The organism is Campylobacter sp. RM9328 (assembly GCF_012978615.1).
The window spans coordinates 1-57,671 of sequence record NZ_LIWF01000010.1; the positions used below are offsets into that span (position 1 = coordinate 1).

Annotated in this window: 62 protein-coding genes (1 of these 62 running past the window's edge); 47 read left to right on the plus strand and 15 right to left on the minus strand. The window is 37.7% G+C overall.

Features of this window, described 5'->3' with window-relative positions; genetic code table 11:
- The 12 genes from CCAL9328_RS07380 to ypfJ form a co-directional block, all read left to right on the plus strand.
- Window positions 1-203 (plus strand): hypothetical protein (locus tag CCAL9328_RS07380; protein ID WP_170000377.1); only part of this gene is annotated, 203 nt, incomplete at its 5' end.
- A 145-nt stretch (window positions 204-348) separates the two neighbouring features.
- A complete protein-coding gene (gene rpsB, locus CCAL9328_RS07385) occupies window positions 349-1,134 on the plus strand; it encodes a 30S ribosomal protein S2 (RefSeq protein ID WP_169937083.1) in 786 nt (261 codons plus the stop codon).
- Window positions 1,134-2,198, plus strand: a complete 1,065-nt coding sequence (gene tsf, locus CCAL9328_RS07390; RefSeq protein WP_170000378.1) for a translation elongation factor Ts — start codon at window positions 1,134-1,136, stop codon at window positions 2,196-2,198. The genes rpsB and tsf overlap by 1 nt, the downstream gene beginning before the upstream one ends.
- Window position 2,199: 1 nt before the next feature.
- Window positions 2,200-2,847 (plus strand): ABC transporter ATP-binding protein, encoded by a 648-nt coding sequence (locus CCAL9328_RS07395; RefSeq protein WP_169937086.1) that lies wholly within the window; start codon window positions 2,200-2,202, stop codon window positions 2,845-2,847.
- A gap of 116 nt (window positions 2,848-2,963) precedes the next feature.
- On the plus strand, window positions 2,964-3,725 hold the full coding sequence (fliR, locus tag CCAL9328_RS07400) for a flagellar biosynthetic protein FliR (RefSeq protein WP_169971843.1): 762 nt from the start codon (window positions 2,964-2,966) through the stop codon (window positions 3,723-3,725).
- Window positions 3,726-3,787: 62 nt separating this feature from the next.
- Complete coding sequence (locus tag CCAL9328_RS07405) at window positions 3,788-5,071, plus strand: coiled-coil domain-containing protein (protein ID WP_170000379.1); 1,284 nt, start codon at window positions 3,788-3,790, stop codon at window positions 5,069-5,071.
- The gene (gene gmk, locus CCAL9328_RS07410; RefSeq protein WP_169937092.1) at window positions 5,071-5,682 is read left to right on the plus strand and encodes a guanylate kinase; all 612 of its coding nucleotides are present in this window, start codon (window positions 5,071-5,073) and stop codon (window positions 5,680-5,682) included. The genes CCAL9328_RS07405 and gmk overlap by 1 nt, the downstream gene beginning before the upstream one ends.
- Before the next feature lie 47 nt (window positions 5,683-5,729).
- Window positions 5,730-5,951, plus strand: a complete 222-nt coding sequence (locus CCAL9328_RS07415) for a Sec-independent protein translocase subunit TatA/TatB (RefSeq protein ID WP_169971841.1) — start codon at window positions 5,730-5,732, stop codon at window positions 5,949-5,951.
- A gap of 10 nt (window positions 5,952-5,961) precedes the next feature.
- Window positions 5,962-7,548, plus strand: coding sequence for an arginine--tRNA ligase (argS, locus tag CCAL9328_RS07420; protein WP_169937096.1), 1,587 nt, complete (start codon window positions 5,962-5,964; stop codon window positions 7,546-7,548).
- A gap of 6 nt (window positions 7,549-7,554) precedes the next feature.
- A complete protein-coding gene (locus CCAL9328_RS07425) occupies window positions 7,555-8,562 on the plus strand; it encodes a YeiH family protein (RefSeq protein WP_170000380.1) in 1,008 nt (335 codons plus the stop codon).
- Window positions 8,563-8,570: 8 nt separating this feature from the next.
- Window positions 8,571-8,981, plus strand: a complete 411-nt coding sequence (locus CCAL9328_RS07430; RefSeq protein WP_169971838.1) for an SseB family protein — start codon at window positions 8,571-8,573, stop codon at window positions 8,979-8,981.
- A gap of 64 nt (window positions 8,982-9,045) precedes the next feature.
- Window positions 9,046-9,909, plus strand: coding sequence for a KPN_02809 family neutral zinc metallopeptidase (gene ypfJ / locus CCAL9328_RS07435; protein ID WP_169937101.1), 864 nt, complete (start codon window positions 9,046-9,048; stop codon window positions 9,907-9,909).
- 53 nt (window positions 9,910-9,962) lie between these two features.
- Here ypfJ and nadD read toward each other — a convergent pair whose 3' ends face one another.
- The gene (gene nadD / locus CCAL9328_RS07440; RefSeq protein WP_169971837.1) at window positions 9,963-10,838 is read right to left on the minus strand and encodes a nicotinate (nicotinamide) nucleotide adenylyltransferase; all 876 of its coding nucleotides are present in this window, start codon (window positions 10,836-10,838) and stop codon (window positions 9,963-9,965) included.
- Between the two features lie 203 nt (window positions 10,839-11,041).
- On the opposite strand from nadD, the gene gap reads away from it, so the two are divergent.
- The 6 genes from gap to polA all read left to right on the plus strand — a co-directional run bounded on the left by gap (window position 11,042) and on the right by polA (window position 18,911).
- Window positions 11,042-12,043, plus strand: a complete 1,002-nt coding sequence (gene gap, locus CCAL9328_RS07445; protein ID WP_169937105.1) for a type I glyceraldehyde-3-phosphate dehydrogenase — start codon at window positions 11,042-11,044, stop codon at window positions 12,041-12,043.
- Between the two features lies 1 nt (window position 12,044).
- Window positions 12,045-13,253 carry a phosphoglycerate kinase gene (locus tag CCAL9328_RS07450; protein ID WP_169937107.1) on the plus strand — a complete coding sequence of 403 codons (1,209 nt, stop codon included), beginning with the start codon at window positions 12,045-12,047 and terminating at the stop codon, window positions 13,251-13,253.
- Window positions 13,250-13,924, plus strand: coding sequence for a triose-phosphate isomerase (locus CCAL9328_RS07455; RefSeq protein WP_169937109.1), 675 nt, complete (start codon window positions 13,250-13,252; stop codon window positions 13,922-13,924). The genes CCAL9328_RS07450 and CCAL9328_RS07455 overlap by 4 nt, the downstream gene beginning before the upstream one ends.
- Before the next feature lie 239 nt (window positions 13,925-14,163).
- Complete coding sequence (gene fabI, locus CCAL9328_RS07460) at window positions 14,164-14,982, plus strand: enoyl-ACP reductase FabI (RefSeq protein WP_169937111.1); 819 nt, start codon at window positions 14,164-14,166, stop codon at window positions 14,980-14,982.
- A gap of 221 nt (window positions 14,983-15,203) precedes the next feature.
- Entirely contained in the window at window positions 15,204-16,226 is a 1,023-nt protein-coding gene (locus CCAL9328_RS07465) for an NADH:flavin oxidoreductase/NADH oxidase (RefSeq protein WP_170000381.1), read from the plus strand.
- A gap of 33 nt (window positions 16,227-16,259) precedes the next feature.
- Window positions 16,260-18,911 carry a DNA polymerase I gene (polA, locus tag CCAL9328_RS07470; RefSeq protein WP_170000382.1) on the plus strand — a complete coding sequence of 884 codons (2,652 nt, stop codon included), beginning with the start codon at window positions 16,260-16,262 and terminating at the stop codon, window positions 18,909-18,911.
- 33 nt (window positions 18,912-18,944) lie between these two features.
- Here polA and ttdB read toward each other — a convergent pair whose 3' ends face one another.
- The 6 genes from ttdB to CCAL9328_RS07500 are packed head-to-tail and all read right to left on the minus strand — an operon-like array spanning window position 18,945 to window position 24,385.
- Entirely contained in the window at window positions 18,945-19,559 is a 615-nt protein-coding gene (ttdB, locus tag CCAL9328_RS07475) for a L(+)-tartrate dehydratase subunit beta (protein WP_170000383.1), read from the minus strand.
- Window positions 19,552-20,454: a L(+)-tartrate dehydratase subunit alpha gene (gene ttdA, locus CCAL9328_RS07480; protein WP_169971832.1), complete on the minus strand. Its 903-nt coding sequence runs from the start codon at window positions 20,452-20,454 to the stop codon at window positions 19,552-19,554. Before ttdA ends, ttdB begins: the two co-directional genes overlap by 8 nt.
- Before the next feature lie 17 nt (window positions 20,455-20,471).
- A complete protein-coding gene (gene larB / locus CCAL9328_RS07485) occupies window positions 20,472-21,218 on the minus strand; it encodes a nickel pincer cofactor biosynthesis protein LarB (RefSeq protein WP_169971831.1) in 747 nt (248 codons plus the stop codon).
- Window positions 21,215-21,991 carry an ATP-dependent sacrificial sulfur transferase LarE gene (gene larE / locus CCAL9328_RS07490; RefSeq protein WP_169971830.1) on the minus strand — a complete coding sequence of 259 codons (777 nt, stop codon included), beginning with the start codon at window positions 21,989-21,991 and terminating at the stop codon, window positions 21,215-21,217. The genes larB and larE overlap by 4 nt, the downstream gene beginning before the upstream one ends.
- Window positions 21,966-23,132 (minus strand): nickel pincer cofactor biosynthesis protein LarC, encoded by a 1,167-nt coding sequence (gene larC / locus CCAL9328_RS07495; RefSeq protein WP_169971829.1) that lies wholly within the window; start codon window positions 23,130-23,132, stop codon window positions 21,966-21,968. The genes larE and larC overlap by 26 nt, the downstream gene beginning before the upstream one ends.
- Window positions 23,132-24,385: a lactate racemase domain-containing protein gene (locus CCAL9328_RS07500; RefSeq protein ID WP_169971828.1), complete on the minus strand. Its 1,254-nt coding sequence runs from the start codon at window positions 24,383-24,385 to the stop codon at window positions 23,132-23,134. Before CCAL9328_RS07500 ends, larC begins: the two co-directional genes overlap by 1 nt.
- A 262-nt stretch (window positions 24,386-24,647) precedes the next feature.
- Between CCAL9328_RS07500 and CCAL9328_RS07505 the strand changes: the two genes are divergently transcribed.
- Complete coding sequence (locus CCAL9328_RS07505) at window positions 24,648-26,318, plus strand: anaerobic C4-dicarboxylate transporter (protein WP_170000384.1); 1,671 nt, start codon at window positions 24,648-24,650, stop codon at window positions 26,316-26,318.
- Window positions 26,319-26,354: 36 nt separating this feature from the next.
- Here CCAL9328_RS07505 and flhB read toward each other — a convergent pair whose 3' ends face one another.
- On the minus strand, window positions 26,355-27,428 hold the full coding sequence (gene flhB, locus CCAL9328_RS07510; RefSeq protein ID WP_169937131.1) for a flagellar biosynthesis protein FlhB: 1,074 nt from the start codon (window positions 27,426-27,428) through the stop codon (window positions 26,355-26,357).
- Between the two features lie 196 nt (window positions 27,429-27,624).
- Between flhB and CCAL9328_RS07515 the strand changes: the two genes are divergently transcribed.
- The 26 genes from CCAL9328_RS07515 (at window position 27,625) to CCAL9328_RS07640 (ending at window position 49,118) form a co-directional block, all read left to right on the plus strand.
- Complete coding sequence (locus CCAL9328_RS07515) at window positions 27,625-28,659, plus strand: cytochrome-c peroxidase (protein ID WP_169937133.1); 1,035 nt, start codon at window positions 27,625-27,627, stop codon at window positions 28,657-28,659.
- A 149-nt stretch (window positions 28,660-28,808) separates the two neighbouring features.
- A complete protein-coding gene (rplU, locus tag CCAL9328_RS07520) occupies window positions 28,809-29,123 on the plus strand; it encodes a 50S ribosomal protein L21 (RefSeq protein ID WP_169937135.1) in 315 nt (104 codons plus the stop codon).
- An 11-nt stretch (window positions 29,124-29,134) separates the two neighbouring features.
- Window positions 29,135-29,392, plus strand: coding sequence for a 50S ribosomal protein L27 (gene rpmA / locus CCAL9328_RS07525; protein ID WP_169937136.1), 258 nt, complete (start codon window positions 29,135-29,137; stop codon window positions 29,390-29,392).
- 139 nt (window positions 29,393-29,531) lie between these two features.
- Window positions 29,532-31,331, plus strand: a complete 1,800-nt coding sequence (locus tag CCAL9328_RS07530; protein WP_170000385.1) for a Na/Pi cotransporter family protein — start codon at window positions 29,532-29,534, stop codon at window positions 31,329-31,331.
- Between the two features lie 46 nt (window positions 31,332-31,377).
- A complete protein-coding gene (obgE, locus tag CCAL9328_RS07535) occupies window positions 31,378-32,424 on the plus strand; it encodes a GTPase ObgE (protein WP_170000386.1) in 1,047 nt (348 codons plus the stop codon).
- A 17-nt stretch (window positions 32,425-32,441) separates the two neighbouring features.
- A complete protein-coding gene (gene fmt, locus CCAL9328_RS07540) occupies window positions 32,442-33,347 on the plus strand; it encodes a methionyl-tRNA formyltransferase (RefSeq protein ID WP_170000387.1) in 906 nt (301 codons plus the stop codon).
- Window positions 33,328-33,963 carry a biotin--[acetyl-CoA-carboxylase] ligase gene (locus CCAL9328_RS07545; RefSeq protein WP_169971821.1) on the plus strand — a complete coding sequence of 212 codons (636 nt, stop codon included), beginning with the start codon at window positions 33,328-33,330 and terminating at the stop codon, window positions 33,961-33,963. Before fmt ends, CCAL9328_RS07545 begins: the two co-directional genes overlap by 20 nt.
- Window positions 33,960-34,742 carry a ParA family protein gene (locus CCAL9328_RS07550; protein WP_169937146.1) on the plus strand — a complete coding sequence of 261 codons (783 nt, stop codon included), beginning with the start codon at window positions 33,960-33,962 and terminating at the stop codon, window positions 34,740-34,742. The genes CCAL9328_RS07545 and CCAL9328_RS07550 overlap by 4 nt, the downstream gene beginning before the upstream one ends.
- Window positions 34,743-34,750: 8 nt before the next feature.
- Window positions 34,751-35,617, plus strand: coding sequence for a ParB/RepB/Spo0J family partition protein (locus CCAL9328_RS07555; protein ID WP_394346903.1), 867 nt, complete (start codon window positions 34,751-34,753; stop codon window positions 35,615-35,617).
- A 97-nt stretch (window positions 35,618-35,714) separates the two neighbouring features.
- A complete protein-coding gene (locus tag CCAL9328_RS07560; RefSeq protein WP_169937148.1) occupies window positions 35,715-36,137 on the plus strand; it encodes a FoF1 ATP synthase subunit B' in 423 nt (140 codons plus the stop codon).
- Window positions 36,138-36,146: 9 nt separating this feature from the next.
- Entirely contained in the window at window positions 36,147-36,659 is a 513-nt protein-coding gene (locus tag CCAL9328_RS07565) for a F0F1 ATP synthase subunit B (protein WP_169937150.1), read from the plus strand.
- Complete coding sequence (locus CCAL9328_RS07570; RefSeq protein ID WP_169937152.1) at window positions 36,659-37,189, plus strand: F0F1 ATP synthase subunit delta; 531 nt, start codon at window positions 36,659-36,661, stop codon at window positions 37,187-37,189. Before CCAL9328_RS07565 ends, CCAL9328_RS07570 begins: the two co-directional genes overlap by 1 nt.
- A 13-nt stretch (window positions 37,190-37,202) precedes the next feature.
- A complete protein-coding gene (gene atpA / locus CCAL9328_RS07575; protein WP_169937154.1) occupies window positions 37,203-38,720 on the plus strand; it encodes a F0F1 ATP synthase subunit alpha in 1,518 nt (505 codons plus the stop codon).
- Between the two features lie 9 nt (window positions 38,721-38,729).
- Window positions 38,730-39,617: an ATP synthase F1 subunit gamma gene (gene atpG, locus CCAL9328_RS07580; protein WP_169937156.1), complete on the plus strand. Its 888-nt coding sequence runs from the start codon at window positions 38,730-38,732 to the stop codon at window positions 39,615-39,617.
- A gap of 18 nt (window positions 39,618-39,635) precedes the next feature.
- On the plus strand, window positions 39,636-41,033 hold the full coding sequence (gene atpD, locus CCAL9328_RS07585) for a F0F1 ATP synthase subunit beta (RefSeq protein ID WP_169937158.1): 1,398 nt from the start codon (window positions 39,636-39,638) through the stop codon (window positions 41,031-41,033).
- Between the two features lie 18 nt (window positions 41,034-41,051).
- Window positions 41,052-41,441, plus strand: a complete 390-nt coding sequence (gene atpC, locus CCAL9328_RS07590; RefSeq protein WP_169937160.1) for an ATP synthase F1 subunit epsilon — start codon at window positions 41,052-41,054, stop codon at window positions 41,439-41,441.
- Window positions 41,442-42,026, plus strand: a complete 585-nt coding sequence (locus CCAL9328_RS07595; protein WP_169937162.1) for a MotA/TolQ/ExbB proton channel family protein — start codon at window positions 41,442-41,444, stop codon at window positions 42,024-42,026.
- Between the two features lie 5 nt (window positions 42,027-42,031).
- On the plus strand, window positions 42,032-42,430 hold the full coding sequence (locus CCAL9328_RS07600) for a biopolymer transporter ExbD (RefSeq protein WP_169971820.1): 399 nt from the start codon (window positions 42,032-42,034) through the stop codon (window positions 42,428-42,430).
- Between the two features lies 1 nt (window position 42,431).
- A complete protein-coding gene (locus CCAL9328_RS07605) occupies window positions 42,432-43,301 on the plus strand; it encodes a TonB C-terminal domain-containing protein (protein WP_170000388.1) in 870 nt (289 codons plus the stop codon).
- 51 nt (window positions 43,302-43,352) lie between these two features.
- A complete protein-coding gene (gene tolB, locus CCAL9328_RS07610; RefSeq protein WP_169937167.1) occupies window positions 43,353-44,618 on the plus strand; it encodes a Tol-Pal system protein TolB in 1,266 nt (421 codons plus the stop codon).
- Between the two features lie 59 nt (window positions 44,619-44,677).
- Window positions 44,678-45,181: an OmpA family protein gene (locus CCAL9328_RS07615; protein WP_169971818.1), complete on the plus strand. Its 504-nt coding sequence runs from the start codon at window positions 44,678-44,680 to the stop codon at window positions 45,179-45,181.
- Between the two features lie 6 nt (window positions 45,182-45,187).
- A complete protein-coding gene (locus CCAL9328_RS07620; RefSeq protein ID WP_169937171.1) occupies window positions 45,188-46,036 on the plus strand; it encodes a tetratricopeptide repeat protein in 849 nt (282 codons plus the stop codon).
- Window positions 46,037-46,088: 52 nt separating this feature from the next.
- Complete coding sequence (locus CCAL9328_RS07625; RefSeq protein WP_169937173.1) at window positions 46,089-46,766, plus strand: FKBP-type peptidyl-prolyl cis-trans isomerase; 678 nt, start codon at window positions 46,089-46,091, stop codon at window positions 46,764-46,766.
- 8 nt (window positions 46,767-46,774) lie between these two features.
- The gene (fabD, locus tag CCAL9328_RS07630; protein ID WP_170000389.1) at window positions 46,775-47,695 is read left to right on the plus strand and encodes an ACP S-malonyltransferase; all 921 of its coding nucleotides are present in this window, start codon (window positions 46,775-46,777) and stop codon (window positions 47,693-47,695) included.
- On the plus strand, window positions 47,692-48,375 hold the full coding sequence (locus tag CCAL9328_RS07635) for a 5'-methylthioadenosine/adenosylhomocysteine nucleosidase (protein WP_169971816.1): 684 nt from the start codon (window positions 47,692-47,694) through the stop codon (window positions 48,373-48,375). Before fabD ends, CCAL9328_RS07635 begins: the two co-directional genes overlap by 4 nt.
- Window positions 48,372-49,118, plus strand: a complete 747-nt coding sequence (locus tag CCAL9328_RS07640; RefSeq protein ID WP_169937180.1) for a tRNA 2-thiocytidine biosynthesis TtcA family protein — start codon at window positions 48,372-48,374, stop codon at window positions 49,116-49,118. Before CCAL9328_RS07635 ends, CCAL9328_RS07640 begins: the two co-directional genes overlap by 4 nt.
- An 8-nt stretch (window positions 49,119-49,126) precedes the next feature.
- Here CCAL9328_RS07640 and recO read toward each other — a convergent pair whose 3' ends face one another.
- From recO to bamA, 7 genes are all read right to left on the minus strand, one after another.
- Entirely contained in the window at window positions 49,127-49,741 is a 615-nt protein-coding gene (gene recO / locus CCAL9328_RS07645; protein ID WP_169937182.1) for a recombination protein RecO, read from the minus strand.
- On the minus strand, window positions 49,742-50,665 hold the full coding sequence (locus CCAL9328_RS07650) for a tRNA dihydrouridine synthase (protein WP_169937184.1): 924 nt from the start codon (window positions 50,663-50,665) through the stop codon (window positions 49,742-49,744).
- Window positions 50,662-51,663 carry a LapA family protein gene (locus CCAL9328_RS07655; RefSeq protein ID WP_169971815.1) on the minus strand — a complete coding sequence of 334 codons (1,002 nt, stop codon included), beginning with the start codon at window positions 51,661-51,663 and terminating at the stop codon, window positions 50,662-50,664. Before CCAL9328_RS07655 ends, CCAL9328_RS07650 begins: the two co-directional genes overlap by 4 nt.
- Before the next feature lie 10 nt (window positions 51,664-51,673).
- The gene (dksA, locus tag CCAL9328_RS07660) at window positions 51,674-52,030 is read right to left on the minus strand and encodes an RNA polymerase-binding protein DksA (RefSeq protein ID WP_169937188.1); all 357 of its coding nucleotides are present in this window, start codon (window positions 52,028-52,030) and stop codon (window positions 51,674-51,676) included.
- A gap of 9 nt (window positions 52,031-52,039) precedes the next feature.
- Window positions 52,040-52,495 (minus strand): 23S rRNA (pseudouridine(1915)-N(3))-methyltransferase RlmH, encoded by a 456-nt coding sequence (locus CCAL9328_RS07665; protein WP_170000390.1) that lies wholly within the window; start codon window positions 52,493-52,495, stop codon window positions 52,040-52,042.
- A gap of 3 nt (window positions 52,496-52,498) precedes the next feature.
- Window positions 52,499-53,443, minus strand: coding sequence for an acetyl-CoA carboxylase, carboxyltransferase subunit beta (accD, locus tag CCAL9328_RS07670; RefSeq protein WP_169937192.1), 945 nt, complete (start codon window positions 53,441-53,443; stop codon window positions 52,499-52,501).
- A gap of 148 nt (window positions 53,444-53,591) precedes the next feature.
- Complete coding sequence (bamA, locus tag CCAL9328_RS07675) at window positions 53,592-55,829, minus strand: outer membrane protein assembly factor BamA (protein WP_170000391.1); 2,238 nt, start codon at window positions 55,827-55,829, stop codon at window positions 53,592-53,594.
- Between the two features lie 94 nt (window positions 55,830-55,923).
- On the opposite strand from bamA, the gene CCAL9328_RS07680 reads away from it, so the two are divergent.
- Both CCAL9328_RS07680 and pgp6 read left to right on the plus strand, forming a co-directional pair.
- Window positions 55,924-56,754 carry a prephenate dehydrogenase gene (locus tag CCAL9328_RS07680; RefSeq protein WP_169937195.1) on the plus strand — a complete coding sequence of 277 codons (831 nt, stop codon included), beginning with the start codon at window positions 55,924-55,926 and terminating at the stop codon, window positions 56,752-56,754.
- 59 nt (window positions 56,755-56,813) lie between these two features.
- On the plus strand, window positions 56,814-57,671 hold the 5' portion of the coding sequence (pgp6, locus tag CCAL9328_RS07685) for a peptidoglycan metallopeptidase Pgp6 (RefSeq protein ID WP_170000392.1). It continues 513 nt past the right edge of the window; only the first 858 of its 1,371 coding nucleotides appear in the window; its start codon is at window positions 56,814-56,816; its stop codon lies off the right edge, out of view.

The following is a 57,671-nucleotide window of genomic DNA, read 5'->3' on the forward strand; positions in this document are numbered from 1 at the left end:
CATTGATAACCCAAACACTCTTTAGTGAATATGTTTCTAATGAAGAGATAATCAAAGATATGCTCGTAATTAGAAATAAGCTGTTGGACTTTAAAATAAAATCATCAAATGCTATTAAAAACAAAAGCAGAATGCATGAATTTTATAAAACTTTAAACAAGTCATTTGCAATGCCAAACAAGCAACTTGGCAATAAAATTTAGCTTAAATTTATAAATTTTTAAGTATAATCCAACCTTTAATTCACACACATCAATCCTAAAATTTGGTTGCGACATCTTTAAAATGTCGTTAAAGGGTGTGGAGGAAAAACCTAAATTTCGGGCAAAGCCCACAAGGAGAACCACAATGGTAACTATGAGAGATTTGTTAGAGTGCGGCGTTCACTTCGGACACCAAACACGCAGATGGAACCCAAAGATGAAAAAATTCATTTTTGGCGAGAGAAAAGGTATCTATATTATAGATCTACAAAAAACTATCCGCTACTTCCGCTATACTTACAACATCGTTCGTGACGCGGCAGCTGAAGGTAAAACTATCCTTTTTGTAGGTACTAAAAAACAAGCTGTAGAAGCTATAAAAGAGTATGCTGAAAAATGCGGTATGCCTTATGTAAATCACCGCTGGTTAGGTGGTATGATGACAAACTTCGGAACTATCCGCCAATCAATCCGCAAACTAGAAGTAATCGAAGCTATGGAAGAAGACGGCTCTATTAACCTTCTAACTAAAAAAGAAGCTCTAATGCTACGCCGCAAAAAAGAGAAACTAATCGCAACTCTAGGCGGTATTAGAAATATGAAAAATTTACCGGATATGGTATTTGTTGTTGATACTGTTAAAGAGAAAATCGCAGTTCAAGAAGCAAACCGCTTAAAAATGCCTGTTATCGCTCCGATCGATACAAACTGCGATCCTGATGTTGTTGATTATCCAATCCCTGGCAACGACGATGCGATCCGCTCTGTTCAACTTTTCTGCCAAGAGATGGCTGAAGCTATAAATGAAGGCAAAGCACTGCTTGAGCAAGATGCTGACGAAAATGTAAAAGAAGAAGTTAGCCAAGACGAAAAAGACGCAGTTGTAGCTGAGGCTGTTAGTGAAGAAGATTTTGCGGAGGATGAAGAGTAATGGAAATCACTGCACAAATGGTTAAAGAGCTCCGTGAAAGCACTGGAGCTGGCATGATGGATTGCAAAAAAGCTCTTGGCGAAGCAAACGGCGATATGGAAAAAGCCGTTGATATTTTACGTGAAAAGGGTTTAGGTCAGGCTGCTAAAAAAGCCGACAGACTAGCAAGCGAGGGTCTTGTTAGTGTTGAAGTATGTGCTGAGTGTAAAGCTGCAACTATTAGCGAGATCAACTCTGAGACCGACTTTGTTGCTAGAAATCCACAATTTCAGGCTTTAACAAAAGACACTACTGCTCATATCCAAGCTAAATCTATACAAGACGTAGAGACTTTAAATTCAAGCGTAATCAACGGCGTAAAATTTGAAGAGTATTTCAAAGGTCAGATCGCAACTATCGGTGAAAACCTAGTTGTTAGACGCTTTGAAACTATCACTGCTGATGCAAACGGCGTTGTAAACGGCTACGTTCACTCAAACGGACGTGTTGGTGTTTTAATCGGAGCAGCTTGCGAGAATGCGACTGTTGCAGCAAAAGCACAAGAATTTATAAGAAATTTATGTATGCACGCAGCTGCTATGAAGCCAAGCGTGATAAGCTACAAAGATCTTGATAAGGAATTTGTAGGAAAAGAATTTATAGCGCTTCGCGCAGAGCTTGAAAAAGAAAATGATGAGCTTAAACGTTTAGGCAAACCGCTTCATCATATCCCTGAGTATGCAAGCCGTTGCCAAATCGGTGAAGCAGAGCTTGAAAAAGCCAAAAAAGATATAGAAAACGAATTAAAAGCTGAAGGTAAGCCTGAAAAAATTTGGGACAAAATCATACCTGGCAAGATAGATAGATTCTATGCCGATAATACTGTTCTTGATCAACGTTTAACGCTTCTTGGACAATTTTACGTAATGGATGATAAAAAAACCGTAGAGCAAGTTATAGCGGAAAAAAGTACTGAACTTGGCGGTAAGATCGAGATCGTAAAATACGTTCGCTTTGAACTTGGCGAAGGTTTAGAGAAGAAAGTTGATGATTTTGCTGCAGAAGTTGCAGCTCAAATCGGCTAAAATGCAAATTTTAAGAGCGTCTAATCTAGGCTTTGCGTATGATTATACGCTCTTTGATAATATAAATTTAGAATTAAACTCTGGCGAAAGCACCGCTATACTTGGAGTTAGCGGTTGTGGTAAATCAACCCTTCTTCACATTCTGTCCACACTTTTAAAGCCAAATTTTGGCGAAGTTGTATATGGCAGCAAGTCGCTTTACTCACTATCGCAAAATGAACTTATAAAAATTCGTAGATTTGACTTTGGTATCATTTTTCAAGCCCACTATCTTTTTAAGGGGTTTAGTGCTTTAGAAAATATCGAGCTAGCAAGCATTTTGTCAAACGAGCCTATCGACAAAAGCTATCTTGATGCACTTAAAATTTCACATGTTCTAAACCATAAAGTTGGCGAACTAAGCGGCGGACAACAACAACGTGTTAGTATTGCAAGGGTGCTAAGTAAAAAACCACGTATAATTTATGCAGACGAGCCAACAGGGAATTTAGATAAAGATACCGCAAATGATGTGATGAATGTTCTTTTTGAATACATAAAGTCAAATGATGCGAGCCTCGTACTGGTAACTCATGATAACGAGCTAGCCGCAAAATGTGACCACTCATATCATCTTGAGAACAAACAACTTTTAAAAATTTCTCTTTAAATTTAAAGCACAAACTGGTCATATTAAGTTAAATTTCAATCCGCTAAAGTTTAAAATTTATCCAAACAAAACGCAAAAAACGCTAAAATCACGTAAAAATTTTAAAAAAGAGCAAAATGGAGTTAGTTCAATTTTTAGGCGCGGATCGCGTTATAACATTTATGTTGCTTTTCGCACGCCTTAGCGGACTTATCGTATTTTTTCCGTTTTACTCGCATAATCAAATTCCTCTAACTGCAAAAACCGTCTTTGCCATGCTTTTAACGATAGTACTCTTTCCTATGTCTCATGTTCATGATCATGCCATAAATTTTTTAGTTTTAGATATTTTAAGCGAACTCATGCTTGGGCTTTGTGCTGGAGTTTTGTTAAATATCGTCTTTGGCATGCTTCACATGGCTGGCGAGCAAATATCTATGGTTATGGGCTTTTCGATGGCGACTGTGCTTGACCCACAAACCGGTATAAATTCGGCAGTTATTGCTAATATACTAAATTTCATGGCACTTATGACGTTTTTGTTTTTTGACGGGCATCATTTGATTTTGCAGTTTTACGCCTCTTCTTTAGCGCAAATTCCGCTTGGCGACTTTTATCCAAGAGCCCAGATCGCGCACTATATGATTAAAATTTTTTCTGAATTGTTTATGTTTGGATTTATCTTGGCATTTCCTATTATCGCGCTTTCTTTACTGTCTGATGTGATATTTGGTATGCTTATGAAGACAATGCCACAGTTTAACCTTTTAGTCGTTGGCTATCCGATAAAAGTTACTATCGGTTTTGTTGTTTTGATTGCGATTTTGGCAGGTGTTATGAAGGTGATTAGCGATATTGCTTTAAGAGTTATTAACGATCTGCCTACCCTGTTTTTTTAAAATTAAGAAAAGAGCAATGAAAAATATCATAAAATATTAGATTTAGGTTTAAAGGAGAGATGATGAGGGTTGCGCTTATAAATAAAAATCCGGCTGTTTCACGTTTGATAACACTAAGTTTAAATAAAATCGGAGTCGGTTATGACGAGATTGATGATATTTTAGAGCTTCAAGAGTCATTTGACTGTATCGTGATCGACAGTGATATTGAAATTTTAGATGTTGATTTAAGCCAGCACTCAAATAGCGTCATCGCGCTTGTTCCTCGCGGCAGTCAAAAACCGGAATTTGCCGATGCTTATCTTGAAAAACCGTTTTTACCTACTGAATTTATAAGCTTGTTTGAAGAGACTACGTCAAATGCCAAGCCGGTTACTCATGTAGAAGATAGTGCTAAATTTAATGATTTTGAAGATGATCTTAGTATGCCTGATGAGCTTGGAGGCTTTGATGATTTTGAGCTGCCTAGTATAGACGAGGAGCATAAAGATAAGCCTGATGATGATTTGGAAAATTTTGAAGATCTCGATTTGAATGATTTAAATTTAGATAGCATAAACGAAGATGAAGATCTGCCAAGCGAAGAAGACAACAACTTGCTAGAAGAGCTTAGCAAGGATAATCTTGATAGTCTTGACGAGCTTGATGAATTTAGTGAATCAGAAGATATAAAAGACGTTAAAGAAAAGCAAGAAGAGCTTGATGATACTCTTTTAAATGAAGAGCTAAGTCAAATGCAAGAGGCAAAAGAGAATTTATTGGACGAAGATTTGAGCGAAGAAAAAGAAGAAGACGTAGAAGATGTAAATGAGATAGATGAGCTAAGTTCTTTGGTTGACGAGATAGATCATATGAGTGAAAGCGACAGTGAAGATGTCGGTAAAGATGAGGATAATGAGCCAAAAGATGACATTATCGATGATTTGCTTGATAGTTTGGACACGCAAGAACTAGACGAAGAATTTACAGATTCTAAAAAAGATGTAGAGTCAAAACAAGAGCTTGAAATTGATGAAAATTTAATACAAGAAGACGAGCTACAAGAGGATGAGCTTTTAGCTGATGAGATTGGGGAAGAAGTGAGTGAAGTCACACAAGAAAACATAGAAGAGATACATGATATTAATGAGATAGACCAGGCATTAATGATGAAAGCATTTGGGCTTGACGGAGCTAAAAGTGAGCAAGATAGCCTTAGTGAACCTAAAGAGCAAACACAAGATATAAAAGCTGAACTTAGTCAAAAGATAACCGAACAGATAAAAAAATCGTTAAATGACAGTGCTTTAAAAGAAGCCTTAAAAGATATGAATATAAAGATAAATATAAGCTTTGAGGAGAAGTAGTGAAGGGTCAAATTTTACTCATCAGCGGTCCTAGCGGCTGTGGTAAAAGCACTCTTTTAAGCAGGCTCTTTAAGGAGGAAAAAGGGCTTTATTTTTCTATCTCAAGCACAACAAGAGCCATAAGAGACGGCGAAATAGACGGTGTTCATTATCATTTTATAAGCAAAGAAGAATTTGAAGACGGTATAAAAAAAGATGAATTTTTAGAATGGGCGCAGGTTCATAAAAACTACTACGGCACAAGTTTAAAGCCGGTAAAAGAGCAGCTTGAGCGTGGAAATATCGTTGTTTTTGATATAGACGTGCAAGGGTTTGCCATAGCAAGAGAGAAATTTAAGTCCGAGATAACATCTGTTTTTGTCACTACTACAAATAAAAAAGAGCTAAAAAAACGTCTTGAAAAGCGCAATACCGACAGTCCCGAAACTATAGAAAACCGTTTAATGAACGCAGTCGGGGAGATGGAACACATTTTGGAGTATGATTATTTTTTAATAAATGATGATATAGAAAAAAGTTATCGCGGGTTAAAGTCTATCGTTCGGGCTATGCGTTTAAAAAGTACAAATATCAATCTTCGTGAAACGATCGATAATTGGATTGATTGTTAAAATTTAAAATTTATGCTAAAATCACGCTTTTAATTTAAGGAGAAAAGATGGGTATCAGTGTTCAACAGTTGTTAATAATACTTGCTATTATCGTTTTATTGTTCGGTGCTAAAAAAATTCCTGAGCTTGCAAAAGGTCTTGGTAAGGGTATCAAAAGCTTTAAGGCTGAAATGGAAGATGATAAGCCTGTAGAAAAAGTTGAGAAAAAAGAAGAAGATGCCGTTGACGCAAAGGTTAGCGAGAGTAAAACAGAGAGCAAAAACGCATAGGCTTTAGAAGTTGAAAGAGATAGTAAAATCTGAAATTTTAAAGATTATCGGACGCGATTTTGTTCTTGAAAAACCAAAAGATAAAAATTTAGCCCACTATGCTACACCGTTAGCCTTTTCTTTGGCAAAAGAGCTTAAGCGTTCGCCTATGGCTATAGCACAAGAATTTGCCGATAAATTTAAAGACAATGATCTTTTTGAGGTTAGTGCGGTTAATGGCTATTTAAATTTTAAATTAAAGGGCGAATTTTTGGACTCTTGCGCAAGCAAGGCTTTGCAAGATGGAGAAAATTTTGCCTCCTCAAAACCTAAAGATAAAAGCTTGTTGATCGAATACATCAGCGCAAATCCCACTGGTCCGCTTCATATAGGTCATGTTAGAGGAGCGGTTTATGGCGATACTTTGGCTCGTATCGGAAGATATATAGGCTACGATATACAAACCGAGTACTACATAAATGACGCGGGCAATCAAATAGACCTACTTGGTACCTCTATTTCACTTTGGGCTCGTGAAAATCTACTTGGTCAGAGTGTAGAATACCCTGAAAAATACTACCGTGGCGATTATATAGAAGATATCGCAAAAGCTGCACTTGAAAAATTCGGCAAAGAAATTTTTACAGACGAGAGTAAAAATTTAGATCTAGCGGAATTTGGCAAAGATATAGTGCTAGATATCATCAAAAAAGATCTATCGGATGCAAATATTTTTATTAAAAATTGGGCTAGCGAAAGGTCGTATTACGATAAGCTAGAGGCAACTATCGCAAAATTAGAACGCTCAAATCAAATGTATAAAAAGGACGGAGCAACTTATATTGCTTCTACAAAACTTGGCGATGATAATGACCGTGTCGTTGTTAGAGATGACGGCAGGCCTACGTATCTAGCAGGTGATATAGTTTATCATAATGATAAATTTGAACGTGGATATGATGAGTTTTTAAATATTTGGGGAGCTGATCATCACGGGTATATAACTCGCCTAAAAGCTGCTATAAATTTCTTAGGTTATGATGAAAATCGCCTTGAAATTTTACTTATGCAAATGGTTAGTTTGCTAAAAGACGGCAAGCCGTATAAGATGAGCAAACGTGCTGGTAACGCCATACTTATGAGCGACATTACCGCTGAGATTGGAGCTGATGCTTTAAGGTTTATTTTTATAAGTAAAGCAAACACGAGTAGCCTTGAATTTGACGTAGATGAGCTTAAAAAAGAAGATAGTTCAAACCCTATTTTTTACATAAACTACGCTCACGCAAGGATAAATCAAGTATTTGGTAAGGCACAAAAAAGTGTTACCGATGTTATAGATGCATCGCTTGATCTGCTTGATGATAGCGGTAAAAATTTGCTTTTTGAAGCGCTTACTTTAAATGAAATTTTAGAAGATGCTTACTCGCAAAGAGCTTTGCAAAAGTTGCCTGATTATCTAAAATCGCTTTGTGCGAATTTCCACAAATTTTATAATGAAAACCGCGTTATAGGAAGTCAAAACGAAGATGTTTTGCTTAAGCTTTTTGCGGTTGTTGCGCTTAGCATAAGAACAGCTCTAACTCTTATGGGTATAACTGCAAAAGAGCGCATGTAGCGAGAAATGAAACAGACACTAAAGCATATTTTTGAGTTTAAATTTGCTTGGCTGTGTCTGTTTTTTCTGGCTATTTTAGCTATTTTTATATCGCATTTTCCACCTTTTAGCACATTTCATCTTAGTCCACTTATGGTCGCTGTGTTATTTGGTTGTATGGTGGTAAATTTTTCCCCTAAAAGTTCTAATACACTTAAAAAAACAGGAATTTTGAGTATAGCCACAAAGCAAATTTTGCGCTTTGGTATCATACTTTTTGGCTTTCGTATAAGTTTTGATAGTATTAGTGAGCTTGGAATTTATGGTATTTTATTTGTTGCTTTGGTTGTATTTTCGACATTTGCACTTGCGATCTTTATAGGCAAGTGGCTTGGTCTTGGCAAGAGTTTGAGTGCGCTTATCGGCTCTGGTAGCGCTATATGCGGTGCGGCTGCCGTTATGGCGAGTGCAAGCACGATAAAGGCAAGCGAGCAAGATACGGCAAGTGCTATATGCACTGTTGTGCTGTTTGGAACGATAGGCATGTTTGTTTATCCGTTTATTTTTAAAGTTGGGTTGCTTGGTTTTGATGCAGATATGATGGGAAGATTTACCGGTGCTTCACTTCATGAGGTTGCTCATGTTATCGCTGCTGGAGCAAATATTTCAGAGAGTGCAAAAGCTAGTGCTGTTATCGTAAAAATGCTTAGAGTGCTTACTTTGGTGCCATTTTTGATCGTTTTGTCTATATTTTTTCGTTCAAACAAAAGCGGTAAAATGAGTGTGTTTCCGTATTTTGCGCTATACTTTTTTGCAGCGGTTTGTATAAATTCTCTCTTTGCTGTCCCTGAAATTTTACTTACCGCCATAAATCATCTTGCTACTTTTTTACTTTGTGCGGCCATGTGTGCACTTGGTTTTGGGCTAAATAAAAATACATTTGCAAACATGGGCTTTAAGCCATTCTTGCTTGCAGCTTTGCTGTTTGCCTGGCTGTTTGTATTTTGCTTTTCGTATATTAAATTTATTTTTTAGGAGATACTTTGAGTTTGATTAAAGCTATTGAAAATTTTAAAAATGAACCAACAAAGGATAATGAAATTTGTCTAATAAACGAGCTAAAAAAGGCTGAATTTCTAGCCCCGGTTATACTTGCTGCACCGCTTGCAAAGCCTGACGGAAGTGCGGTTTATGAAGAAGAGGGGTCAAACATCAAATTTGCCCTACTTAGTGATGACGAAAACGACAAGAGCTATTTTCCTGCATTTACAAGCAGACAAGAGCTGATGAAATGGAGAAATGATAGCGAGCAAGAAGTTATAAATTTGCGATTAAAGGATTACGGGGCTATGTTGCTTGATGATAAAAATAATTATGAGGGTATCGTAATAGACGCATTTTCGCATTCGCTTATACTTGATTTAAATTTCTTTAGAGCTATTTTTAAAGACTAAATTTGTCAGGTTTATCTAAAAAAGCGTCGTTTTTTGATACAATCGCCAAAAATAAAGGATAAATATGAAATGGCAAGATAGCAGACAAAGCTCAAATGTCGAAGATAGACGTTCAAATTCACAAGTAAGTAGCGCTGGTTCGTTTGGTGCGCTTGTACCTATTATCAGATTTTTGATGGGTTCAAAGATCGGACGCATAGTGCTAGTTATCGGTGTTGTGGCCTATTTTATGGGTTACGATCCTCTTGCTCTTATCGACCAAGGAGCCGGCACAACTCAAAGTAAAGCCATAGATGATCCAAAGGAGAAAGAAAATTTTGCCTTTGTTTCTGCTGTTTTGGCAGAAACAGAAGATGTATGGGCGAATATTTTCAAAGAGCATAAAGCTTCATATGTGGAGCCAAATTTAGTACTTTTTAGAGGGCAAGTTTCTAGTGGATGTGGCTTTGCTAGCTCACAAGTAGGGCCTTTTTACTGTCCGGCGGATCAAAAAGTATATCTTGATTTAAGCTTTTTTGATGAACTTGAAAAGACGCATAAGGCGGGAGGTGATTTTGCTAGAGCTTATGTTATAGCTCACGAAATCGGACATCATGTGCAAAATTTAGTAGGAACGCTAAATAAAATTCAGTCACAAAAATCAGGCGTTTCACAAGTAGAGCAAAATGCACTTCAGGTTAAAGTCGAACTTCAAGCTGACTGTTATGCGGGAATTTGGGCGCACTATATGAATAAATATCAAATTTTAGATGACGGCGACATTGAAGAGGCATTAAATGCAGCTAGTGCAATTGGTGATGACACTTTGCAAAAAAAGCACCAAGGACATGTCGTGCCCGACTCTTTCACGCACGGTAGCTCAAAACAGCGCATGGAATGGTTTAAAAAGGGTTTTGAGGGTGGTAAACTAGCTTCTTGTAGTTTTTAAAAATCGTCGCGTTTATAAATTTAAATACTATAAACGCGACAAAAGTTAAATTCTTAGTTGTGTTGCTCTTTTAGCTTGCTTAAAAATTCTTCGATATTGTATCTTGCACGGTATTGTTGGCTCATAAGGTGTAAAAGTATGTCGCCAAGATCGCAGACAACCCACTCGCCAGAGCTTTCTATACCTAAAAACTGCTCGCCAAGTGGCTTAAGCTTCTCTTTTAGATCATCTGTTAACGATAATGCGTGGCGCTCGCCCATTGTTGTCGCGATAACGACTTGTTTTACGAAATAATCCTTATCACTCATATCAAACACTTGTATCTCTTCGGCTTTTTTCTCGTCTAAAATTTTCACGATATTTTCTATGCGTTGTTGCATGCTAAGTTCCATATTTTTTCCTTGATAAAATTTTATGATTTCTTCTTTTAAGACTTCGGGCAAATTTTCTAAACATTCCGAATGTCTAATTTGCGATGAGCTAATGTCTACATGCGTGCCCATTTTTTGCAAATTCTCCGGTATATCTATGTGATCGCGCTCTGCTATTACAAATTTCACAAGTGTTTTTAGCCTTGTAAAATCATGCCATTTATCAAGCGTTGCAAGATGATCCGCTCCGATTATCAGATATAAATTTGAAATTTCGTATTTTTCATAAAGATGATCTATCGTTTCAATGGTAGGTACCGGACGAGCCTTATTGACTTCAAAATCTGAAATTTCAACCTTATCAAGATCTCCCCAAAGTCTTGTTATCCACTTTAAACGAAGTTCGGGAGGCGCGGAGTAGTCGCTCTTAAACGGACTTATAAAGGTCGGCATAATGACTAGCTTGTCTATATTTAGCTCATTTAAAGCCATTTTTACGACACTATCATGCCCTAAATGCGGAGGATCGAAGCTCCCGCCAAAAAATGCTATATTCAACTCTTGCCTTAAAATCAAATTCGTAAATTGTAGCATATTAAGCTAAAAACAAGCTATAAAATATCACAAATCCCAGTTTCTAATCTAAATTTAAAAACTAAAATCGTGATTATATTTAAAATTTAATTATTTTTCTTGATTTAGCTTTTTTTGTAGCTTTTTTTTGTAAAATTACAGTTACTACTTCAATTAAAGGAGCTGAAATGTCGGTTAAGATAGCTATAAACGGTTTTGGAAGGATAGGCAGATGTGCTGCACGTATCATTTTAGAACGCGATGATTGCGAACTTGTCGCAATAAACGACACCGCAAAAAGAGAAATGACTAGATATTTGTTGAAATTTGATACTGTGCATGGGGAATTTAAGCACGATGTTAAGGTTGTTAGTGATGATTGCATAGAGGTTGACGGAAAGAAGATAAAAGTTTATTCTACAAGAGATGCAAATGAGCTTGACTTTGCCGGATGTGGTGCAGACGTCGTTCTTGAATGTACCGGAGCAAATTTGACTTCAGAAAAATGCGAACCGTTTATTAAAAACGGTATTAAAAAAGTCGTTATGAGCGCACCGGCAAAAGACGACACACCAACTTACGTTATCGGCGTAAACACCGATGATTATAAAAATGAAGCGATCATATCAAATGCAAGTTGCACTACAAACTGCCTAGCGCCTGTAGCAAAGATTCTTGATAGTGCGTTTGGTATACAAAAGGGTTTGATGACTACGATCCATGCTTACACTCACGGACAAAGCATACTTGATGTTAAGGGTAAGGATTTCCGCCGCTCTCGTGCTGCTGCTGCAAATATGATACCAACTACAACCGGCGCGGCAAAAGCTATAGGCAAAGTCATGCCTCACCTGCTTGGCAAGATGCACGGACAAAGTATACGCGTGCCTATGCCAAATGTTTCTCTTGTTGATTTAACGGTTGTTTTAGGTAAACAAACGACAGTTGAAGAGGTAAATGAGGCATTTAAAAAAGCAAGTCTTAATGAATTTAAAAATTTAATCAAAATCGACGATGAATACCGCGTTTCAAGCGATTTTATGAGTGATCCTGCAAGTTCTATATTTGTCCCTGATACAACACAAGTTATCTGTGGCGACATGGTAAAAGTTTTGGCTTGGTATGATAATGAATGGGGCTACTCTGCACGCCTTGTAGACATGGGTGTGTTTGTGGGCAAAAGGGGCTAAAATGCACGGAATCATCTCGGTAAAAGATATAAATTTAGCAAATAAAAGCGTCTTTATAAGGTGTGATTTTAACGTTCCTATGGATGAATTTGGCAATATAACCGATGATAGGAGAATTTTTACTGCACTTCCTACCATAAAATACTGCCTTGATCAAGGTTGTAAAATAGTCCTTGCATCGCATTTAGGACGCCCTAAAAATGGCTACGAAGAAGCATTTTCGCTAAAGCCGGTAGCAAAGAGACTTTCGTTCTTACTGCACCAAGAGGTAAAAATGGCAACCGACGTTATTGGGCCTGATGCAAAAGAGAAAGCTAAAAATTTAAAACAAGGCGAGATTTTGCTTCTTGAAAATTTACGCTTTGAAAAGGGTGAAACTAAAAACGATGAAAATTTAGCTCGCGAGCTAAGTGGATTTGGCGAAGTGTATGTAAACGACGCTTTTGGCGTATGCCATAGAGCTCATGCTTCTGTTGAAGCCGTGGTTAAATTTTATGATGAAAATACAAAAGCTGCTGGATTTTTACTACAAAAAGAGATCGAATTTGCCGAAAAACTTATCAAAAAACCGGCTCGTCCTTTTGTTGCAGTTGTGGGCGGAAGTAAGGTTAGCGGCAAACTCCAAGCGCTTAAAAACCTACTGCCTCGCGTTGATAAACTCATCATCGGTGGCGGAATGGCGTTTACATTTTTAAAGGCCATGGGTGAAAATATCGGTAACTCGCTTTTGGAAGAAGAGCTTGTTGAAGAGGCATTAATGGTGCTTAAAAAAGGCAAAGAACTGGGTGTTAAAATTTATCTTCCTGTTGATGTTGTCGCGGCTCAAAGTTTTTCAAACGATAGTGCCGTTAAATTTGTAACTGCACAAGAGATTCCTGCAGGATGGATGGGGCTTGATATCGGTCCTGCTAGTATTAGACTTTTCCAAGAGGCGATAATAGATGCTCAAACTATCTGGTGGAACGGGCCGATGGGTGTTTTCGAGATGGATAAATTCTCTAAAGGCAGCATAAAAATGAGCCACAGCATCGCTGAAACACATGCAACTACGGTTGTTGGCGGAGGCGATACGGCCGATGTTGTCGCTCGTGCAGGAGATGCCGATGAGATGACCTTTATCTCAACTGGAGGCGGAGCAAGCTTAGAGCTTATAGAGGGCAAAGAGCTTCCAGGTGTCAAGCCTCTTAGACGAAGCGGTGTAGAGCAATGATATTTGCAGCAAATTTAAAGTGTAACCACACAAGGGATAGCTTTAATGAGTATGCTAAAATTTTAAATGAAAATTTAAAAGACGAAAATGTCCTCGTCTTTGCCCCTGCTACTACCTTTTTAAATGAGGAGTTTAAATTTACCCTTGGGGCGCAAAATTTCTATCCATGCGAAAGCGGCTCATATACGGGTGAGATAGGCAAGGCTATGCTTGATGAATTTAATATCAAAACCGTGCTTATCGGACATTCGGAAAGACGTGAAATTTTAGGCGAGAGCGAGGAGTTTTTGAGAGCTAAATTTGATTTTGCTGTCAAAAATGGCTGGAGAGTGGTTTATTGTATCGGCGAGAGCTTAGAGTTATTTGAGAGTGGAAAAACACGCGAATGGCTAGACTTACAACTTGCAAATATCGATCTGGGATATAAAAATTTAGTTATCGCCTATGAGCCGATCTGGGCGATAGGAACTGGTAAGAGTGCAAGCGCAGAGCAGGTGGGTGAAATTTTAGAATTTATAGCTTCAAAGACTAGTGCACCGCTACTTTACGGCGGAAGCGTAAATGCTAAAAATATCGCTGAAATTTGCAAGGTTAAACACTGTGGCGGAGTGCTAGTAGGAACAGCAAGTTGGGATGCTAGCAACTTCTTAAATTTAATAGCGTCGTGCTGAATTCTTTTGTGTGATTTTTGCGAAGCTAGAAAATTTCATCCCTCAACAAGCTATATGCCTAGTCTTGGGATGGAGTTTTGTCGCAATCACAAAAATCACCACAAAATATTTTCAGTGATAATAAAAAACAAATAAACAAAACTGCAAAGTATCGTGAGATTAAACAAAGCTGTTTGTAAATTTACAAATCAACAAAACATAAACTCACAGTATAAGCAGAATGACTAAGAGGATATAAAATGATAATGCAAGGTAAAAAGGGTCTAATCGTCGGTGTAGCTAATGCCAAATCAATTGCTTACGGTATCGCCGAGGCATGCCATAAACAAGGCGCAACCATGGCGTTTACATATTTAAATGATGCGCTTAAAAAACGTGTAGAACCCATAGCTGGGGAGTTTGGTAGTAAATTTGTTTATGAGCTAGATGTGAATAATCCAGCGCACTTAGAAGGTATAGCAGATAAGATAAAGGCGGATTTGGGCGAGATAGATTTCGTCGTTCATGCCGTAGCGTATGCACCAAAAGAGGCTTTAGAGGGCGAGTTTATTGACACCACAAAAGAGGCGTTTGATATCGCTATGGGAACGTCTGTGTATTCGCTACTAAGCCTTACAAAAGCCGTGATACCCGTGCTTAAAGAGGGCGGATCGATCCTTACGCTAACATATCTTGGCGGACCAAGATTTGTCCCGCATTATAATGTAATGGGTGTAGCCAAAGCTGCGCTTGAGAGCTCAGTGCGCTACCTTGCACATGATCTTGGTGCAAAAAATATCCGTGTAAATGCTATTTCGGCAGGTCCAATTAAAACACTTGCTGCAAGCGGTATAGGTGACTTTAGGATGATTTTACGCTACAATGAAGTAAACGCTCCTCTAAAGCGCAACGTAACAACCGAAGATGTCGGCAAGAGTGCGATGTATTTACTAAGTGATTTGGCTAGCGGTGTAACGGGTGAAATTCACTATGTAGACTGTGGATATAGCACGATGGGGATGGGTGATGTTACAAAAGATAACGAAGGAAATACCATCTTAACGTGGGACGCGAAGTAGATAACAAGTCTATAAAATTTTTTGTATTTCATTCACTCAAAGCGGACGTGACTTCCGTCATCGCTCCGCAATGCACGAAAAACCTTTCTTGCTGCCGCTTGAAGGGTTTTTTGGTGTGTGGCTTTTCGTTCATAAGATACAAAACTTAATGCTATTGTTAAACAACCCTATTTTAGGGTAATATAAAATCTCTACACAAAACTACAAAATAAAGGATAACCATGTCAAAACTTTTCACACCTTTTAAAATCGGAAATTCTGTGATCAAAAATCGTATCGTAATGCCGCCGATGTGTATGTATAAGGTAAGGGACGATAATGGCTTTCCAAGATGCTTTCATAGGCTTCATTATGCTGCTCGCTCACTTGGTGGAGCAGGGTTAATCATCGTAGAAGCTACAGCGATTGAGCCAAGAGGTAGGATCACTCATAATGATCTTGGAATTTGGAATGACGAGCAAAAAGAAGCACACGCAAGACTGGTTAAGGAGTGCGTTAAATACGGAGCAAAAATGGCCATCCAGTTAGCGCATGCAGGACGAAAAAGTGAGTGTGACGACACGCCCTTGGCGCCAAGTGCACTCAAATTTAGCGATGAGTATCAAATTCCAAAAGTAATGAGTTTGGATGATATCGCGCAAGTGAAGTCAAATTTCATCAATGCGGCAATTCGTGCACAAAGTGCAGGCTATGAGATCATCGAAATTCACGCGGCGCACGGATATTTGATAAATCAATTTTTAAGCAAGAGTGTAAATAAGAGAGAGGACAACTATGGTGGAAGCTTTGAAAATCGCACAAGACTTTTAAAAGAAATTTTAACCGAAATGAGGGCAGCAGTAAGTATCCCTATCGGTGTGCGACTAAGCGCGGATAGCTGGAAAAGCGATGACTATGATATAGATGAGAGCGTGCGTCTTGCAAAAGAGCTTGAGAGCTTAGGGGCGGCATTTATCCATGTATCATCCGGCGGAGTGCATTCAAATGTCGATAGAGCGCCGAAATTTGTGCCGCTTTATCAAGCCGGATATGCAAAGGCTATCAAAGAAGTTGTAAAAATTCCTGTTATAGCGGTCGGACTTATAACTACAGCAAGCGAGGGCGAAGCTTTGTTGCTTGGAGATGTCTGTGACGGTGTGGCGTATGGCAGAGAGCTACTTAGAAATCCAAATTTTGCTCAAACGGCTATGAGAGATCTTGGTGAAAAAGAGCTTATAGAAAAGCCGTATAGAAGAGCTTTTTAAGTATAATAACTAAAATTTTAACTAGGCAATAAAATGAACAACGAACAAAAAACACTTACTATTATCGATACATTTGGATTTTTCTTTAGGCTTTATTATGCCATGCCGAATTTAAAAAATAGCGACGGAAAGCCAAGCGGAATGGTTAGCGGTTTTGCAAATTTCATTATGAATTTGGCTGAATTTAAAAGTGATTATATAATTTTTGCGCTTGATAGCAAGGGTAAAACTTTACGCCATGAAATGAGTGAGGCATATAAAGCTAATCGCTCAGAGCCACCATTGGCTCTTAAAGAGCAACTCCCGGTTTGCATCGATCTGATCGAAAAAATGGGGCTTTGTTCTATCTCGCGCGATAAATACGAAGCTGATGATATCATCGCAAGTGCGGTAAAAAGTTGCAAGGAACAGGGCATTTTTGTGCGGATCGTTACCCACGATAAAGACCTTTATCAGCTTATCGAAGATGGTAAGGTAAGCATTTATAGCCCGCAAAGTAAGATCGAGCATGATAGTGCGAGTTGTGTTGAAAAATACGGTGTAAAACCTGAGCAAATTCGTGACTTTTTAGCACTTGTCGGTGATAGCTCGGATAACATCCCGGGCGTAAAAGGCATAGGTGCAAAGGGGGCTAAAAAGCTACTTGACGAATTTGGAAATTTAGACGGTGTGTATGAGAATTTAAGCTTAGTTTCAAACGAGCGTATAAGAAACATGCTGTTTGAAGGTAGAGATAGTGCCTTTTTTAGCAAAAAACTTGCTACTCTTTTTGATGATGTTGAAATTTCACTAGAAGATATAAAAAAGGCGAAATTTCCCGAGAAAAATCCTCTATTAAACGTCGCGGACGAGCTAAGGGAGTATAATTTAAATCGCATACTAAAATCTATACAAAACGAGAGTGAAAATACAACAAAAGAGCTTGGTTTTGAAGCGGTTTTGCTAACAAATGAGAGCGAGATAGAAGAGCTACTTTCAAACATAACCCCGGATACGCTTGTTAGCTTTGATACGGAAACGACTAGTATCGACGCTAGTAACGCGAGTATTGTCGGTTTTAGCTTTTGTTTTAACGATACAAAGGCGTATTATGTTCCTGTGGCTCACAGCTATCTTGGCATGCCAAAGCAAGTTAGCCATGAGCTTGCCAAGTGGGCGATAGGGCAAATTTATAAAGGTTGTGTCATAGGTCAAAATTTAAAATACGACTTTAAGATCGTGTGGAATAATTTTGGCATAAAACCTCCTAAAAATTTTAAAGATACAATGATACTAGCCTGGCTTAGTGAGCCAAGTCTTGCAGTAGGCATGGATGCGCTTGCCAAGAGGCTTTATGAGTATGAAACGATAAAATTTGAAAGTGTGGTAAAAAAGGACGAGACATTTGCAAATGTTGTCCTAGAAAATGCCGTAAAATACGCAGCTGAAGATGCTTGGATAACTCTTAAATTTTATCATACGTTTTTAAATTTGCTTGATCCTGAACTTATAAAACTAGCTAATGACTTAGAATTTGAGTTTATTTTAACGCTATTTAATATGGAAAACGAAGGTATTGGGCTTGATGTGATGAAGATGAGGTCACTGATAGAAAGTAACGATAAAAATTTAAAGCGACTTACAAGTGAAATTTACGAGCTTAGCGGCGAAACGTTTAATATAAATTCCGTAAAACAGCTTGGTGAAGTGCTTTTTGAACACCTAAAACTTCCTGTAAAGAAAAAGACAAAAACAGGCTATAGCACCGATGAAGCAGTTCTTAGCGAGATCATCGACACTCATGCCGTGGTGGCTAAAATTTTAGACTATAGAGAGCTTTATAAGCTTCAAAGTACGTATTGTGAGCCGCTTTTAAATTTGGCTTTAAAAGATGAAGATAGAAGAATTTATACCAGCTTTTTACAAACCGGAACAAGCACAGGGCGACTCTCTAGTAAAAACCCGAATTTGCAAAATATCCCTGCACGCGGACGTATGGCAAAAGAGGTTAGGTCTGCTTTCATAGCTAAAAGAGGTTTTAGCTTGGTTGGACTTGACTACTCACAAATCGAGCTTAGACTTCTTGCGCATTTTAGTAAGGATGAGGCCTTGCTTAGGGCATTTGCAAACGATGAGGATATCCATGCAAGAACGGCGATTAGTATCTTTGGAGAGAGCAATGATCATAATCGCGCAGTGGCTAAAAGTATAAATTTCGGACTGATTTACGGTATGGGCTCAAGCAAGCTAGCTGCGCAAGTAGGCATATCAAGAGCCGAGGCTAAAGAGTATATCGAACGCTATTTTAGGGTATTTCCTAGTATAAAGGGCTTTTTGGAAGGTATCAAAACAGATGCTAAAAACAACGGTTTTGTAAAGACTTTGTTTAATAGAAAGCGGTATTTTGACTTTACAAACGCTACTCCTATGCAGATCGCAATGTATGAAAGAGAAGCTGTAAATACGAAATTTCAAGGCTCTGCGGCAGACATTATAAAGCTTGCCATGGTTGAAATTTCTCGTATAACAGACGATAGAGCCAAGATGTTGCTTCAAATTCATGATGAGCTTATCTTTGAAGTAGCCGATGAGTATGTTGATGAGTTTGGCGCAAAAGCTCAAAAGATAATGCAAGAAATTTATACTCTTAACGTGCCTTTGAAAACTTCGTTAAATAGCGCTAAAAACTGGGGTGAGTTAAAGTAAAAGCAAATAAGGCGGGAGTGCCCCCGCCTTTGGTTATTTTATAAATCCAACTTCTTTGATAATCTTTTCTACTGCGGCGTCTTTTTTCTCGTTAAATTTGATCTTGTTTTGCTCAAAAAGGTTGTTGCCGTGGGCGTCTATGGAGACGATTAATGGTCCAAATTCTTTCACGCGGCAGTTCCATAATGTCTCAGGCATGCCAAGATCTTTCCAGTTTGCACTCTCTATCTCTTCAACCTGAGTGGCTGCGATAACGGCACATCCTGCCGGAAACACGCAGTGTATCGCGCCAAATTTAGCGCAACCATCCATAGTGCCATCTCCCATGCCGCCTTTGCCTACTATCACTCTAACCCCGGTTTTTTCGATAAATTCTTTTTCAAATTTTTCCATTCTCATACTGGTTGTGGGCCCAACCGAGACTATCTCATACTGCTCGTTTCCTTCAAGCTTTCTTATGATAGGACCCGCGTGAAATATCGCTCCGCCGTTTATATCAAGTGGCAGGTCGCGTCCCTCTTCGACCACTCTTCTATGAGCTACGTCACGGCATGTCACGATGTTGCCGCTAAGATATATTATGTCGCCGATTTTTATATCCTCTAAGTCTTTTGCACTAACCGGTGTGGTTAAAATTTTCTTACTCATATCTAAAATCCTTATGCGATGTTACTTTGTAGTTTAGGTTTTTATCCCAGATGATGTGCCCTTTTCTGTGCGACCAACAGCCGATATTTACGGCTACACCGATGACAGAAGGGTGTCTAGCGTTATTTTCTATATGCACGCCCATGACAGAGTTTTGACCACTCATGCCCTGAGGTCCAAGTCCGATAGAGTTTATACCATCTTCTAGCAAGCGCTCCATTTTGGCGGCTCTTTCGTTTGGATTATGAGTGCCAAGAGGTCTCATAAGCGCCTTTTTAGATAAAAGCGAAGCGACATCTATCGAAGTTCCGATACCGACTCCAACAAGTAGCGGAGGACAGGCGTTTAAGCCATAGCTTGTCATTATATCCATAACAAACTGCGTAACACCCTCGTATCCCATGCCTGGCATTAGCACGGTCGCTTTTCCTGGCAAGCTACATCCGCCACCAGCCATGTAGGTGTAAATTTCACACTCATCGCTATCAGGAACTATTTCCCAAAATACCGAAGGAGTGCCTTTACCGATGTTTTTGCCTGTATTATACTCATCAAATGTTTCAACACTGTTGTGTCTTAGCGGAGCTTCTTTGGTTGCTTTAAACGTAGCCTCCCTTAAAAGCTCTTCAAGTTCGCCAATAAGCGGGAAATTTGCTCCACATTTTATAAAATACTGCATAACGCCGGTATCTTGACAGGATGGGCGGTCTAGTTTTTTTGCTAGTTCTTGGTTTTTAAACATCGTTTCATATATCGTCTTTGCCAAAGGTGCACTCTCTTGCTTGCTTAGCTCCTCTAGCTTTGCAGTTACGTCATCTGGCAAGACTTTGCCGCTGTATCCAACAAATTTTGCCATGACATCGGTCATTTTTGCGACAGCTTGTTCTTTTTGCATACCTTCTCCTTTAAATTTTATAGATGATTTATTATACTTGCGTTGTAAGCAGCGCCGTATCCGTTGTCGATATTTACGACACTGATCCCGTTTGCACAGCTGTTTAACATACCAAGAAGTGCCGCCACTCCACCAAAACTAGCCCCATACCCAACACTTGTAGGAACAGCTATAACCGGAGCTTTTACAAGACCTGCGACCACGCTAGGAAGCGCACCTTCCATGCCTGCAACGGCGATGATAACCTTTGCTTTTTGGATAGTTTCTAAATTTAAAAACAGCCTATGTATCCCAGCCACGCCGATATCTGAAATTTTTACCACGCTGTTACCAAGGATCTTTGCCGTCTCGTAAGCCTCTTCGACCACCGCAGCATCGGAAGTGCCGGCAGAAACGATGGCTATATAGCTTTGTGTCGTAGCTAGAGGTTTTGGCGTGATGCTTATTGTGTTGCCACGCTCGTTAAAATTTACATTTTCAAACTCGCTTGATAAAAGCTCGTAAATTTCACGATTTGTGCGAGTGATTAGGATATTTTGATCGTATTTTAGTATGCTTAAGACTATGGCTCTTATCTCACTTTGGCTTTTACCGGCACCATAAATCACCTCAGCAACACCGTTTCTAAGCTCTCTTTGCCTATCTATCTTAGCACATCCTATGTCCTCAAAAGGGTAGTTTTTAAGAAATTTAAATGCGCTTTCCTCGTTTATCTCGCCTGATTTTACAGCTTTTATGAAATTTGAAATTTCACTTTTTGTCATAAAAGAACATCCTTTCTAAAACCTTTTAGATCAAGCGTGATCTCAAACTCACCAAGTGAGTTTAGTTTGGAGATTATGGATTTAAATTTATCATCGGTTATGAAAATTTTCATGTGAGCAAACGGCATTTCAAGCTTAAAGCTCTTACCGTCAAATCTCGCTCTAATGTTTGCATATCCATTTTGTATGAGGATATCTTCGGCTTTTTCTACCAGCCTTAGCTCATCAGTGCTAAACTCATAATCCTGCGGTAAACGCGTTAGCAAACAGGCGTAACTTGGCTTATCGTGCGTATAAAGTCCCATCTCAAAAGACAACTCTCTTATCTCTTTTTTTGTGAAATTTTTAAGCAAAGACATTACGCCAAACTCTTTTAATGCCCTTAGCCCAGGTCTAAACTCACCCAGATCATCTAAATTTGTCCCATCTGAAACGTGTTTTATGCCAAGCTCATTTGCGGTTTTTATTATGTTTTTAAATACCTCGGTCTTGCACATATAGCAGCGCATTAGCGGGTTTGACTTGATATTTTCGGGGATGTTTGCCGTGATGATTTTGTGTGAGATGTTAAGATCTCTTGTAAATTCCTTCGCCTCTTTGATCTCGCGAGCTGGGATATAAGGCGAGTGCATGGTGATGGCTACTAAATTTTCGCCAAGCACGTCGTGAGCGACTTTTAGCAAAAAAGAGCTATCAACTCCACCGCTAAAAGCAACTGCTAGTTTGCCTAAATTTTGTATCTCGCTTTTAAGTTGTTCTAGTTTTGTATGCACGCATTACCTCATCTTTTATTTCCTGTATGCTTATGTTAAATTTTATAGCCGCGGCTTCGCATTCATCAAATTCTGGCTTTATCTTTTCCATGCCTTCAAATGTTGAAATTTTAACGCTGATTTCGCCGTATTTTGTCGAAATTTTTTCTATTTTGCGAGATAGTTCTGTCTTTGATACAAGATACTCTCTAACTCCTATGCTTGAAGTGTGCTTAAAGATAAGCTCTTTTAAATTTAAAACGTCTTTGTTTTTGCAAAGAACGCTTAGCTTTACTCCTGCGCGTGATTTTTTCATTATTATAGGTGTTAAAAAGACATCTAACGCGCCGTTTTTAAGTAAAATTTTAGTAGCAAACGCCATTTCTTCCGCGCTCATATCATCAAGATTTGCTTCTATCATTGTATTTGCCACGTGGTTTTCTTCATACTCTTCTTTGCAAAGCATGACTTTTAGTATATTTGCGTGTGGCATATCTTTACCGCCTGCGCCGTATCCAGTTTTTATGATATTTATGTCAGCTTTTTGTCTAAAAATAGCTAATGACTTTAAAATTCCAGCTCCAGTTGGAGTCGTAAGCTCAAATTCTGCCTTTCCTATACTAACTGGAACGTGTGTTAAAATTTCACTTACAGCAGGTGCTGGGACGCTAAGTTCGCCGTGAGCGCACTTTACGCTTCCGCCACCAAGCTCTACGCGAGAGCTGTAAATTTTATCCACATTAAGCGCATCAAAACAGATCGCAGCACCGACGATATCGACTATGCTATCAGTTGCTCCGATCTCGTGAAAGTGCACCGTATTCATGCTTACGCCATGCACTTTTGCTTCAGCTATCGCGATGGTTTTAAAAATTTTTATCGAAATTTCTTTGACATTTTGGTTTAAATTTGAGCTTTCTATCAGCTCTTTTATGCTTTTAAAGCTTCGTTCGTGAGTATGTTTTTTAAGCAAAACGTTAAATTTACTTGCGCTTATGCCACGTTTTTTAACACTTTTAAATTCTAGTTCGTATTCGTCATTAAGTCCTAGTTTATCAAGCTCGCTTTTTAGGTGATCAAAACTAACGCCAAGATCAAGCAAGGCGGCGATATTCATATCACCGCTTATGCCACAACTCGCGTCGTAATACAAAAACGCCATTATTTTACTTTTGGCACCGTTATAGAGCCGGCAGGTAGAACAAGCACGCTTGCATCTTTACCTTTTTGCGCAAATGCTTCATTTAGCGCAGTTTGTAGGTCATGATACGGTTTTAGATGTACCGCTTTCATCTCATCGTCACTTAGATCGCTAACTGCCCAAGTTTGCGCCCAAAGTGAAATTTCAGCCATTTTTGCAGCTTTGTGATATCCTAGGTGAAAGCCGTCTGCGATCTTGTCGATAACTTTTTGAGGAGTATTAGCTGAAGCCATTAGGTTAAAAAATGGTTTTGGACCGATACCGGTGCGGCATTTTGCTACCATTATTAAAATTCCATCTTTTGCAAGGGCTAGTTTGCCATTATCAAGAGCTTTTTGAGCTTGATACAAATCAACATCCATCGGATAAGGAGCTACAGAGATCACGATATTGGCTTTTTTAGGGATATTTACGCAAAATACCTCATCGGCTTTTTTAATACAGTCATAAAAAGAGTCGTTTAGGTCGCCAGTGCTAACATAATAAACTCCATGCTCGCTATCAAGAACAGTCATGATGGAAAATACATCTATGCCGCTTAGAACTTTCATCGCATCTATCATATCTTCATGCACAGGGTTGCCGTCTAGCTTTAGAGCTTGCGCGTCAGAACTTAGCGCTAGCTTATGATTTTGTTCTATCGTTTCGTATTTTGCCACGCCAGGCAAGAACGCCTTTCTACCGCCTGTATAGCCGGCAAAATAATGCGGCTCTACAGAACCGATAGCAATGACTTTTTTAGCTTCGGCTACTATTTTATTTAGATACATTTGAGTTTTATTTTTGCTTTCGCCAAGATAAGTCATCTCATCATTTTTAGAGTCATGGCTGTGAACTTCGTTTTTCTTAGCTATCTCTTCATAAATTTCTTTTGAAAATATCATATGATACTCATCCTCGGTAGGATCGCGGTGGCAACCATTTGCGATGATGAAAATTTTCTCTTTATCGCGAAGCTTTGGATAAATTTGTTTTAGAATTTTTGATGTTGGGGTTGGGCGAGTGCCGTCGTTTACTATGATAACTATGCGTTCGTTTGTATCTATAAACTCATCAAAAGTAGCCTTGTTTAGCGGAGCGTTTAGTGCGTCTGCTATGAGTTTTGTCTCATCTTGCTTTGCCACTTCATTTGGCTCAAAAATGCCTATTAAATTTTTATCGTCTACATTTATATTAAAACGATCTTCTTTGCCATAATTTACAGAAATTTGCATCTTTTTTCCTTTTATATAAGTTTAACATCAATTATAACATAAAATTTACTTAAAAATATATTTTAAAATTTTTATTACACTTTATATATTAAAGATGCGATAAGGTCGTATTTTTAATATAAAGAAATTTCTTTGTAATAATAAACTTATAATAAATTGATTGTAAATTTATATTCAAAATTTTAAAAATTTTAATTATCTTTTAATTTTAATATAACTATAATTCGGTCTAAGATTTCTTAAAGAAAGGAAAACATAGTAGATGGAATTTTTAACATCTTTGAGTGAAAGCACGCAGTTTATGCTTCAGCTTGTTGTCGTGCTTGGTTGTTTGTTTTATGGTGCTAAAAAGGGCGGTATGGCTCTTGGTATTTTAGGAGGCATAGGTCTTATTATCCTAGTATTTGGCTTTAAAATGGCTCCAGGTAAACCTGCGGTCGATGTTATTTTAACGATCCTTGCAGTTGTTGTTGCTAGTGCGACATTACAAGCTACAGGTGGTCTTGACGTTATGCTTCAAATAGCGGAGAAAGTCCTAAGAAAACATCCTAAATTTGTCTGTATCCTAGCTCCTGTTATTGGTTGGACACTAACTATACTATGCGGAACAGGACACACTGTTTATACACTTTTACCGATTATTTATGACGTTTCTATCAAAAGCGGTGTTCGTCCGGAACGTCCTATGGCTGCAACAACTATCTCATCTCAAATGGGTATCGTAGCAAGCCCGGTATCTGTTGCCGGTGTTTCTATGGTTGCGGTTTTACTTGGAACAGGTACAGTTCATATTGAGGGCTTTTCAAGCTATGTTGACCTTTTAAAAGTAACTATCCCATCAACTTTTATGGGTGTTGTTATGATAGGAATTTGGTCTATTTTTAGAGGTAAAGACCTTGATAAAGACCCTGAATTCCAAGCAAAAATAGCTGATCCTGAGCAAAGAAAATATATCTACGGCTCTGATGATGTTAAATCTTTAATCGGTGTTAAACTTCCTGTAAAACAATGGAACTCAATGTGGATCTTCCTTGCAGCTATCGCTGTAGTTGCGGTTTTAGGTTATTACAAAGAGCTTCGCCCAAGCTGGACTATCTCTAAAGATAGCGCTGTAGTTCAGATCATGGCTGATAAAAAAGAGCTAAAAGCTATAGCTGTAAAAGACGGAAGTATATCAGCTCAAGCAGCAGAATTTAGCGTAGCAAAAGGTAAAGTAGGCGCATCTCAAAAAGCTCAATCAGTTGAGATCACAAACAAAAAAGGTGAAAAAGAGAGTGTTGTTCGCTCTGAAAACGGTACTGTAACTTATACCAATGCAAAAGGTGAAACAACAGAGTATCAAAATGCCTATATTAACGTATCGAGCAAAGAAAAAGGCTCAAAAGTACTAGGTATGGTTGATACTATCCAAATTTTCATGCTACTTGCTGCTTCTATTATGATGATTTATGCAGGCATCAAATCTTCTAAAATCGCTCAAAATGAAATTTTCCACAGTGGTATGGTTGCTCTTGTTGCGATTTACGGTATCTCATGGATGGCAGATACAATGTTCCACTCACATATCGAGATGTTAAAAAGCTCACTTGGTGCGGTCATGGTGGCTTATCCATGGACTTATATCGTAGTTGGTATGCTTATCTCAAAATTCCTTAACTCACAAGCTGCAGCAGCTGCTACATTCGTTCCGCTTGCTGTTCAAATCGGTGTTGATCCAGGCGTTATCATAGCTTTTGCTTCTGCATGCTACGGTTACTTTATCCTACCTACATATCCAAGCGACCTTGCTGCTATTCAGTTTGACCGCTCAGGAACGACTCACATCGGTAAATATGTTATAAACCACAGCTTTATTATCCCTGGTTTTATCGGCGTATTAACTTCATGCGCGATAGGTTATATCTTAGCTACTGCTTACGGCTTTATGCAATAACTCTTAAGCCCTCCCTTTTTGGAGGGCTTTTAAATTTCAAATTCTTCCAGCAAATTTTTTCTTATCACTCATATATACAAAGCTTAAAACTTCGGCTACTGCACGAAATAATGTTTCAGGTATCATGTCGTTTACTTCGCAGAGTTTATAAAGCTCACGTGCAAGAGGCGGATTTTCTATGATCTGCACGCTATTTTCAAGGGCTATTTTGCGAATTTGCATAGCTATCACATCTACACCCTTTGCCAGTATAACCGGCGCAGCATCTCTTGATTTGTCGTATCTTATGGCTACGGCGTAGTGAGTAGGGTTTGTGATAACTACGTCTGCTTGAGGGACGTTTTGCATCATTCTTTTACGAGCCGTTTGCATTTGAAGCCGTCTGATGCGTCCTTTAACTTGCGGATCACCCTCCATTTGTTTATACTCGTCTTTTATCTCTTGTTTACTCATCCTTAGATCTTTAAAATATTGAAAGCGAACGATTAGAAGATCGATTAGTCCTATTATAAATAATATAAGAAGCATGACCCCAACAAGGATGATCATCTTTTCTTTAAGCCATGCAAGCTGATCAAACATCGACAAAAAAAGTGTATGCGGAAGTTCTTTGATGAATTGTAAAAAAAAGTAAAAACCAACTCCAAAGACAGCACTTACCTTTGCTACTATCTTTATGCCGTCGATTAATTTTTTTAAAGAAAATAAATTTTTTAGACCTTTTATGGGATTTATCTTATTAAGATCCGGCGTTATTGGTTTTGTGGTAAATATAAGACCAAACTGCATCACATAGGCGATTATCCCTACAATGCCCACACACACGCAGATAGGTAGTATCATTAAAAGCGCGCGACCAAGAGTATTGATAGCTATCATGTGTATGGCACTTACCGTTAGTTCTTTGCCTATGAAACTTTGATAATACATATATAAAGAAACAAGTTGATCTTTCATAAAGCCAAGCATGACTATAAGCATTGTTATCGCAACAAGCAGAGTTGCGAAACCGCTTATGTCTTGACTTTTGGGGACGTTGCCGTCTTTTTTGGCGTCTTCTATCTTTTTGGAGGTTGCTTCTTCGGTTTTCTCTTCGTCTTCGCCTGCCATATCTTCTCGCTAAAATTTTTGGCTTATTATATCTTAAATTTATATCTTTAATAAATTTAAAAAGAAGAGCAATTTTATCTTATATACTTAAAAATATTTAAAAATAATTACTTATAAATAATAAAATTTATTGTAGTTTTAGTTTTGTTATATTATTATTAAAACCTAATTTAAATCTTTAAAAAAAGGAGTAGTTGTGAAGACTAAAATTTTATTCCTAAGTTCAGTTGCTTTAGCGAGCTCCCTTTTTGCAGGAAATCTTGCAAAAGACGCATTAGATGCAGGCATAGTACCTCTTCCTAGTGATGGAAAAGCACTTACTAAGATGATAAATGACGCAGCGCCTGATGCTAAAGAGTATCCTACTACTATGGCTGCTTATGAGCTTGGCATGAGATTATATTTTGATCCTCGCCTTTCTAAATCAGGCATCATAAGTTGTAATACCTGTCATAACCTAGGTCTTGGCGGTGTTGATGGCGTGCCTGCTTCAACAGGACATAAATGGACTCCAAACCCACATCACGTAAACGCTCCAACTGTTTACAATTCGGTATTTAACTCTGTTCAGTTTTGGGATGGACGTGCCGCACACCTAGCCGCACAAGCTGCAGGTCCTATGACCGCACTTCCTGAGATGGCATCTACCCCTGAGCTTGTTGTGGATAGACTAAAGTCAATCCCTGCTTATGTTGATGAGTTTAAAAAAGCGTTTAATAGCGAGATAAATTTTGATCTTGTAACGACTGCGATTGGAATTTTTGAAAGAACACTTGTCACTCCGTCAAGATTTGACAAATTTCTTGAAGGTGATGAAAATGCACTAAATGATGCTGAGAAAAAAGGTCTTCAAATTTTCCTTGATAAAGGTTGTGCTACTTGCCATAATGGTGTAAATTTAGGTGGAACACTTCAGCCGTTTGAGGTTGCTGCCAAGTATGAATTCGCAGATGTCGGCGACTTTAAAGGCGATGCTAACGGTATGGTCAAAGCACCTACTTTGCGTAATATCGAGCTAACGGCACCGTATTTCCACAATGGCGCGATCTGGTCTTTAAAAGATGCAGTTAAAGCTATGGGAAGTATACAGCTTGGCATAGATATAAATGATAATGAGGCTAGCAGTATCGTAACGTTCTTAAATTCATTAACAGGCAAAATGCCTAAAATCGAATATCCGATGCTTCCCGCTTCTACGGATAAAACTTCAAAACCTGAACTTGACTACTAAAATTTAAGGGGCGCGTTAAGCGCTCCTTTTGCTTTCAACTAAAATTTATTAATTTTATAGTAAAATCCACGACCTATAACCAACAAAGCTCCATAAATCTTTTAAAATTTAAAAGTGCTTTTTGGTAACTTACCACATGAAAGGATAGCATGTCAAAGTACGCTATTATCAAGAACGGCGGGAAACAATACAGAGTTAGCGAAGGTCAATTCCTAAATTTAGATCGTTTTGAAGCCGAAGCAAAATCAACCGTTGAAATTACAGAAGTTTTGGCTGTAAATGACGGCGTAGTTAAGGTAGGTGCACCGTTTGTTGAGGGTGCAAAAGTTGTCTTAGAAGTCGTAGCACTAGGTAAAGATAAAAAAGTTGTTATCTATAAAAAACGTAGACGTAAAGACTCAAAGCTTAAACGCGGTTTTAGAAGACAATACACACGCGTTAAAGTAGTAAGCATAGCAGGCTAAGGAGAAAAGATATGGCACACAAAAAAGGTCAGGGCTCAACCCAAAATAACCGTGATAGTATCGGACGTCGTTTAGGTGTTAAAAAATTCGGTAGCGAATTTGTTCGTGCAGGTAACATTATAATCCGCCAAAGAGGCACAGCAACTCATCCAGGCAATAACGTGGGCATGGGTAAAGATCACACTATCTTTGCTCTTGTTGATGGGTATGTGAAATTTGAGCGTAAAGATAAAAACCGCAAAAAAGTTTCTGTTTATCCAGCAGCTTAATCCTAAACCAGAGGGCTTTTGCCCTCTTTTTCCCTTAAGCTTAAAATATATCTCATAAAATTTCAAATCACTAAAATTTATCCTTTATTTTTGAACTAAACCTGCTATAATTGCGCAAAATTGATCAAGGAAATTTAAATTGCCGTTATTTGAAAATTTTAAACAACAAAAAAATCTTATCTTTCTTTCGCTGTTTTTATCAGCCATCTGTGCTTTAATGCTTATTAGCGAAAGCTTCATGGTTATAGCCTTTGGAATTTGTATATTTTTATATGGAATTTCCGTATTAGAGCTTAGTTTTTCGGGCTTATCAGGTATTGAAACATTTTTAAAAAATACAACAAGTAGCAAATTTAAAAGTTTCCTTTTTGGTCTTATATCTACTTTTATAATGCAATCAAGCGGTCTGGTTAGTGTGATCGCCATATCTTTTTTAAGTGCCAGTCTTATAACGCTTGGTGCCGGATTAGCTATCATTTATGGGACAAATCTAGGCACTGTTTCTACTACTTGGCTGGTTGCAGGTGTTGGGTTAAAAACCCAGATCATTTACTACGCTATGCCGCTTATCATTATCGGCGTTATAATGTTTTTTAATAAGTCAAAAGGTATTAAAAGCGGAGGATATTTTCTTTTTAGTATAGGGCTTTTATTTTTAGGGATACACTATATGAAGTCTGGATTTGACGGTATCAAAGATACTATAGATCTTGCTGCATACGCTATGGACGGTATTAAAGGGCTTTTGGTTTATACGCTCATAGGTATTATCGTAACGGTTTTGATGCAAAGTTCAACGGCAACGCTAACATTAACTATAACGGCTTTAAGCGTAGGGCAGATGAGCTATGAAAACGCCATTGCGATAGCGATAGGCTCAAACGTAGGAAGCACCGTCGTAGCTGTGATTGGTTCGATAAACGCAAATTCCGAGGGTAAAAAGCTGATGTTAGGGCATGTGATATTTAATATAGCCTCTGCAACGATAATGCTTTGTTTTATAAATTCCATCATTCCCATTACTGACTTTGTGGCTGATTTTTTGGGCATAGACGGCAGTGATTATTCGCTAAAACTCGCTATTTTTCATACTTTGTTTAACCTTATTGGAATTGTTATATTTTATCCTTTGACGACAAGGCTGACCATACTTTTAGACCGCCTAATAAAACCGGCTCAAATTCGATCAAAAGTGATAACGGCTAAATTTTTAGATGAAAAATCCATCCAATTCGTCGATAGTGCGTTAATCGTTTTAGTAAAAGAGATGGCACATTTATATGAAAACACGACATCTATCATCGCAAAATCAATTAGCATAAGCAAAAATGATATTGATTCGCCACTTTCATCGCAAGAGGTTATAGAGGCTAAAAATACACCAATGGCTATAGACTTTGACGAGCTTTATAATAATAGATTTAAAGAAGTTTATAGTCAGATAATCAGCTATCTAATAAGCGCTAGCGCAAACGCTACGGAAAAAGATATCGCTAAATTTATGGATATTCGTCGTGGGGCGCTTTTGTTGGCAGAAACATTAAAAGATGTAAAAAATATCCAGCCAAATGTATTTAAATTTATGAGTTCATCTAACGAATACATAAAAGCCGAATACAACAAACTTCGTGTAAAAATTTTACATATTTTACGCGTTATAAAGCGTATCCAAGACTTTGAGATAGATAGCAAATCAGGGCTAAAAGAGCTAAGGCGACTTTATGATGAGTATGAAAGTGTGCAGTTTGCACCTGATATTTTGCTAAACGAGCGTAAAATTTCAAACAAAATGGCGACATCGCTCATGAACGACACCGATATCGTAAAAGAAATGACTAGAAATTTGTTAAAAATTATCGAAATAATATCTACTAGAAGCGAAGATGAGGGAGAATTTGAGATAATTAGACGCAACCTCATGAGTAGCAAACAGCTTTAAATTTCAGCAATTTTAGCTATAATCGCCTAAAAATTAAAGGTAAAATATGTTTATAGATAGCGTAAAATTAACATTGGCTTCAGGACATGGCGGAGCCGGAGCTGTAAGTTTTAGACGTGAAAAACACGTTATTTTAGGTGGTCCTGATGGCGGAGATGGCGGAGATGGCGGAGATGTTTATTTTGTCATCGACAACAACTCTCATACACTAGCGGCATATAAAGGCAAAAACAAACTAAGCGCTAAAAACGGCAAGCCAGGCATGGGTTGTAGGATGACTGGCAAAAAAGGCGAGAGCTTGGAGCTTATCGTTCCACCGGGAACTGCCGTGTATGATGATGAAACTGGAGAGTTACTACTTGATCTAGTAAACGAGGGCGAGCGAGTGTTGTTTTTAAAAGGGGGTAAAGGCGGTCTTGGTAACGTACATTTTAAAAGCTCGACCAACCAAGCTCCTGAATACGCACAAAAAGGCACTCCAGAAGAAATTTGCAATGTTCGTTTAGAGTTAAAGCTAATTGCCGATGTCGGACTTGTCGGCTTTCCAAATGTTGGTAAAAGCACGCTTATATCGACTGTTTCAAACGCTAAACCACAGATAGCAAACTATGAATTTACAACCCTTACGCCAAAACTTGGACTCGTAGAAGTTGATGAATATAACGGCTTTGTTATGGCTGATATCCCAGGTATAATCGAAGGTGCAAGCGATGGACGAGGACTTGGAATTCAGTTTTTAAAACACATCGAGCGAACTAAAATTTTGCTTTATATGATAGATCTAGCAAACTACCGTGAGCTTGATAAGCAGTTTTTTACTCTTCGTGCCGAGGTTGAGAAATTCTCTCCTGAGCTTGCCAAAAGAGACTATGCTATTGCACTAACCAGAATGGATGCGGCAGAAAATTTAGAGGAAAAAGTAGGTGAATTTATAAGCAAGCTTGGTCTTAAGGCTGGAGATAAATTTAAGCAAGATATTTATGAATTCGATGCCTTAAAACCATACTTCATACTACCTATCAGCTCTGCGACAAACGAAAACATAAACGAGCTTAAATTTAGCTTGCTTGAATTACTTAAAAAAGATAAGTAACCGTCGCAGGAGATAGTATGAATATAATTTTTATGGGAACTCCCGAGTATGCTACGGATATATTAAGTGAAATTTTAAAAGCAGGCATCAATGTTGTAGGCGTATTTACTCAGCCCGACAAGCCGGTTGGTAGGAAGCAGGTTTTAACTCCGCCGCACATCAAAACTTTTTTAAATGAGAACTATAAAGATATCCCTGTGTTTCAACCTATAAATTTAAAAGAGCAAGAAACACATGAACAAATTCGTTCTTTAAAACCTGACTTTATTGTGGTTGCAGCTTATGGTCAGATCTTACCTAAGGCCATTTTAGATATCGCTCCTTGTATAAATTTACATGCCTCCATACTTCCTAAATATCGCGGTGCAAGCCCCATACAAAGCGCACTTTTAGCGGGAGAAACGACAACGGGTATAACGGCGATGCTGATGGATGAGGGGCTTGATACGGGTGCGATGCTTGCATTTGCATATACAAACTGTGAAGATAAAACAAGCGGAGAACTTTTTGATGAACTTGGAAAGATCGCAGGAGAACTTATAGTCGATGTTTTGCAAAATTTTCCAACCATCACACCACAGCCGCAAGATGACACGCAAGCTACGATTTGCAAGAAGATAAAAAAACAAAGTGGACTTTTTAGCTTTGACGAAGATGCTAGTCAAATTTATAATAAATTTCGTGCCTACACGCCTTGGCCCGGGATATTTTTAGAAAGCGGACTTAAAATTTTAAGCCTAAAACCATTACAGATGAGCGGAAAAAGTGGTGAAATTTTAGAAATTTCAAAAGATGGTTTTGTTGTTGCTTGTAAAAGCGGTGCTTTGCAAATTTTAAGCCTGCAAGAGCCAAGCAAAAAGGCTGTTAATGCGACGGCGTATCTAAACGGCAAAAGGCTTGGCATTGGTGATAGAATTTCTTGAGGAGTGTGCCTCAACGCATAATGAAATTTCCCAAGGCGTAAGAGTCGGTGTCATAAAGCCGCCATTTGCTATGTGCGCTAAAACCCAAACAGCAGGTGTTGGAAGTAGGGGAAATAAATGGATAGGACTTGAGGGCAATCTTTTTTTATCATTTTGCTTGCATAAAAACGCACTTCCTGATGACTTAAATGACGCGTCGATATCTATTTATTTTTCCATGATAATGAAAAATTTTTTAGAAAATTTAGGTTCTAAAATTTGGGTTAAATGGCCAAATGATTTTTACGTAAATGACCTTAAAATCGGCGGAACGATCAGCACTAAAATAGGCGAAATTTATATCGGAAGCATAGGTTTAAATTTAGCCCGCGCTCCCCAAAATACGGGTGTTTTAGACATCAAAACTATTCCGAATGACGTTGTCTGGGGCTTTTGCGATAAGCTTGAAGAAAAAATCCCGTGGAAGCAAATTTTTAGCAAATTTAAGATAGAATTTGAGCGTTCAAAGAGTTTCATAACGCATATAAATGGCGAAATAGCGGATTTATCGGCAGCTTCGCTTTGTGAAGATGGTTCTATTTTGTTAGATAATAAAAAGGTGTATTCTTTAAGATGAGTGAAGTTATAACAATAGCAAATCAAAAGGGCGGAGTAGGTAAGACGACTACGGCAGTAAATTTAGCAGCCTCATTAGCAGTCGCAGAGAAAAAAGTCTTACTTATTGATATTGATCCGCAAGCAAACGCTACTACGGGAATGGGATTTAGTAGAAGTGACTATGAATTTAATATCTACCATGTTTTAACTGATCGCAAAAAACTTTCGCAAATAGTACTAAAAACAGAAATCCCAACACTTTTTCTAGCGCCGTCAAATATCGGCTTGGTTGGCATAGAGCAGGAATTTAACGACCAAAGTAAAGATTACAAACTGATCTTGAAAAACAAAATAGCCGAGGTTTTAGACGATTATGACTTTATCATCATCGATAGCCCTCCTGCTCTTGGCAGTATTACGATAAATGCTTTAAGTGCTAGCGATAGCGTTATTATACCGATACAGTGTGAATTTTATGCACTTGAGGGGCTTGCGCTTATACTAAATACAGTAAAAATCATCAAAAAAACTATAAATCCAAAGCTTAGCATAAAGGGATTTTTGCCGACCATGTTTAGTTCTCAAAACAATCTCTCAAAAGAGACGGTGGCAAATTTAAAGCAGCATTTTAAGCACAAGCTTTTTGTTAGCAAAGACAGCGAAGATGATTTGGTTATTATCCCGCGTAATGTAAAGCTTGCCGAAAGCCCGAGTTTTGGCAAGCCGGTTATTCTTTACGATATAAAGTCACCAGGCTCGATCGCATATCAAAATTTGGCTCATTCGATACTTAATTAAGGACAATAATGGCAAAGAAAAAGTTAGAAATCAATCTAGGAAATATGCTCTCTGACGCAAATTCTGCATACAAAGATGATGATGTTCTTGACTATTTTGGACTTAGCTCCGATGTGGTTGAAGAGATTGATGTAGCTAAAATATCGCCAAATCCATATCAACCACGTAAAAATTTTGATGAAGAAGCCTTAAAAGAATTGGCTCAAAGTATTAAACGACACGGTCTTATTCAACCTATTATTGTTATTAGAAAAGACGGCGGATATATGCTTATCGCGGGCGAGCGTAGATTTAGAGCCACAAAGCTACTTAATGAAAGCAAGATAAAGGCGATAGTTGCCAACCTAGAATCAAAAAATTTAAGAGAAATCGCACTTATTGAAAATATTCAACGTGAAAATTTAAATCCTATAGAGCTTGCTAATTCGTATAAAGAACTTATAAGCGAGTATAAAATCACCCAAGAGGGGCTATCAAATATAATCCACAAAAGTCGCACGCAAATAACAAACACAATGCGTCTTTTGCTTTTAAGCGAAACAACAAAACGACTTTTGCAAGAAGATAAAATCACGCAAGGTCATGCAAAAGTCATAGTTGGACTTAAGCCTGATGAGGAAAAAATGGTAGTTGATACTATCATTGGACAAAAACTTAGTGTGCGCGAAACCGAAAATTTAGTCAAAAAAATAAAATCCGGAAACGAGATCAAAAAAGAGATTTTAGAAGTATCTAAAGAGTATGAAAGTGAACTTTCAAATCTTCAAAAAATATTTAAAAATTTCAATATAAATGCAAAGATAAAGTCAAAAAATTTAATATTAAAATTTGACGACATATCGCAGATACAAGACTTTATAAATAGACTAAAATAATTTTTATGGAGTTTAATCTTATTTTTTACTAAATTATTGTAAAATTAGGCTCGATTTTATTTATTAAATAAAACTTAAAAACAAAGAAGGAGAGTGGATGTTAGAGATAGATTTGCCTCTAGTCGTCTTAACGGCCATGGTTTTCTTGGCTCTTATTGCTATTTTAAATCCTCTGCTTTACAAACCTATGTTGAAATTTATAGATGAACGAAACGCCTCTATAAAAAGCGACGAGGAAAGTACGAGTAAAAATGCAAATGACCTTAGCGTTCATGAAAAAGAGATAGAAAATATCATCTTAAACGCTAGAGCTGAGGCTAACAAGATTAGACAAGATGCCTTGAGTGCCGCAAAAGACAGCGCTTTTAAAGAAGCTGAGGCAAAAAGGGCTGAATTTGAAGCTGACTACAACAGTTTTTTAAATTCTTTAAGCGCTCAAAAAGAGCAGTTAAAGGCTGATTTGGTTGCAAATTTACCGGAACTTAAGTCAGCGTTAAATAGCAAATTGGCTAGAATTTAAAGGAGTGTTATGAAGATAAAATTTTTACTTCTAATGGTTTTACCTATACTTGCTTTTGCTAGTGATCACAGTGGTGCAAACTACGACATAATCGAAAGAGCATTAAACTTTTTGTTGTTTTTTAGTATTTTGATCTACTTTGTCGCTAAACCACTTAAACAACTATACTTAGATAGGATAGCAAACATAGCTAATAAGCTTGAAAGTATCCAGGAAAAACTTCGCGCTTCAAAAGCCAAAAAAGATGATGCTTTAAAACGTGTTGAAGAGGCTAAAATCAATGCTGCTTCACTTGTTGAAACAGCTAAAAAAGAGGCTCAAAATTTAGTTCAAAAAGTTAAAAAAGAGAGTGAGCTAGAGATTGTAAACATGGAAAGAAGCTTCAAAGATCAAAAAGATTTTGAAGAGCGCAAGATGACAAAAACAGTCGTTAATGAGATCTTGAATGAAATTTTTGCTAGCGATAGCTTAAAAATCGATCAAAAAGAACTCATCAATATCATACTAAAAAAGGTTAGCTAATGAATGAAGCGGTAACAAAAAAATACGTAAAAGCTATTTTAGGCAACCTAAATGCTAACGACCTGGAGAAATTTGTAGCAAATTTAGCTGAAATTTCAGCTGCTTTTGGTGTTGAAAAATTTAGAAATATTATAAATTTACCAACATTAAAAAGCATGCAAAAGGTTGAATTTATACTGTCACTTGTAAATAACCCTAGTCAAAATTTTGTAAATTTTATAAAATTGCTAGGCAGCAACAAAAGACTTGAAATAATACCAGCAGTACTTGCAGAGATAAAAGCGCAACAAGCAAAGCTAAATAACATTTACAACGGTAATGTTGTTGGAAATTTTGATATAAACGATGATCAACTTAAGTCATTGGAAGAAAATTTCTCAAAACGCTTTGATGCAAAAGTGAAGCTTGATGGCGAAAATAGCGATTATAACGGTATTAAGATAGAGCTTGATAGTTTGGGGGTAGAGGTAAATTTCTCTATTGATAGATTAAAAGCTCAACTAAGCGAACATATATTAAAAGCAATTTAAAAGGAGTAAAAGCGTGAGTGCAAAAATTAAAGCTGACGAAATTAGCGCGATAATTAAAGAGCGAATTGAAAATTTCGATCTAAGCGTTGACGTTGAAGAAACGGGCAAGGTTATATCGGTTGCTGACGGTGTTGCTAATGTTTATGGTCTTAAAAACATTATGGCAGGCGAAATGGTTGAATTTGAGAGCGGCGAAAAAGGCATGGCTCTTAACCTTGAAGAGAGCAGTGTAGGTATAGTTATCCTTGGCAAAACAAGCGGTATACAAGAGGGAAGCTCTGTAAAAAGACTAAAAAAACTTTTACGTGTTCCTGTTGGTGACGCACTTATCGGTCGTGTTGTAAACTCACTTGGTGAGCCAATAGACGCAAAAGGTCCTATCGAAGCTACTGAAACTCGCTTCGTAGAAGAAAAAGCAAAAGGTATCATGGCTAGAAAATCAGTTCATGAGCCACTTCAAACAGGTATTAAAGCCATCGACGCACTTGTGCCTATCGGTCGCGGACAACGCGAGCTAATCATTGGTGACCGCCAAACTGGTAAAACAACAGTTGCGATAGATACCATCATTAACCAAAAAGGTCAAGATGTTGTATGTATCTATGTTGCTATTGGTCAAAAGCAATCAACCGTCGCTCAGGTTGTTAAAAAACTTGAAGAATACGGCGCAATGGACTATACTATCGTTGTAAATGCTGGTGCATCTGATGCTGCAGCACTTCAATATCTTGCTCCATATGCTGGTGTTACAATGGGTGAATACTTCCGTGATAATTCACGCCATGCGCTAATTATTTATGATGATTTATCAAAACACGCTGTTGCATACCGCGAGATGTCACTTATCTTACGTCGTCCTCCGGGTCGTGAGGCATATCCTGGTGACGTTTTCTACCTACACTCAAGACTACTTGAAAGAGCAAGTAAGCTAAACGACGCACTTGGCGCTGGTTCATTAACGGCTCTTCCTATTATCGAAACACAAGCCGGTGACGTTTCTGCGTATATTCCAACTAACGTTATTTCGATTACCGACGGACAAATTTTCCTTGAGTCTGACCTATTTAACTCAGGTATCCGCCCTGCGATCAACGTTGGTCTTTCTGTTTCTCGTGTTGGTGGTGCGGCTCAAATTAAAGCTACAAAACAAGTTTCTGGTAACCTAAGACTTGACCTTGCCCAGTATCGCGAGCTTCAAGCGTTTGCGCAATTTGCAAGTGACCTTGACGAAAGTTCAAGAAAACAACTAGAGCGTGGACAGAAAATGGTTGAAGTTCTAAAACAACCTCCTTATAGCCCACTAGCTGTTGAAAACCAAGTTGTAATCGTATTTGCAGGTTCAAAAGGCTACTTAGATGATATAGCCACTACAAGTGTTACTAAATTTGAAGCAGAGCTTTATCCTTATATAGAGGCTAAATATCCTGAAATTTTTGAACAAATTAGAACTAAAAAAGTTCTTGACAAAGAAGTTGAAGAGCTTTTACATAAAGCGTTGAAAGACTTTAAAGCGACTTTCTCTGCTAACTAAGGCTAGAATATGTCAAATTTAAAAGATATCAAACGAAAGATCAAGAGTGTTCAAAATACACAAAAGACTACTCGTGCGATGAAACTTGTTTCTACCGCCAAGCTTCGTAAGGCGGAAGAAGCGGCACGATATTCAAGAGTGTATGCACTTAAGATAAATGAAGTTTTATCGGAGATAGCATATAAGATAAATCAATACGCTTCAGTTGCGGCTGAAAGTAAATTTTTCAATACAAAAGAGAAGATTGAAAAGGTTGATATTATTTTTGTTACTGCCGATAAAGGGCTTTGCGGAGGATTTAACGTCCAAAGCATCAAAACCGTTAGAAATATGATAGAGGAATTTAAATCCAAAAAGATCAAAGTTCGTCTTCGTGCTATCGGTAAAAAGGGTATTGAATTTTTTAACTTTCAAGGCGTTGATTTGCTAGAAAGTTATGTTGGAGTAAGTTCTTCTCCGACATACGAGAAAGCTCAAGGCATCATAAAAGAAGCTATAGATGACTTCTTAAGCGGTGCAACCGATAAGGTTATCTTGGTTCATAACGGATATAAAAATATGATCTCACAAGAGATTAGAGTAAATGAGATTGTCCCTATTGAGCCGGCAAAGATTATCGGTGTTGAAACAAATTCGTTAATGGAATTTGAGCCTGAGGATAATTATTCTCAAATTTTAAACGAGCTTTTACAAAAGTATTTTGAATATAGTATGTATTATGCACTTATTGACTCGCTTGCAGCTGAGCATAGTGCAAGGATGCAGGCTATGGACAATGCTACAAATAATGCAAAAGAGCGCGTAGGACAATTAAATCTTGCCTACAATAAAGCAAGACAACAGTCTATCACTACTGAACTTATTGAGATTATCAGTGGTGTTGAGTCAATGAAGTAAGAAAGTAAAGGAGTATAAATGAAAGGTATTATTAGCCAAGTTATGGGACCTGTCGTTGACGTTGATTTTGGCGACTATCTCCCGAAAATTAACGAAGCTATCGAAGTTTATTTTGAAGTTGAGGGCAAGAAAAATAAGTTAGTTCTTGAAGTTGCCGCTCATCTTGGAGATAACCGCGTAAGAACGATTGCTATGGATATGAGTGAAGGCCTTACTCGTGGACTAGAGGCTACGGCTCTTGGTGCACCTATAACCGTGCCTGTAGGCGAGAAAGTGTTAGGTAGAATTTTTAACGTTGTCGGCGATCTTATAGACGAAGGCGAAGGTGTTGAATTTGATAAACATTGGTCTATTCACCGCGATCCACCTCCGTTTGAAGAGCAAAGCACAAAAAGTGAAATTTTTGAAACAGGCATTAAGGTTGTTGACCTTCTTGCCCCTTATGCAAAAGGTGGTAAAGTTGGTCTGTTTGGTGGTGCTGGTGTTGGTAAAACAGTTATCATCATGGAGCTTATCCACAACGTTGCATTTAAACATAGCGGTTACTCTGTATTTGCAGGCGTTGGAGAGAGAACTCGTGAAGGAAACGACCTTTATCATGAAATGAAAGAGTCAAACGTTTTGGATAAAGTTGCCCTATGCTATGGCCAGATGAATGAACCACCAGGGGCAAGAAACCGTATCGCACTTACTGGTCTTACAATGGCTGAATACTTCCGTGATGAGATGGGACTTGATGTTTTGATGTTTATCGATAATATTTTCCGTTTCTCTCAATCAGGTTCAGAGATGTCAGCACTTCTTGGACGTATCCCATCAGCTGTTGGTTATCAACCAACACTTGCTAGTGAGATGGGCAAATTCCAAGAGAGAATTACATCAACCAAAAAAGGCTCTATTACTTCTGTTCAGGCAGTTTACGTTCCTGCAGACGACCTTACTGACCCGGCTCCTGCAACGGTTTTTGCTCACCTTGATGCAACAACAGTTCTTAACCGTGCTATTGCTGAAAAAGGTATCTATCCTGCGGTTGACCCACTAGACTCAACTTCGCGTATGCTTGACCCTCAAATTTTGGGTGAGGATCACTATAAAGTTGCTCGTGGCGTTCAAGCTGTTCTTCAAAAATACAAAGACCTACAAGACATCATTGCGATTCTTGGTATGGATGAGCTTAGTGAAGAAGACAAAGTTACAGTTGATAGAGCTAGAAAGATCGAAAGATTCCTATCTCAACCATTCTTCGTTGCAGAGGTATTTACTGGAAGCCCTGGTAAGTATGTAAGCCTTGAGGAGAGCATTGCCGGATTTAAAGGCATACTTGAAGGTAAATACGATCATCTTCCTGAAGCGGCATTCTATATGGTTGGAAGCATTGATGAGGCTATCGCTAAGGCAGAAAAACTTAAGGCTTAATTTTAAAAAGGAAGCGTAATGGATAAATTACATTTAGAAATAGTAACTCCTCAGGGTCAGGTTTTTGCAAATGACGTGAGTAGTGTAGTGCTTCCGGGTAGCGAGGGTGAATTTGGCGTTTTGCCAAATCACGCCTCTTTAATATCGCTCTTAAAAGCAGGTATTATTGACATAGAAGATAAAAATAAAAATCATGATATTGTTGCTATTAACTGGGGGTATGCCAAGATAGACGAAGGTAAGGTCGTTGTTTTGGCAGATGGAGCTGTATATGTATCAGGTAAAAGCGAGAGTGAACTAGCAAATGCCCTAAATAAAGCTAAGGAGCTTATAGAGAGCATGAGTAGTGAAACAAATGCCTTTGCAGCGACAATCGCAAAAATGGAAAATATGGTGAAAGCGAAATAAGTGAGCGGAATAGATCTGTTTTTAAACTATGTCCAAAGAAGTAGCTTTATTACTATTATTGTTTTAAGCTGGTTATCTATATATTTTATAATCAGCTTTACAATACTTTTTTCAAGAATGGCAGGTATTGCGGCGTGGCAAAAACGAGAGCAAAATGCTCTTGAATCTTTGCTAATGGGTGCAAAAAATATCCCAAATGAATCAAGCTTGCGTAAATGTGCGGGAAGCAAAATTTCTCGCGAGAAGCTCAATGTTTGTATCAGTGTAGCAGAAAAAAATGCCACCAGCGGACTTACATGGCTTAGTATTATAGCTTCAACATCGCCGTTTATAGGTCTTTTTGGAACAGTTATATCGATACTTGAGACGTTTTCACAACTTGGCAACGGTGCAAATTCGTCACTTGGCGTAATAGCTCCGGCCATATCAGAGGCTCTTGTTGCAACCGGAGCTGGTATTTTTGTCGCGATCCCAGCATATACATTTAATCTACTAATTAAACGAAAAGCATACGAGCTAACAAGCACTATTGAACGTGAAGCCGATGTTTTGATCGCTTTAAAAAGAGAAGAAAACGAGATTTAGCATATATGGCTTTAAAATTTGACGAGGGGCAACCCGAGCTTAATATTACTCCGCTTGTTGATATTATGCTCGTTTTGCTCGCTATTTTAATGGTAACAGCACCAACTATAGTTTACCAAGAGGATATTGCACTTCCTGATGGTTCCAAGACCAAAACTTCTGCAGCAAAGCAAAAAGACTTGGTTGTATATATTAATGTCGAAAGAAAAGTTAGGATAGAACAGGCTTTAATAAATTTAGCCGAACTACCTGATAATGTTATTTTAATGGCTGTAAAATATGACAAATCATCACCCGTATATATAAAAGCTGATAAAAATTTAAAATACGATGATGTTATGTTTGTTTTAAAAACATTAAAAAATGCCGGTTTTAACAAAGTTGCTTTAGAAACAAACGGATAATATGTCAGATCGTTCAAAATTTCCTACGATTAGTTCGTTTTTCGTAGCTTTATCTATATATATATCAATAATTCTTGTTCTCTTCGTAAAACTTACATTTTTTACGGAGCCTGCAAAGAAATATACTGACGATAAAGATGCTTTTATGGATATTGTTATGGTTGAAAGCGAAATTGCTGAAACCATAAAAGCTCCAAAGCAAGAGGAAAAACAAAAAGAGACAAAACCTGTTCCTAAAGAGGAGGTAAAGGAAGAGCCTAAACAAGAAACTACAAACAAATCAGTTCCGCAAGAACCTTTGCCAACGCCGAGTTTGCCTACTCCAAAAGAAGAGAGTAAACCCACAGCCAAACTTCCACCTAGCCAAGATGAGCTTGCAAAAGAAGAACCAAAACCAGAAATTCCAGATATAAAAGATCTCTTTAAAAATATCGACACAGCAAAACTTAAAGAAGATAGCGGTATATCAAAACCGCAAAAAGTTCAAAGTCGTAAAAAAAGTGAAACATCAAATTCTGCTGAGCCTAGTTCACAAGCCAGCGATATAGTAAAAAGTTTACAAATAGACTCGACTCCAAAAGCTCCAAAATCACAAATGAGCGGTGTCTATGATCCGCTTATGGGAGCTATATCAAAACAGATACAAAGAAAATGGCAAAGCTATAAAGCAAATTCAAATAGTGTAGCTAAAATCAAAGCCGTTATTGACGGTAGTGGAAATTTCAGTTACGAAATCTTGGAATTGCCGCATGATGCGGCTTTTAATGAAAAGGTTAAAGAGTGTTTAGAGCGTTTAACTCGTGAGAAATTTCCTTTTTCAGCAGGTAAAACGATATCTATTAGCCTTAGTTTAGAAGATAAATTAGAATAAATTTAAAAATTTTAGATACATTACCAAAAATAAAAATCAAATGGAGAGAGTATGAAAAAGATCGTTCTTTTTTTGTGTTGTACGTTGTGGCTTTATGCCGCTGATGCTACCATGTCTATTATAAATCAAGGTATCGCACTTCCCAAAATCGCTCTGCAAGACGCAACTACGGCGGTTAGTGATCCAAGTTTTAAAGAGAAATTTTTTAAGATTATGCTTGGGGATTTAAAGGTTAGTTCTGATTTTGAGGTTATTGAAGAGCACATAGCTTCTACCTACGAAGGCACGGCTGAGACTAATACTATGGGTGGTAAAGGTGTTGAGCTTATTTTTAGATACGCTCTTGAAGGCTCGGCAAATTCACCTTTGACATTAAAAGTTAAGTTGATTAATGCAAAAACTGCAAGTGTTAAATACGAAAGAATTTATACAATGCCAGATGGTGCGAAATATCCATTTTTGGCACACAAAAGTATAGTTGAGCTGACAAATGAGTTAAATTTACCTCCTGTTGGTTGGATGGAGAAATTTATTATCTTTTCAAAATACACATCTGCAAGACAAAGTTCAATAGTTGTGGCAGACTACACACTCACATATCAAAAGACTATAGTAAGTGGCGGGCTTAATATATTTCCAAAATGGGGTGGAGCTGATCAAACTAAATTTTACTACACCTCGTATGTGAATAACAAACCAACTCTTTTTAAATATGATCTTTCAAACGGAACTAAAAGTAAAATCATAGACAGCAACGGTATGTTAATAGCTTCTGACGTTAGCAAAGACGGCAATACGATTTTGCTTACAATGGCGCCAAAAGATCAACCTGACATCTATACATACAATATCGCCAGCAAAAAACTCACCCAAGTTACAAACTATCCTGGAATAGACGTAAATGGAAATTTTGTGGATGCAGACCAAAGAGTGGTTTTTGTTTCCGATAGACTTGGCTATCCAAATGTATTTGCCATAAATTCAAACGGAAGCGGAAGTGTTGAACAGATGGTTTTTCACGGTAAGAACAACAACTCTGTAAGTACATTTGAAAATTACATAGTTTATTCTAGCCGTGAAGACAACAATGATGCCGGAACTTTTAACATCTATCTTATCTCTACTAAAACTGATTTTATAAGACAGTTAACGGCAAGTGGTAAAAATAACTACCCTAGATTTTCAAGCGATGGACAAAGTGTTGTATTTATAAAACAGCTTGGTTCTCAAAGTTCTTTGGGGGTTATTAGGCTAAATGAGAATAGAAGTTTCCAATTTCCATTAAAAATCGGTAAAATTCAGTCAATAGATTGGTAAATTTTTGTAAATTTATGGTATAATTCCACACAAATTTTAAATCATTAAAAGGATTGCAAATGAAAAAAGTAGTTCTAGCAAGTGTTGCTGTTGCAGCTTTATTGTTGAGCGGTTGTAGCTCTAAAAACCCTGAGGTAGATATGAGCGCTGACGCTAATAAAGGTGCTGATACAAATATGATGAGCGATGCTGATAGACTAGCTGCTCTTATCGCAAATATCGAAGGTCAAGTTAAAAATGTATACTTCGACTTTGACAAATTCAACATTAAAGCTGACCAACAAGGTGTTGTAAGCGGTAATGCTGTAGTATTTAATCAAGAAGAAGCAAAAGCTCTTTCTATTAAAGTAGAAGGTAACTGCGACGAGTGGGGTACTGATGAGTACAACTACGCTCTAGGTCTAAAACGTGCTAAAAGCGTAAAAGACGCTCTTGTTAGAAACGGCGTTGATGCAGATAGAGTAGCTGTTGTTAGTTTCGGTGAGAGTAACCCAGTTTGCACAGATAAAACTAAAGCATGCGACGCTCAAAATAGACGTGCAGAATTCAAAGTTCTTCCATAATTAGTAATGAATCAAAAAATATTACTTCTTGCGGCCCTAAATTTTGGGGTCGCAATCTCTCTTTTTGCTGAAGTTTCTGCATTTGATGCCGGTAATATAAACACTGCTTCGCCTTATGGTTTAACAGACGGGGAAAAAGCTGCCTTAAGTAATAGGCGTAGTGTTCAAAATATTGAAGAAAATATGAATAGTGTTTCAGAACAGCTTCAAGGTCTTCAAAGTTTGATTGAAAGCATGAGTTTAAGGATGAATAAACTTGAGCAAAGAGTTGATGACTTAGAAACTAGAGTTAACGGCGATGTAAATAACTCTGGAAATAGCCTCGCTTCACTTAAAGCCTATGTCGAAGAAACAAGAAAAATTCAAGATAGAAATTATAAAAATATAACAGACACATTAAATAAATTAAGTGGTTTGATAGATAAAAAAAATACAAATACTTCAAATAGCCAAAAAGCTTCTGATCAAAATCAAAATAAAACTAAATCAAATTTTTCAGGTAAAAATGATAAAGATGTAATGTCTGACGGTATAAAACTTTTAAATTCAAATAAAACTTCCGAAGCTGCAGAGTATTTTGAATATCTTTTGAAAAAAAACTATAAACCATCTACTTCAAATTTTTATCTAGGCGAAGTTGCATATAAGCAAAAATCATACAGCACTGCAATAAAATACTATCAAAAAAGTATAGAAGCCAACGACAAGGCTGACTATACACCAAAACTTCTATACCATACGGCGATAAGCTTTGATAAAATAGGTGACACTCAAAGCGCAAATCGCTTCTATAAGGCTCTTAAGGTCGGATACCCAGACAGTAAAGAAGCCAAAGCCTCTCCAGATCGTAATTAACATTAAACTTTTTTAGATATAATCTTATTTTTATTTTAATAAGGAGATATTTATGAGTAAAGATCAAGTCATAACTATGTTTTATGAGTTAAAGGATGCCGATAGCGGTGAAATTTTAGAGTCAAATATGCAAGGTGGCGCCGAAATTTCATTTATAACGGGTCGTGGCCACATTATAGAAAAATTAGAAGAAGAAGTTAGTAAATTAAAATCCGGAGATAGAACTGAAATTGCTATCAATGCTGCCCAAGCGTGCGGCGAATACAACGCCGAAGCTATCCAAGCTTTGCCAAAAGAACAATTCGCGGGTATTGATTTAAGAGAGGGCATGGAGCTATTTGGTCAAAATGAAGATGGCTCAAGTGTTCGTGTAATTGTTAAAGAGATTAAAGACGATGAAGTTGTAGTAGATTTTAACCATCCTTATGCGGGTCGCAACTTATTATTTAATGTTGAAATTCTAGAAGTTAGAGAAGCAACAGAAGATGAAAAGGCTACAGGCATGGTTGCCGGTGCTCACACTTGTGGTTGTGGCGGTCACGGACATGATCATGGCGATGGCGGCTGCTGCGGCGGACACGGTCATCATGAGCACGGCGATGGTGAGTGTTGTGGCGGTCACGGACATGGACATGATCATGGAGAAGGCGGATGTTGCGGTGGTCATGGCCACGATCATGATGACGATCATGGACACGGTGGCGGCTGCTGCGGTAGACACCATCATTAAGATATAGCATGAAAACAGCATTTATATTTCCTGGCCAAGGATCTCAAACTCTCGGCATGGGAAGAGAATTTTATGAAAATTTCAGTAGCTCTCGTGAGCTACTAGAACTTGCGTCAGATGAGCTAAAGATCGATTTTAAAAATTTGTTATTTGAAGAGAATGACAAACTAAACATAAGCGAATTTACCCAGCCGGCTATTGTTTTAAATTCGCTTATGACATTTTTGGCTTTCAAGGAACGCATTAGTACCTCTTCAGAATTTTCTTTAGGTCACTCACTTGGAGAATTTAGCGCATTGGCTGTTAGTGGTGCATTCGAGTTTGTAGAGGCTTTAAAGATAGTAAATTTACGAGGAAAATTTATGCAGCAAGACTGTGACGGCAAGGGTGCCGGCATGATGGTTGTATTAAATTTAGCTGATGAAACTATAAATAATATCTGCCTTGAAGCAAGAACACAAGGGCTTTGTGCCTATGCTGCAAATTTTAACTGCAACGGTCAAGTGGTGGTAGCCGGTCTTAGTTCTGATCTGGCACAACTTGAGGCAAAATTTAAGGAAGCCGGTGCAAAAAGAGCTATGCTTTTAAATATGTCGGTTGCAAGTCACTGTCCTTTGCTTGAAAATGCTTCACAAAAACTTGGCGAAGAGCTTGCAAGATATCTAAAAGATGATTTTGCTCCGGTTGTATCAAATGTAACGGCAAAGCCTTATAAAAGTCGTAACGAGGCTTTAAATTTACTTAAACAGCAACTAATCAAGCCAGTTCTTTATAAACAAAGCATAGAAAATAATCCCGTTGATATATTTGTTGAATTTGGTGCAAAGATTCTAAGCGGCATAAATAAAAAAATCACCGATACACCTACGATCAGCATTACCGATATGGCAAGTCTTGACGAGGCTGTTAAAATTTTGGAGGATAAATGATAGCAATACTTGGTGCGATGAACGAAGAGATAACGCCTATTTTAAATAGACTACAAGGCTACGAAGTTATTGAGTATGCAGGTAATAAATTTTATACATCAAACTACAACGGTAAAGATATAGTTGTTGCTTATTCAAAGATAGGCAAGGTTAATGCCGCTCTTACAGCAAGTATTTTGATACAAAAATTTAAAGCAGAAAAACTACTCTTTACCGGTGTAGCGGGCGCTCTTGCCGATGGGCTTAAGATAGGAGATTTACTTTTTGCAACAAGTCTTGTTCAACATGATTTGGATATTACGGATTTTGGTCATCCTTATGGCTATGTGCCAGGTATTGAAATTTTTACAAAAACCGATGAGGGTTTAAATGAGATAGCAAAGAGTGTCGCTAAAAAACACGCCATAGATCTTAAAAGCGGTATTATCGCAACTGGCGATCAGTTTGTTTGTCGCCAAGAGAAAAAAGACTGGATAAAAAATACATTTAATGCTTCTGCGGTTGAGATGGAGGGTGCTAGTGTAGCGCAAGTTTGCACACAATTAGATGTGCCATTTTTTATGATGCGCGCCATAAGTGATGAGGCGAGCGGTGATGCAACATGTGATTTTGACGAGTTTTTGCATACTTCGGCTGAAGTTAGTGCGGATTTTGTTCTTGACATGGTTTCGCAACTATGATAGATCTTAGCAAAAAGCTACTTCGCGTAGTCGGTCAGACGAACGCTAAATATAAAATGTTTGAGGAAAATGACAAAATTTTACTTGCGCTAAGCGGCGGTAAAGACAGTATGACCTTGGCACACTTGCTTAAGCATTTTTGCTCGGTAAGCCCGTTAAATTGGGATTTTCAAGCTGTTACCGTTAGCTATGGTATAGGTGAGAATTTTGTTCCTATAAAAGAGCATTTTAAAGAGCATGAAATTCCTTACGAGGTCATTGACACTAATATCTTTGAATTTGGTAAGGAAAAGATCCGCGAAAATACGACTTTTTGTAGCTTTTGCAGTCGTATGCGTCGCGGATATCTTTACAGTTATGCGTTAAAAAACGGCTTTAACAAAATAGCCATCGCACATCATTTAGATGATGCTGCCGAGAGTTTTTTTATGAATTTGACATATAACGGAGCTCTAAGAACACTAGCTCCAAAATATGCGGCAGAAAACGGACTAAGTGTTATAAGACCGTTAATCTTAGTTCGTGAAAGACAGCTTAGGGATTGTGCGGTTAAAAACGAAATTCCTATAATGAACGAAGAGGAGAGCTGTCCTGCTAGAACATATGGCGGCAAGTCTCCACGTGCACGAGCTGAAACTAAAGATATGCTATCAAATTTAGAGCGTGAAAATCCAAAATTTTTCATTTCATTAAAATCAGCCTTTGAAAATATCCACTCAGATACATTTTTTAAGGCATATTAAATTTGATGTCAAAATCCTTCTAGGATGATTTGATAAATTTTATTTACATCATTGTCGCTTAGTTCTATCGTGCTGTTGGTGTTAAAAAGAATTTCTATCGCTTGCTTATCAAATTCATCTCTTTTAAAACAATGTGGATGCGAGAGTAGAAAACCTCTTGTTAGGCACACTTTATCCTTGATAACTTCATCGCAAACAAAGCACTCAAATTCGGAGTGTAAACGTCCCTCGGCTTCTAAAATTCTAATATAACTTTCGATAATTAAACGTTTTGGATTGGCAAGCCCAAAGCGTTTGGCGCAAATTTCAAGCTCGTTAAAATAAATTTGATCTACACTGTCTATGTCTTTTAAATGCAGATAAAAAAGCCTCATTAATTGTTGCCATATAATAAGTTTGTCACGATTTGTGAGCCATCTAAAACCAAGATGCAAGACGCTTCTTAGTTGCGGTAAGAAATTTTGATTTTCTACAAGTTCAAAGTCGATTTTATATCCGGTCATAATATTAGCATGACGAGCGCCGTAAAACCGATAGGATTTTATAACATTTTCTTCCGTTAGAATATACACCAAAAGGTCTTCGTCTTTAACCTTTTGCGTATGTATGATGTAGCCTTGCATCTAAGCAAAAAAACTCTCTATCAATGCTCGCATGACGCCAGTATCTTCGATACGGTTTATCTCGTTGCGAAAATTTGTAGCCTCGCTCATGCCTTTGCTGTATTGGTGTAGATGTTTGCGAAATATATTACTTCCACGTTCGCCGTAATGCTCTATCATTGCGTCAAAATGAGCCAAGATGATCTCTCTTTTTAAATTTATATCTACACTTTTGCCACTTTTTATCTCATTAAATATCCATGGCTTGCCGATACTTGCTCTTCCTATCATGAGGGCGTCGCAGTTTGTGGTATTTAAAATTTCATCAGCATTTTGTGCGTTTATATCTCCATTTGCTATAACGGGAATTTTAATGGATGATTTTACTTGTGCAATAGCGTCGTAATCAACTTGCGCGCTATAGCCACCGGCTCTTGTTCGTCCATGGATCGCAATGTAGTCAGCTCCAGCATCTTCACATGCTTTTGCGATGCTAACATGGTTTTTTTCGTTAAAACCAAGCCTTATTTTTACGCTTGTTAGTTTTTTATTGGAGGTTTCTTTTATTGTTTTTATTATTTGTTTTAAAAGTTCAAGATCGTTTAAAAGCGCCGATCCTGCACATTGGCGTACAACCTTTGGCACAGGACATCCGCAGTTTAGGTCTATGCCGTCTATATCGTCAAATTTATTGATTATTTGAACGGCTTTTTTGATGTTTGCTACATCGCTACCTGCTATTTGCACGATATATGGATTTTCATTTGGAGATTTCTTAAGCATTTCTAATGTTTTATCGGAGCCTTCATAGACCAATGCATTTGCGCTTATCATCTCGCTTACTGTCACATCACAGCCAAATTTCTTAACAACGCTGCGCAAAGGCAGGTCGGAAAAGCCTGCCAATGGAGCTAAAAATAGAGGTTTTTTAGAAAAGTCGATCATTTATAAAACAAAGAGGTGGATACTATCTTGCCGTTATCTCGTAAAAATAATAGAGTTTTTATCTCTTTAAACTCGTCGTTATCGCTACCTTCTATTGCATCTCTTACTTTGTCTATCATTTGAAGCTCATATAGGGCATATATGTAAGCTTCCTCTGCATCTGCATGATCAGTTTTTAACTGTTCAAATACCGCAATAAATGCATCCGGTTTTAGTTTGTCTTTTAGTAAAATAGCTGATTTTACGTATTGTTCTTTTGTTATTTTGACATTATTAAGTAGCTCAACTATCTCGTCTTTTTCTAAGGCTATCTCATCATTAACAAACCTACTTACGATAAGCATTATCTCGTCAGCGCTAAGGCTAAAATTTGCTCTTTTTATCTCTTGATAGCTTGTTGTTTTTATCATTTTCTCGCGCACCGCTTTAAGTAAAGACTCGTCTGCATTTGAAGAATTTTTTAAAATTTCAGCGTAGTAGTTGCTTAGTTTTTCTACTTTATTTACTTCGTTCTTTAAATTTAGAGGATTTTCTTTTGGAAGTTTAAATTTTTTGATATCAACAACGTCGCCGTTTTGAACACTTTTTACATTTTGTATTACGCTATTTATTTCAGCATCTTCGATACTAGTGTCTTTGTTTTGATTCCAAGGAGACAGTATGCGAAGTATTTGAGCTGGAATTTTATAAATATCTGTTTTAAATTCTTTGTTTGACTCAAGACCAAGTAAAATTTCTTTTGTCATCTCTTTATATAATGCACCGTCTTTTTTGATGTTTCTTTTATATCTATACATACTAAAACTGTGATAAAGTATATGAAGCACTGCAAGCAGCGAAAAGAGCGCAACTGGAAGCATAAACCATATAGCAAGAGGAAGGGTTAAAGAGTAATCTAAAAGGTTAAATGTATGTTCAGAGTTATCTAGCGTGTATATAAATGCGCCGACCAAACAAACGTAAATGACAGAGTAGATAAAAAATCGTCTAGTTTTCATCCGATATCCTTTATTTTTTGGCTGTTTTTTCAACTATTTCACGACATGTTATGCAGTATCTTGCATGTGGTTTTACTTTAAGCCTAGCCATGCCTATCTCCTCTTCACACATTTCGCAAATTCCGTAGGTATTGTTAAAAATTTTACTCAAAGAGAGTGCTATCTCGTCAAGTTCGGCTCTTTGTTGAGCTGAGATTGATTGTTCGATTAATTGATCGGTATTGATGGAAGCTATGTCAAATTCGTCACTTACGCCACTATCTCTTAAGCCGTTTACCTCACTTGCAGCATCGTCAATGTTCTTTTTTATTTGAATTTTTCTATCTTCAAGAAGTTTCTTAAAAAATTCTAAATCTTTTTGTGTCATCTATGTCCTTTATTTATGATAGGGATGGTTTGCATTTATACAAAGTCCTCTAAAAATTTGCTCAAATAGCATGAGCTTGGCTATCTTGTGCGCCAATGTCATCGGGCTTAGACTAATGATCTTGTCTGCTTTATTTTTTAAATTTTCACTAAGGCCGTAAGCGCCACCGATGAAGAAGTTGATTTGATTGTTGTTTTCAAAAATTTTTGCAAAATCTTTGCTGTTTAAACTGCTTCCGCGCTCATCAAGCATGATGCAGTAGCCTTTTAAATTTGGCTCATAAACTTCGTCATAAGCCTTTAAAGCATCATTTACTCCTATGCTTTGAGCCTTTGCGATTTTATCATTAAAAAGTATTTTGTCTTTAATATTTGCAAATTTAGCCGACATTTTTATATACTCTTTGATCTCTTTTTCAAAGTTATCGGCTTTTGTTTTTTGTATACTAAAAACAGAAATTTCCAACATTTAGCCTTTGTTTTTTAACTTTAATTCAAACGGCTTATCGTTAGAATTTAAAAATTCTTGATTTTCCAACTCATCAAGGGTTGGTTTTTTGTGCTTAAGCGGTGCGTTGTTTGTTAAAAATTTTATCATATCGCTTATAAATTTCTTATGTTCGTTTCTAGGAACGATAGCATCGATAAGTCCGTGTTCTAGTAAAAATTCAGCCCTTTGAAAACCGTCCGGCAGATCAGCTCCGATAGTTTGTTTTATAACACGCTGTCCTGCAAATCCTATAAGTGCACCGGGCTCTGCTATGATAATATCTCCAAGCCATGCAAAACTAGCGCTTACACCACCCATGGTAGGGTCTGTTAGGACAGAAATGTAAGGAATTTTAGCCTCATCAAGAAGCTTAAGAGCTGCAGATGTTTTTGACATTTGCATTAAAGAAAATGTGCTTTCTTGCATTCTTGCTCCGCCTGAAGCGCTTATGATAACTAATGCTTCTTTCTTTGTGATAGCGCGCTTGATGGCACGAACGATCTTTTCTCCCTCTACCGAGGCAAGAGACCCACCCATAAAGCCAAAGTCAAATACCACAAGTTGGATACCAACACCTTCGCATTTCGCTTCTCCGCAAATTACTGAGCTGTTTCGTCCTGTCTTTTCACTACTTTCGCTAATACGCTTTTTGTAAGATTTTTTATCAACAAAATTTAGCGGGTCAACAGGCTTTAAATTTGCATCAAATTCAATAAATGTGCCTTCATCGCATATAAGTTTTATACGTTCTTCCGGTTTTAATCTCATGTGGTGAGCGCACTTTGGGCATACGTTAAAACACGCCTCAACCTCTTTATAATACATTAACGAGTGACAGTGGTCACACTTTACCCAGTGAGTTGGCGCCTCTTCCGGGCGTGGCTGCGTTTTTCGTATTTTGGAAAAAATATCGGTAAAATTCATTTTCTGACCTACTTAATTACAAAATTGTTCGGATTATATCTAAAATTGCCTTTTTTTTTCTTATAGGTGATTTAAATTTATAAAAATATTGTCTTTATGTTTTTGGTATATAAGGAGGGGCGACGCGGAAATTTCCGCGTCAAAGAGATTAAAATCTTCTTCCGATAGTAAATTCAAATGTGTTTGTTTCGTCGTTATGTTTTTTATCAAGAGCTCTTGCAAAGATAAGTTGTAGTGGTCCAATAGGTGTAACCCACTCTATACCAGCACCGACGGATGAACGTTTTATCTCGTTTAGGTTTTTCTCTCCGATCATACCGTAGTCATAAAACAATACGCCACGCATTTTAACGCGCTCTATTAATGGAATACTTAACTCAACAGAGTTATTAAAGGCTATTTGACCACCTGTTTCATACCATTGTCCATCTTTGGCTAGCACTTTTGGAGAGACGCTTCTACTTTCATATCCACGTAAATTTCTAATGCCGCCAAGGTATAATTTTTCGTTGATAGGCACATATCCATTATCCCATATCTTGCCAAAATTTGACTTATATCTGATGATTAGGTCATAGTCGATATATTCTCTAAGACCTAGATAATAGTTGAAATTTGTTCTATTTTTAAAGAATTCCTCATCTCCGCCAAGACCGGCAGCTTCAAGAGAAGTGCCTGCGATAATACCGCGACGAGGCAGATAGTAGTCGTCTGTGCTGTTGTATGAGATAGCTGGTATTATAGAGCTTTTTATGTTTCTGCCCTCTTTATATCCTACCTCTTTTAAGACATCTTTTAGTCCTTGTATATCACTTTGTTCTATGACATATGTTAGAGAGGCATTTAAATTTCTTGTAAGTTTTCTACCGACTGTGGTACTAAAGCCGTATGATTTTTCATCATAACTATCCCAGTCGTAATCGTTTGCATAGATGCTTCCGCCCCAGCTGTATTCTGAGTCAAATACACGCGGGTTTGTAAGGCTGATTTGTCCTGAAAGTTCATCGTCGCTTTTGTCTATACTGATGGTTCCTTGCATGCCAGAGCCAAATATATTTGTATCAGAAAGTGAAGCGTTTAAAAGTAGACCGTCAGAGCTACCATAGCCGATACCACCACTAATGGTTCCTGTAGACGCCTCTTTAACTTCAACTGTTAGATCTACTGTGTTTTTATCTACTCGCTCTTCTTTGATATCAACATCATCAAAGTAGCTCGTTCTTTTTAGTGCATCTTTTGAGTCTTGAAGATCGGTTCTGCTATATAAATTTCCCTCGGTTAGATATAGTTCTCGTCTAACAACGCGGTCAACAGTGCGGTCGTTGCCTGAAATTTGAACATTTCTTATATATACTTGTTCGCCGGGATCTACTTCGTATTCGATATCAACCGTTTGGTTGTTTTCGTATTTTTGAGTTTTTGGATAGACCTTAACAAACGCATAACCTTTATCGGCTACTAAGTCATCAAGCTTTTTCATGTCTTGACGAAGACGAGCCGAATTCATGCGGTCGCCAGGCTCGAGCTTAAAGTCTTTTAAAATTTCATCCGTATCAAGCTCAAGTTCACTTGGTGCATTTATGCCGACTTTTGCCACGTCATAAGGTTTACCTTCGTGGATATAGTAAGTAAGATCGGCTGTGTAGTTATCAAAAGATGAGTTTAGATAAGGCGAAGATACGGTTGCGTCAAGATAGCCTTTTTGAAAGTATCTATCTTGAATTCTTGCAGGATCATTGGGAAGCTCTTGAAGCTTGACTTTGCCGTCATTCCTGCCCCACATCCAACCCATAAATTCACGACTTTTGTTTGCTACAAGCGGCTCCATGTCACTGTAGTCGAATTTTTGTGCGCCTATTAAATTTACTTTATTGATTATCATGTTTTCGCCGCGGTTTACGTTCATTGTTATAAACAGTGAGCTTTCATTGCCTGCAACAGCCTCTTTTTGCACATCTACAACCGTGTCAAAATAGCCTTTTGATTCGTAATATTGGCGAATTCTCTCTTTTGTTTTTTCTATGATCAAGTCGTCATACATATTGCCGGGCTTTATGCTTATTAAAGACTCGATAGCTGTTTTGTCGTTTGTTACTACACCTTTTATGTCAAGTCTTGCAATGCTTGGCTTTTCTTTTATGTTTACGGTTATGTTGCCTTTATTATCCGTGTCTATCCAGATGTCTTGCATGTAGCCTTGTTTATAAAGGTTCATTATCGCCCTGTCTGTCGCATCGCCGGTAAGCTCGTCTCCTACTTTAAGACCCATTATATCCTTTGCGACTTCTGGTGAAAGGTGGATAAGTCCTTTGAAATTTATAGACTGAATTTTTTCCGCATTTAGGCCGCTTAGAGCCAAAAGTACTAAAAATAAGCTTTTTTTCATTAAATTTAACCTAAATATTGAGTATAAAGGCGTATAATATCATATTTATTTTTAAAATATATAAAAATTGACAAAATTTAAAAGGGCGTTAAATATGAAAGTTGGGATAGTTGGACTAGGATTAATCGGCGGCTCATTGGGGCTTGCATTAAAGGATGAAAAGCTTATATCTTGTGTTAGTGGATATGACATAAAACAAGAGCATCAAAGCAAGGCGCTAGAGCTAGGACTTGTGCATGAAATTTTAACTCTTGACGAGATGAAAAGAAAATGCGACATCATCTTTCTTGCTATACCGGTTGAAGCGATAATCCAAACTATGCAAAATTTAAACGATATCAGCGATGATACTACGATTATTGATTTTGGTTCTACAAAACAAAAGATCATCCAAGCCGTTCCAAAAGAAATTCGTAAAAATTTTATACCGGCTCACCCGATGGCGGGAACTGAATATTCTGGGCCGGAAGCCGCGTTTAAAAGTCTTTATAAGGATGCAGTTGTTGTGGTTTGCGACTTTGAAGAAAGTAGTGAAAAGCATGTTAAGCGCTCGGTTGAGTTGTTTTCTCATCTTGGTATGAAGATCGTCTTCATGAGCGCAAAAGAGCACGATCATCATGTCGGTATAATCTCGCATCTGCCTCACGCTATCGCATTTTCTTTGGCAAGTGGCGTTTTAAAAGAAGAGGACACAAGGCATATTATGGCGCTTGGAGGCCCTACATTTCGTGGTATGATCCGTGTTGCAAAAAGTTCTCCTATAATGTGGAGTGATATTTTTAAGCAAAATAAAGACAATATTTTAGAGGCGATTAAAATATTTAAAAACGAACTTAGCGAATGCGAAAAACTAGTTCAAAACGAGCAGTGGAACGAACTTTACGACTGGATGAGTCAGGCTAGAAAGATACGCGAAATTTTATGATTAACTTAAAATTTATTCGCTTTTTTGTAAAATTCACGAAAAATTTAAGGGTGATTTGAATGAGAAGACAGGGTTTTAGCGGGTTTTTTGTAGTTTTGATTTTATTGATCATGGTTATAGGCGGAGGTATTTTTTATCTTTTAGGTTCTAATAATTTTGAAAGAAACAAGCCTATTATCGGTATAAAAGATAAGGTTTATTGGAATTTAAGATCACCAATGAATATTAAATTTCAAGATGACAGCGGAGTCAAATTTGTTCGTATAAGCATGAATGACGGACAAAACGACCTAACTGTACTAAATCAAGTAATCGACAATCCAACGCAGCAGCTTGACATAAATTTAACATTTCCTAAGACCGGTTTTTTTAGCGCAAAAGAGACCTATGAGATGACGATAGAAGCTGTTGATACAAGCAGGTGGAATTTCTTTTCAGGTAATAAATCAGAAAAAAAAGTTCAAGTTATACTCGATACTACAAAACCCGAGCTTTACGTGCTTTCTCAGTCGTATTCTATATCAAAAGGCGGTAGTGCGGTTGTTGTATTTAAAGCAACTGATAACGAAATGAAAGAGGTTTTTGTCCAAACTAGCTATGGGAAGCAGTTTAAAGCAATACCTTTTTATCAAGAAAATTATTATATGGCTGTGCTTGCATGGCCGGTTAATGTCGAGAATTTTAGTGCGGATGTGATAGCGAGGGATTTTGCGGGCAACGAAAGCAAGGCTCACGTTAGATATTTTTATCAAAATGTAAAATACAAAACATCTACAATCGCGTTAAAAGATAATTTCTTGGATGGTAAAATTTCAGATCTTACAGACCAATACGCAAAAGATGCGTTAAATTTATCACGTCTTGAGAAGATGAAATTTATAAACGAAACTTTGCGAAATGAAAATAATAAAAAAATC

Excerpts from the sequence above, each read along its gene's own strand:
- rpsB (WP_169937083.1), top strand. The coding sequence starts at position 349 with ATGGTAACTATGAGAGATTTGTTAGAGTGCGGCGTTCACTTCGGACAC.
- tsf (WP_170000378.1), top strand. The coding sequence starts at position 1,134 with ATGGAAATCACTGCACAAATGGTTAAAGAGCTCCGTGAAAGCACTGGA.
- CCAL9328_RS07395 (WP_169937086.1), top strand. The coding sequence starts at position 2,200 with ATGCAAATTTTAAGAGCGTCTAATCTAGGCTTTGCGTATGATTATACG.
- fliR (WP_169971843.1), top strand. The coding sequence starts at position 2,964 with ATGGAGTTAGTTCAATTTTTAGGCGCGGATCGCGTTATAACATTTATG.
- CCAL9328_RS07405 (WP_170000379.1), top strand. The coding sequence starts at position 3,788 with ATGAGGGTTGCGCTTATAAATAAAAATCCGGCTGTTTCACGTTTGATA.
- CCAL9328_RS07415 (WP_169971841.1), top strand. The coding sequence starts at position 5,730 with ATGGGTATCAGTGTTCAACAGTTGTTAATAATACTTGCTATTATCGTT.
- CCAL9328_RS07425 (WP_170000380.1), top strand. The coding sequence starts at position 7,555 with ATGAAACAGACACTAAAGCATATTTTTGAGTTTAAATTTGCTTGGCTG.
- ypfJ (WP_169937101.1), top strand. The coding sequence starts at position 9,046 with ATGAAATGGCAAGATAGCAGACAAAGCTCAAATGTCGAAGATAGACGT.
- gap (WP_169937105.1), top strand. The coding sequence starts at position 11,042 with ATGTCGGTTAAGATAGCTATAAACGGTTTTGGAAGGATAGGCAGATGT.
- CCAL9328_RS07450 (WP_169937107.1), top strand. The coding sequence starts at position 12,045 with ATGCACGGAATCATCTCGGTAAAAGATATAAATTTAGCAAATAAAAGC.
- CCAL9328_RS07455 (WP_169937109.1), top strand. The coding sequence starts at position 13,250 with ATGATATTTGCAGCAAATTTAAAGTGTAACCACACAAGGGATAGCTTT.
- fabI (WP_169937111.1), top strand. The coding sequence starts at position 14,164 with ATGATAATGCAAGGTAAAAAGGGTCTAATCGTCGGTGTAGCTAATGCC.
- CCAL9328_RS07465 (WP_170000381.1), top strand. The coding sequence starts at position 15,204 with ATGTCAAAACTTTTCACACCTTTTAAAATCGGAAATTCTGTGATCAAA.
- polA (WP_170000382.1), top strand. The coding sequence starts at position 16,260 with ATGAACAACGAACAAAAAACACTTACTATTATCGATACATTTGGATTT.
- ttdB (WP_170000383.1), bottom strand. The coding sequence starts at position 19,559 with ATGAGTAAGAAAATTTTAACCACACCGGTTAGTGCAAAAGACTTAGAG.
- ttdA (WP_169971832.1), bottom strand. The coding sequence starts at position 20,454 with ATGCAAAAAGAACAAGCTGTCGCAAAAATGACCGATGTCATGGCAAAA.
- larB (WP_169971831.1), bottom strand. The coding sequence starts at position 21,218 with ATGACAAAAAGTGAAATTTCAAATTTCATAAAAGCTGTAAAATCAGGC.
- larC (WP_169971829.1), bottom strand. The coding sequence starts at position 23,132 with ATGGCGTTTTTGTATTACGACGCGAGTTGTGGCATAAGCGGTGATATG.
- CCAL9328_RS07500 (WP_169971828.1), bottom strand. The coding sequence starts at position 24,385 with ATGCAAATTTCTGTAAATTATGGCAAAGAAGATCGTTTTAATATAAAT.
- CCAL9328_RS07505 (WP_170000384.1), top strand. The coding sequence starts at position 24,648 with ATGGAATTTTTAACATCTTTGAGTGAAAGCACGCAGTTTATGCTTCAG.
- flhB (WP_169937131.1), bottom strand. The coding sequence starts at position 27,428 with ATGGCAGGCGAAGACGAAGAGAAAACCGAAGAAGCAACCTCCAAAAAG.
- rplU (WP_169937135.1), top strand. The coding sequence starts at position 28,809 with ATGTCAAAGTACGCTATTATCAAGAACGGCGGGAAACAATACAGAGTT.
- rpmA (WP_169937136.1), top strand. The coding sequence starts at position 29,135 with ATGGCACACAAAAAAGGTCAGGGCTCAACCCAAAATAACCGTGATAGT.
- obgE (WP_170000386.1), top strand. The coding sequence starts at position 31,378 with ATGTTTATAGATAGCGTAAAATTAACATTGGCTTCAGGACATGGCGGA.
- fmt (WP_170000387.1), top strand. The coding sequence starts at position 32,442 with ATGAATATAATTTTTATGGGAACTCCCGAGTATGCTACGGATATATTA.
- CCAL9328_RS07550 (WP_169937146.1), top strand. The coding sequence starts at position 33,960 with ATGAGTGAAGTTATAACAATAGCAAATCAAAAGGGCGGAGTAGGTAAG.
- CCAL9328_RS07555 (WP_394346903.1), top strand. The coding sequence starts at position 34,751 with ATGGCAAAGAAAAAGTTAGAAATCAATCTAGGAAATATGCTCTCTGAC.
- CCAL9328_RS07560 (WP_169937148.1), top strand. The coding sequence starts at position 35,715 with ATGTTAGAGATAGATTTGCCTCTAGTCGTCTTAACGGCCATGGTTTTC.
- CCAL9328_RS07565 (WP_169937150.1), top strand. The coding sequence starts at position 36,147 with ATGAAGATAAAATTTTTACTTCTAATGGTTTTACCTATACTTGCTTTT.
- CCAL9328_RS07570 (WP_169937152.1), top strand. The coding sequence starts at position 36,659 with ATGAATGAAGCGGTAACAAAAAAATACGTAAAAGCTATTTTAGGCAAC.
- atpG (WP_169937156.1), top strand. The coding sequence starts at position 38,730 with ATGTCAAATTTAAAAGATATCAAACGAAAGATCAAGAGTGTTCAAAAT.
- atpD (WP_169937158.1), top strand. The coding sequence starts at position 39,636 with ATGAAAGGTATTATTAGCCAAGTTATGGGACCTGTCGTTGACGTTGAT.
- atpC (WP_169937160.1), top strand. The coding sequence starts at position 41,052 with ATGGATAAATTACATTTAGAAATAGTAACTCCTCAGGGTCAGGTTTTT.
- CCAL9328_RS07600 (WP_169971820.1), top strand. The coding sequence starts at position 42,032 with ATGGCTTTAAAATTTGACGAGGGGCAACCCGAGCTTAATATTACTCCG.
- CCAL9328_RS07605 (WP_170000388.1), top strand. The coding sequence starts at position 42,432 with ATGTCAGATCGTTCAAAATTTCCTACGATTAGTTCGTTTTTCGTAGCT.
- tolB (WP_169937167.1), top strand. The coding sequence starts at position 43,353 with ATGAAAAAGATCGTTCTTTTTTTGTGTTGTACGTTGTGGCTTTATGCC.
- CCAL9328_RS07615 (WP_169971818.1), top strand. The coding sequence starts at position 44,678 with ATGAAAAAAGTAGTTCTAGCAAGTGTTGCTGTTGCAGCTTTATTGTTG.
- CCAL9328_RS07620 (WP_169937171.1), top strand. The coding sequence starts at position 45,188 with ATGAATCAAAAAATATTACTTCTTGCGGCCCTAAATTTTGGGGTCGCA.
- CCAL9328_RS07625 (WP_169937173.1), top strand. The coding sequence starts at position 46,089 with ATGAGTAAAGATCAAGTCATAACTATGTTTTATGAGTTAAAGGATGCC.
- fabD (WP_170000389.1), top strand. The coding sequence starts at position 46,775 with ATGAAAACAGCATTTATATTTCCTGGCCAAGGATCTCAAACTCTCGGC.
- CCAL9328_RS07635 (WP_169971816.1), top strand. The coding sequence starts at position 47,692 with ATGATAGCAATACTTGGTGCGATGAACGAAGAGATAACGCCTATTTTA.
- CCAL9328_RS07640 (WP_169937180.1), top strand. The coding sequence starts at position 48,372 with ATGATAGATCTTAGCAAAAAGCTACTTCGCGTAGTCGGTCAGACGAAC.
- recO (WP_169937182.1), bottom strand. The coding sequence starts at position 49,741 with ATGCAAGGCTACATCATACATACGCAAAAGGTTAAAGACGAAGACCTT.
- CCAL9328_RS07650 (WP_169937184.1), bottom strand. The coding sequence starts at position 50,665 with ATGATCGACTTTTCTAAAAAACCTCTATTTTTAGCTCCATTGGCAGGC.
- CCAL9328_RS07655 (WP_169971815.1), bottom strand. The coding sequence starts at position 51,663 with ATGAAAACTAGACGATTTTTTATCTACTCTGTCATTTACGTTTGTTTG.
- dksA (WP_169937188.1), bottom strand. The coding sequence starts at position 52,030 with ATGACACAAAAAGATTTAGAATTTTTTAAGAAACTTCTTGAAGATAGA.
- accD (WP_169937192.1), bottom strand. The coding sequence starts at position 53,443 with ATGAATTTTACCGATATTTTTTCCAAAATACGAAAAACGCAGCCACGC.
- bamA (WP_170000391.1), bottom strand. The coding sequence starts at position 55,829 with ATGAAAAAAAGCTTATTTTTAGTACTTTTGGCTCTAAGCGGCCTAAAT.
- CCAL9328_RS07680 (WP_169937195.1), top strand. The coding sequence starts at position 55,924 with ATGAAAGTTGGGATAGTTGGACTAGGATTAATCGGCGGCTCATTGGGG.